Below are 55,783 nucleotides of genomic sequence, written 5' to 3' on the forward strand. Positions count from 1 at the left end.
GTGGGCGCCCGGCGGCAGGCCGAGCAGCGCGTCGCGCACCGCCCCGCCGACGATATAAGCCTGCAAGCCGTCGGTGGCCGGGTCTTGCGTCATGGAATCGATGTGCTCTCGGCGCCCAGCGGCACGATGCTGCCCAGACGTTCCTTCAGGGACTGCGACTGACCGCTGAACATGGCCGCGTAATAAACCGCGTTGGACATCACGTTCTTCACGTAGGTGCGCGTTTCATTGAAGGGAATGGTCTCGGCAAAGATGGCGCCTTCGACGGGATGCGTGAACGTCGAACGCCAGTTGTGCGGCCGCCGCGGTCCGGCGTTGTAGCCCGCGCTGGCCAGCATCTGAGACCCGTTCAGGTCGCGCAGCACCATGTTGAGGTAGTTGGTGCCCAGCACGGTGTTGGTGTCGAAGTCGTTCACGCTGGACGGCGTGAAATCGGTCATGCCGATCTTGCCGGCGACCCATTTGGCGGTGGCCGGCATCAGTTGCATCAGGCCGGAGGCGCCCACGTGCGAACGCGCGTCCATGATGAAGCGCGATTCCTGGCGGATCAGACCATAGACCCAGGCCGGGTCCAGCGCGATGGCGTTGGCCTTGGCGGTGACGCGGCCTTCGAACGGCGCGATGAAGCGCTGGCTGAAATCGAATTCCTTTTCCGTGCGGTCGGACGTGTTGACCACGCGGTCGTAGATGTTCTCGGCGCGGGCCAGTTCGGCGGCGGCGATCAGTTGGCGGTCGGTCATGCCGCGCAACGTGAAGTTCCATTCGGGCACGGCTTCGCCACGCCAGCCCAGGCGGAACAGTTGCACGGCTCGTTGCAGGCCGGGATTGGCGCGGGCCTCGGCGATTTCGCGGTCGCTGACGGGCGCGGGACGCGGCGGCACATCGATGCGGCGGCCCAGTTCCTCGGCGGACAACTGGCCGTAGAAATCGAAGCGGTCGGCGATGCTGGCGTACAGGGCGTTGGCTTGCTCCTTGCGGCCGGTTGCGGCCAGGCCGCGCGCTTTCCAGTACACCCATGACGGATCGTTGCGCTGCGAAGCAGGCATATCGTCGATGGATTCGATCACCCACTTCCAGTCGATCTTCGCTTGGCGCAGTGCCGCGCGCACCTTCCAGCCGGCGTTGTATTCCGTCATGCGGATGTGGCCGGCTTCGTGATACCAGTCGTCGGCGCGGCTATCCAGCTTCAAGGCCGCCATCAACGCGTACTGGCCCCGCACCCAGGCCAGGTTTGGCTTGGACATGGACTTGGCCCATTCGCGGCGCAGATAGGAATCGGCCACGCTGACGTCCGAACGCGCCAGGCGAGCCAACGCGATGGTCACGAGCTCTTTCTCGTTGCGGCCCACCGGCATGCGGTCTTGCCGGGTCAGCCACTTCATCGGGTCCTTCATCAGGACGTCGTAGGTTTTCAGGTCGCGCGGCTCGAACATGTATTGGACGAGCTTGCGCGCATCCGTCGTCTTGTCGGCTTCGATGGCGTCGCGCAGTTGCGGCTCAAGTTGTTCCCAGCCAAGGATGCCGTCGGCCACCAGCTGGTCGTACAGCGCCCAACAGGCGCTGCCCGGCGCGAACACCGCCGTGGCCTGCGCCGCGGTGGCGCGCTGGCCGGTCATGTGCTTGGCGTCCAGGATGGCGCATTCGATCTGGGCGTTGCTGTTCTTCACGGGCGCCAGTTTGCGCACGGTTTCGAAGTCGCCGCTGCGGGCCGCGGCCAGCAGCCAGTCGCCACGCAGGCGATCGGCCAGATAGGCGTCGCTGTTGCTGCTGATGAAGCGTTGCAGATCGGCCGTGGGACGGCCACCGGCGGGCGGGGTCCAGAGTTGATAGCGCAGCAGCCAATACTCCGGGTACATGCCCAGCGGGTCGGACTTGGCCTGGGGTACCAGCATGCCCAGCACGGACCACTGCTTGCGGTTCATGGCTTCACGTGCGGCCACCACGGCGGCCAAGGCTGGCGTGTCGGCGGTGGGCGGCAGGCCGGCCAGCACGGCGGGCGGCACCGAGATGACCGGTTGGGCCGCCTGGACGGTGGGTTGCGGCTGCGGATTGACGGAGGCGCTGCGCTGCTGCGCATCGACCGGGGCACAAGCGGCGGTGAACAAGGCCAGCAGCGGCAGCCAGCGGCGCAGGCCGGAACGGGGGTCCGGCGCGACGGCGCCGCGCGGGGATTTCCCGCCAGTTTTCTGATACCGTCGGGCTTGCAGAATCTGTGTCATGCCGTGTCCCTGATTTGCCGTCATACAGCGACCCTGCACGCCGGCATGCCGACTACGCGTGTGCCAGATGTCCGCGTGCCCGATTTCCGCATGCCCGATTCCAGCATGTTCGCCTTCATTGTCCACCCCCATCACAGCCACTGCATGACTACGCAAAATACTCCAGAGGATACCGCAGTCCAGCACCGCACGCGATTGCGGAAACTGCGTGCCGAAATGCCCGAAGACCAGCGCAGCCGGGGTGGTCTGCTGATGCGCGCGCGCCTGTTCACGTGGCTGAACGTGGCGCGCGACGAAGCGGCCCGCGCCGGCCGTCCGGCCCCCGCCACCGTGGCCGCGTTCTGGCCCATGGCCGACGAACCCGACCTGCGCCCGCTGCTGTCGCAATGGGTGGAAAACGGGGTCGCCGTGGCGCTGCCGGTGGTGCGCGAGCGCAACGCCCCCCTTGCCTTCCTGCCCTGGACACCCGACGCTGAGCTGCGCGCCGGCCCCTACGGCATCCAGGAACCGGTGGCGGGCGCCGAGGTGCTGCCCGACGTCGTCCTGGTACCGACGCTCGGTTACACGGAACAGGGCGATCGCCTGGGTTATGGCGGCGGCTACTACGACCGCACCTTGGCGGCGCTGCGCCAACGCGGCCATCCGTTCATCACGATCGGCATCGCCTGGAGCTGCGGCGAGCTGGACGCCGACTACGCCCCCGCCGCGCACGACTTTCCGCTGGACGCCGTGCTGACGCAGGACGGCTGGGTGCCGCATGCGCCGCTGGAACAAGGCGACGCCAGCGGCACGACGCTGCACACGTACCGGATGAACTGACGCACCAGAGCGGCCCGGCAGCGCGCACCAATGCGGTGCATGCCGCGCCGCGGGCACCTTACCCGCGACGGGGGATGGTGTTTCGGCGCCCTTGGGAGGATATTGTGCCCAAGGCGGCCGCTTGCCCGAAAAGCTGGCACGGGGGTTGCTTATTCATTTAGACCGGCCACGCATCGGCCGGGTAATGACCGTGTGCGAGGCTGCCGCCTGCCGGCAGGCCGTAGCACCCAGCATCGGAGGAGCCATGAAGGACAGATCATCCCGTCCAGCCGCTTTTGACGAAATGCGCGACAGCGCCGGCGGCATACGCTCCCAATACCAGGCCTTCGAGCGCTGGCACCAAGAGCAATCGGCCGAAGCCATGGCCGTGCGACGGCTCGAGGCAGACCTGAGTTTCCGCCGCGTCGGCATCACCTTTTCGGTTGCCGGCGACGCCGCCGGCACCGAACGCCTGATCCCGTTCGACCTGATCCCCCGGATCATCCCCGCCGACGAATGGCGCCACCTGGAGGCCGGTCTGAAGCAGCGCGTGCGCGCGCTGAACATGTTCATCCACGACATCTACCATGGCCACGACATCGTGCGCGCCGGCATCGTGCCGGCCGAACAGGTGTTTCTGAACGCCCAGTACCGCCCCGAAATGCAGGACGTGGATGTGGCGGAAGACATCTACTGCCACATCGCCGGCGTGGACATCGTGCGCGCGGGCGCGGGCGAGTTCTACGTGCTGGAAGACAACCTGCGCGTGCCCTCCGGCGTGTCGTACATGCTTGAGAACCGCAAGATGTCGATGCGGCTGATGCCGGACGCATTCAGCCGCATCAAGGTCGAGCCGGTGGCGCACTATCCCGATCTGCTGCTGGACAACCTGCGGGAAGTCGCGCCACACGGCGGCGACGACCCCACCGTGGTGGTACTGACGCCCGGCATGTATAACTCGGCCTACTTCGAACACGCCTTCCTGGCCCAGCAGATGGGGGTGGAACTGGTGGAAGGCCAGGACCTGTTCGTGGAACAGAACACCGTCTACATGCGCACCACGCAGGGCCCGCGCAAGGTAGACGTGATCTACCGCCGGCTGGACGACGACTTCCTGGACCCCTTGTCGTTCCGCGCCGATTCGGCGCTGGGCGTGCCCGGCCTGCTGTCGGTGTACCGCGCCGGCCGCGTCACGCTCGCCAACGCCATCGGCACCGGCATTGCCGACGACAAGTCCACGTATCTGTACGTGCCGGACATGATCCGGTTCTATCTCAGCGAAGAGCCCATTCTGTCGAACGTTCCCACCTGGCGTTGCGGCCGGCCGGACGAGCTGTCCCATGTGCTGGCGAACATGCACGACCTGGTGGTGAAGGAGGTGCACGGCGCAGGCGGCTACGGCATGCTGGTGGGCCCATCGTCCACCCACGCCGAAATCGACGCGTTCAAGGACCGCGTGCGCGCCAACCCCGCCAACTACATCGCACAACCAACGCTGGCGCTATCCACCATCCCCACTTATGTGGAATCGGGCGTGGCGCCGCGGCATGTCGACCTGCGCCCCTACGTGCTGTGCGGCAAGGACATCCGCACCGTCCCCGGCGGCCTGTGCCGCGTGGCGTTGACCGAAGGCTCGCTGGTCGTCAACAGCAGCCAGGGCGGCGGCACCAAAGACACCTGGGTTCTGGAGGACTGACCATGCTGAGCCGAACCGCCGACAACCTGTTCTGGATGTGCCGCTATATCGAACGCGCCGAGAACACGGCCCGCATGCTGGACGTGAACCTGCAGATGTCGCTGCTGCCGCAAGACCCGCAGACGCGCGAGGGTTCGTGGCTGGGCGTCCTGCGCATTTCCGAACTGCAGGGTCTGTACCAGAGCAAGTACGCCGCCATCTCGCCCCATGACGTGTTGCAGTACATGGTGCGCGACCCCGAAAACCCATCGTCCATCTATTCGTGCATGCGGGCCGCGCGTGAAAACGCGCGCGCGGTGCGCGGCAGCCTGACGACCGAAGTCTGGGAAACCTACAACACCACCTGGCTTGAACTGCTGAAGCACCTGCACACCGGCTTGCTGGAGCGGAATCCGGGCGAGTTCTTCGAATGGGTGAAGTTCCGCTCGCACCTGGCGCGCGGCGTCACCATCGGCACCATGCTGGAGGACGAAGCGCTGTACTTCCTGCGTATCGGCATGCATCTGGAACGGGCCGATAACACCGCGCGGATGCTGGACGTGAAGTTCCACGAACGGGGCGGCAACGGCGCGCAGGGCGCGTCCCAGAACGGATCGCAAAGTGGGTCCCAGGAAATTCGCACCGAGCCCACTGGCACCGCCGCACTGCAAAGCGAGTTCTACCGATGGTCCGCGCTGCTGAGCTCGGTGTCCGGGCTGGAGATTTATCGAAAGGTGTACCGCGACGTGATCACGCCCGACCGCGTCGCCGAACTGCTGATCCTGCACGGCGACATGCCGCGCTCGCTGCTGGCGTCGATGCGGGCGGTGGCCGACGATCTGGCACGCGTCTCCAACCAGCGCTCGACCGAAACCGAACGCCGCGCCGGCATGCTGTGCGCCGAGCTGCAGTACGGCCGCGTCGAAGACATCCTGGATAGCGGGCTGCACCAGTACCTGGATCACTTCCTGGACCGCATCAACGACCTGGGCAACCGGATCAGCCAGGATTTCCTGGTCCCGCTGTCGGCATAACTCGGAGACAGCCATGAAACAGTTCATCACCCACGTCACCCACTACCGATACACCGCTCCGGTCACCTACAGTATCCAGACCCTGCGCCTGACGCCCCGCGACGACGAGCACCAGCGCGTGCTGCGCTGGCACATCGAAGCGCCCGGCGCGCTGGAAAAGCAGGTGGACGCCTACGGCAACATTACCCACACGCTGACCCTGAACCACGCCCATACCGACATCGAACTGCGCGTGGTGGGGCAGGTGCAGGTGGCGCCGCTGGTACGCGGCGTACTGGGCGGCGAAGACAGCCGCCTGCCCGTGCACGCCTATTGCGTTCAGACGCCACTGACGCAGGCCGACGACACGATCATGGCCTTCGTGCGCGAAGTGTTGCCCGACGGCCTTGGCACGCCGGACGACATCCTGGCGCTGGCCAACGCCATCAGCGACCGGGTGGCCTATGAACCCGGCACCACCGACGTCACCACGGCAGCCAATCAGGTGCTGGCCATGGGACACGGCGTCTGCCAGGACCATGCCCACCTGTTTCTGGCCTGCGTACGCGGCCTGGGCGTGCCCGCGCGCTACGTCAGCGGCTACGTGTACACAACGTCGGAACACTCGGCCAGCCATGCCTGGGCCGACGTGTGGCTGGCCGACATCGGCTGGACCAGCGTCGACATCACCAACCGCCAGTTCGCCTCGGACAGCCACTGCCGCCTGGCCGTGGCGCGCGACTACGATTCGGCGTCACCGATTCGCGGCGTGCGCAGCGGCGGCGGCGAGGAATCCATGGAGATCAGCGTGCAGGTCCAGACTTCCGGGCAGCAGTAACCCCCGGAGCCGCGCCGCAATACAATGCGGCGTGGTTTTTCCAAATTTCCGATCATGACCTACTGCGTAGCAGCCCGCCTCGACGCCGGCTTGGTTTTCCTGTCCGACTCCCGCACCAATGCCGGCGTGGACCAGATCAGCGTCTTCCGCAAAATGACCGTCTTCGAGCGCCCGGGCGAGCGCGTCATGGTCCTGATGACCTCCGGCAACCTGGCAGTCAGCCAGGCGGTGCTGCATGCCCTGACTCGGCAACACGACGACGGCGGCGACACCATATGGAACGCGGCCGACCTGTTCGAGGCCACCCGCTGCGTCGGCGCGGCCGTGCGCGAAGTCTATCAGCGCGAAGCACCGGCCCTGCACGAGCAGGGCGTGGACTTCAATGTCAGCATCATTTTCGGGGGACAGATTGGCGCGGAGCGCTGCCGGCTGTTCCAGATCTATTCCGCGGGCAACTTCATCGAGGCCGGCCAGGAGTGCCCGTACTTCCAGATCGGCGAAGCCAAATACGGCAAGCCCATCCTGGACCGTGTGCTGCGCCCCGACACCTCGCTGGACGAGGCCGCCAAGTGCGCGCTGATCTCGATGGACTCCACGCTGCGCTCGAACATTTCCGTCGGCCTGCCGCTGGACCTGCTGGTCTACGACACGAACGCGCTGCGCGTCACGCACTTCGCCAGCATCGACGAGCACAACCAGTACTTCCGCATGATCCGCAGCACCTGGGGCGAACGCCTGCGCCAGGTTTTCGCCGAGATCCCGGACCCGCTGTGGACCAACCCGGACGACCCCGGCTCACTGGTGCCGCCCAGCCGCGTCCATCAGCCGCTGCGGCTTGAGCCCGCGAACGCGCCGCAGCCCAGCTACCCCACACCGCAGGTGCTGGCGGAAGACCCGGGCAAGGACCAGGCGAGTTAAGGCCCGCTTTTTCGTACCTGGGTTGCGCAGTACCGCGTAAACCCGCCTTTCCCGCAGCCGAAGCCCGGCTTGTGAAACGGCAAATTCTCATCCTTGGCCTGGCACGCGACACTGGTGCCGGCCCGCGCTGCGTTCGTGGGCTCGAGACAACCACAAGGAGCGAGACATGCCCCCCATTTTCAAGCGCGCGGCGACGCGTGCCGCCTGGCCCCTGCTGGCCCTGTCCTGCTTTGCCTGGGGTTCCGCCAGCGCGCAAGGCGCATATCCGAACCATCCCATTTCGCTCGTCGTGCCGTTCGCGGCAGGCGGTCCCACGGACGTGGTGGCGCGCAGCCTGGGCGCCTCCATGGCCAAGACGCTGGGCCAGAGCATCATCATCGAAAACCGCACGGGCGCGGGTGGCACGCTGGCATCCCAGCATGTGGCGCGCGCGGCGCCGGACGGGTACACCTTCCTGATCCACCACAACGGCATGGCCACCGCGCCGGCGCTATACCGCAAGCTGTCGTTCAATCCGCTGACGGACTTCGCCTACGTTGGCCAGGTAGCGGATGTGCCGATGACGCTGCTGGGCCGCAAGGACCTGCCGGCCGATGGCATGGCGGGCTTCATCAAGTACGCGAAAGAGAACGGCAACAAGGTCAACCTGGCCAACGCGGGATTGGGCGCGGTGTCGCAACTGTGCGGCATGCTGCTGCAAGAGTCGCTGGGCGTGCAGTTCACGACTGTGCCCTATGCCGGCACGGCGCCTGCGATGACCGCGCTGTTGGGCGGCCAGGTCGATGTGCTGTGCGACCAGACCACGCAGACCATCCCGCAGATCAAGGCACAACGGGTGAAGCTGTACGGCGTCACGACGCTGGACCGCATCAAGGCCCTGCCGGACGCGCCGACCCTGCAGGAAGGCGGTTTGAAGGGCTTTGAAGTGAAGGTGTGGCATGGCGTCTATGCGCCGAAGGGCACGCCGCCCGAGGCAATCGCGAAGTTCAATGCAGCGCTGCGCACGGCGCTGAAGGATCCGGCCTTCACGCAGAAAATGGCCGAGCTGGGCGCCGAGATCGTGCCCGAATCCAAACAGACGCCCGAAGGCCTGCAGACGTGGCTGCAAGCCGAGGTCGACAAGTGGGGGGGCATTATCCGCAAGGTAGGCGTGTACGCCGATTGATGGCGGCGCCGTGCGACTAGTACCGCGCACCGCCCATCCTACGATTGAATAGCGAAAAAAAGGCCGGCGGATACGCCGGCCTTTCGCATTGCGCACGGGGCGCGACGCTTACAGCGCCAGTTCCTTCCACACCGCCAGCGGCGCTTCCGCGTGGTTCAGGGTGTAGAAGTGCAGGCCCGGCGCGCCGTTGTCCAGCAAGGTTTGGCACAGCTCGGTGACCACGTCCACGCCGAAGGCGCGGATGGAGGCCTTGTCATCGCCAAACTCCGCCAGGCGCAGCCGGATCCAGCGCGGCACTTCCGCCCCGCACATTTCCGAAAAGCGCAGCAGCTGCGTGTGGTTCGTGATGGGCATGATGCCCGGCACGATCGGCACGCGAACGCCCTTGGCCTGGGCCCGATCGACGAAGTCGAAATAGGCGTCGGCGTTGAAAAAATACTGCGTGATGGCCGCATCGGCGCCGGCATTCACCTTGGTCACGAAATGGTCCAGGTCCGCGGACGGATTGGCCGCTTGCGGGTGCATTTCGGGATAGGCCGCCACTTCGATGTGGAACCAGTCGCCGGTTTCCTCGCGGATGAAGGACACCAGTTCGTTGGCGTAGCGCAATTCGCCCGCATCGCCGCCCATGCCCGAAGGCAGGTCGCCGCGCAGGGCGACCACGCGCCGCACGCCCTCGTTCTTGTACGTCTGGAGGATGTCCCGCAGGTCTTGGCGAGTGGCGCCCACGCACGACAAGTGGGGCGCCGCATCACAACCCAGGTTGCGCAGCGTGCGCACGGCATCCGCCGTGCCGGCGCGCGTGGAACCGCCCGCGCCGAAGGTCACGCTGACGTACTTGGGCTGGATGGCCAGCATCTGCTTGGCCGCGCGGACCAGCCGTTCCTGGCCGGCCAGATCGCGCGGGGGGAAGAATTCCAGACTGAAAGCAGGAGACATCGAGTCGGACATTAGGGGATCAGTTTGGTAAGCAGGCCAGAGATGATGCTGTACAGAATGGCACCGCCCACGGCCCACCAGAACCCGTTGACCTGGAAGCCCTTCAGCACGGAGCCGACGAACCAGAACAACAAGGCGTTGATGACGATGAGGAAGAGCCCGAGGGTGACGACCGTGATGGGAAGCGTCAGCAGCACCAGCACCGGCTTGACCAGCATGTTCACCAAGCCCAGCACCAGCGCGGCGATGAGCGCCGATCCGAAACTGGCCACGGTGATGCCGGGCAACAAGTAGGCAACGGCCAGCAGGGCCACTGCGTTCAAGATCCAGACGAGTATCAATGTCACCATGTTCGTTCTCCTGTAAGCGCTCCGCGGCCCCTTGATCGCCAGGCGATGCCGGGGAACCCCGCGGTTCGGAAAGCCCGCGCCAACATGGCGCGGCACTTCCCTATTTTGCTACATGCATCAATAGCGGTAGTGGTTCGGCTTGAAGGGGCCTTCCACCGGCACGTTGATGTAGTCGGCCTGATCCTGGCGCAGGGTCGTCAGCTTCACACCCAGTTTCTTCAGGTGCAGGCGGGCAACCTTTTCGTCCAGGTGCTTGGGCAGCACGTAGACTTCGCCGGACTTGTAGGCGTCGTTGCGCGTGAACAGTTCGATCTGGGCGATGGTCTGGTTGGCGAACGAGGACGACATCACGAACGACGGGTGGCCGGTGGCGCAACCCAGGTTCACCAGGCGGCCCTGGGCCAGCAGGATGATGCGCTTGCCGTCCGGGAAGATCACGTGATCGACTTGCGGCTTGATCTCTTCCCACTGGCAATCCGCCAGGCCGGCAACGTCGATTTCGTTGTCGAAGTGGCCAATGTTGCAGACGATGGCCTGGTCTTTCATCACGTTCATGTGTTCGCGCGTGATGACGTGGTAGTTGCCGGTGGCGGTGACGAAGATGTCGCCGTGGGCGGCGGCTTCTTCCATCGTCACGACCTTGAAGCCTTCCATCGCGGCTTGCAGCGCGCAGATCGGGTCGACTTCGGTGACCCAGACTTGCGCGCGCAGCGCGACCAGCGCCTGGGCGCAGCCCTTGCCCACGTCGCCATAGCCGGCCACGACGGCGATCTTGCCGGCGACCATCACGTCGGTGGCGCGCTTGATGCCGTCCACCAGCGATTCACGGCAGCCGTACAGGTTGTCGAACTTGGACTTGGTGACCGAGTCATTGACGTTGATGGCGGCAAAGGCCAGCTCGCCCTTTTGCGACATCTGGTACAGGCGATGCACGCCGGTCGTGGTTTCTTCCGTCACGCCCTTGATCTGCGCCAGGCGGGTCGAATACCACTTCGGATCGCGCTTGAGGGTTTCCTTGATGGCGGCGAACAGGATGCGCTCTTCGTCGCTGCCCGGGTTGGCCAGCACCGAAATATCCTTTTCGGCCTTGGTGCCCAGGTGCAACATCAACGTGGCGTCGCCGCCGTCGTCGAGGATCATGTTGGCGTGCTGGCCGTTGGGCCATTCGAAGATCTTGTGGGTGTACTGCCAGTACTCTTCCAGCGTTTCGCCCTTGACGGCGAAGACGGGCGTGCCCGACGCGGCGATCGCGGCGGCGGCGTGGTCTTGCGTGGAAAAGATGTTGCACGAGGCCCAGCGCACTTCGGCGCCCAGGGCCACCAGCGTTTCGATCAGCACGCCGGTCTGGATGGTCATGTGCAGGCTGCCCGCGATGCGCGCGCCCTTCAACGGCTGCGCGGCGGCGAATTCTTCGCGGATGGCCATCAGGCCGGGCATTTCGGTTTCGGCGATGGCCAGCTCGCGGCGGCCCCAGCCTGCCAGCGACAGGTCGGCAACCAGGTAATCGGAGAAGGATTTATCAGTCACAGCGTTCATGGTGTGTGTAGGCTCCACGTGAATTTCGAACGGCGCACGATATGGCCGGTCAACGCGAATACACCACGACAGTCGAGTGCTCGCCTTTCCCGCCATATGCGACAAAGGTGAGCGCCGTTGCTGTAGCGACGCGCAGGGCGCGGCGCTTGAACAAGGATTCCTGAGCCTGGCGAGCCGGGTTCCACTTGGCATGGCTGTGTGGGATCACAGCATGAAGGGAACCACAGGGTCGTCGCAACGCTCCTCAGGATTGCGAAGGATTGTACCGGTTTGGCGTGCCGTCCGGAAACCCGTCCCCAAAAATTTACCCGGTATCCGCCGGCGTTCACCCGGCGCGGGCCAGCGAGGGCCGCGACGACGCGTCCGCCACCAGCGGCACCAGCGAATCCAGCAGATCCGATGCCACCGAGTCCCAGCTGCGGGTCAGCGCGTGCGCCCGCACCGCGTGGCGGTCCAGCGGCAGCGCGGCGTGGCAGGCGTGGGCCAGATCGTCGTCCAGGCAGCCGGTGACGCCCTGGGTCACCACGGCAAGCGGCGCCTCGCTGCGAAAGGCCGCCACCGGCGTGCCGCAGGCCATCGCCTCCAACATCACCAGGCCGAACGTGTCGGTCAGGCTGGGGAACACAAAGACATCGGCCGCCGCGTAGAAGCCGGGCAGCGCATCGTCCTTCTGCATGCCCAGAAAGACCGCGTCGGGAAATGCCTTCTTCAACCGCGCCTCGTCGGGGCCGGCGCCCACCACGACCTTGCTGCCGGCAAGCGGAAGCGACAGGAAGGCGTCCAGGTTCTTTTCGCGCGCCACGCGGCCCACGCTCAGGTAGACCGGCCGCGGCAGATGCGCGAAGGCCGAGCTTTCCGTCGGCTGGAATTTGCGTGGATCGACCCCGCGCGACCAGACCCGCAGGTTCGTCAGGCCGCGCTGCACCAGAACGTCGCGCACCGTGGGGGTCGGCACCAGCACGCACTGCGAGGGGCGGTGAAACCAGCGCAGATAGCGCCAAGGCAAGGCCGCCGGGATGCCCATGCGCGCCTGCAGATAGTCGGGAAACATCGTGTGGAACGAGGTCGTGAACTGCCAGCCCCGCGCCAGCGCCATGCGGCGCGCGGCCAGGCCCAGCGGCCCTTCGGTGGCGATGTGCAGCGCGTCGGGAATGGTGTCGCCCAGGATGCGCCGCAATTGACGCCCCGGCTGCAGGCATAGCCGCAGGTCCGGTTCGGACGGAGCCGGAACCGTCCGGCTGCCCTGCGGGTTCACCACGATCAGCTCGTGGCCCCATTCACTCAGGATCTGCTGCATGGTCGTCCAGGTGCGGACGACGCCGTTGACTTGCGGATGCCAGGCATCCGTAACCAGAACGATGCGCATGATAGGGCCGGAAGTGGGCGATAACGCGATTTAGCCCGCGCGATATGACATGCCCAAGACGGCCGGACGTTGCGGGCCGCCGTCCGCGCTTAATTGTTGCGCCGGGGATACCCTTGCGCCTTGATGCGGATCCAGACTTCGCGCTTTTCCTCTTCCGTCATGAAGACCCAGTTGGCGACTTCCATGGCGGTGCGGCCGCAGCCGCGGCAGATATCGTCGAACAGGGTCGAACACACGGCCACGCAGGGCGAGTCAGTCGCCTTGAAGACGCGTTGCGCGTCTTCGGGCTCGGGCAATTCGGAAAGATCGGCGAAGTAACGATTCATGGGGCGAAGGTTAACACCAGGGGTGTGTCCCTTATTGGATAGCCCTATCGCCCGCCCTGGCTTGATTGACAGCCTGGGCTACCGCCATCCAAAGAACGCACCCGCCTCTTCCAGCAGCGCGTCGGGGGTTTCTTCGGCCAGGTAGTGCGCCCCCGGCAGCGATCCCCCCGAGACCTCGTCGGCGACCGCGCGCCACAGCCCCAGCACGTCGAAATTCTTGCCGACGGCGCCACGCTCGCCCCATAGCGCCCGCACCGGCATCCGCAAGCGCTCGCCGGCGGCGCGGCTGGCGCGGTCATGGTCCAGGTCCAGCGTGGCCGACGCGCGGTAGTCCTCGCACAAGCCCGTGGCCCAGCCGGGCTGCCGGGCCGCGCGCTCATATTCCGCCATGGCCTGCGCGGAAAAATGCGCCAGGCCGCCGGGCCGGCCGCCCATCACCGAGCGCAGGTAGAACACGGGGTCGTGCCCGATCATGGTTTCCGGGCCCGGCGCCGGCTGGATCAGCCAGAACCAGTGGAAGTAAGCCTGCGCAAACGCCCGCGTCGTGCCCTCGTACATGTCCAGCGTGGGCGCGATGTCCAGCAGCATCATGCGGGACACGGCGCCGGCATGATCCAGCCCGAGCCGATGCGCCACCCGGGCGCCGCGGTCGTGCGCCAGCACCTCGAAGCGCTCATGGCCCAGCGCGCGCATCACCGCGATCATGTCAGCCGCCATCTGACGCTTGGAATGGGCGGAATGATCCGCCGTGGCCGCGGGCTTGCCGCTGTCCCCGTAACCGCGCAGGTCGGCCGCCACGCAGGTGCGATGCCGCGTCAGCTCGGGCCACACGCGGTGCCAGATGGCATGCGTTTGCGGATGGCCATGCAGCAACAGCAGCGGCGGCCCTGACCCGTCGATGCGCGCGGCAATGTCTATGCCGTCGGCCGGGATGCGGCGCACGGGCAAGTCGAAGAATGCGGTCATGGGTACTGCCTCCTGTTGTTACTGTCGCCCGGCGTCCAGACGGTCGCGCACCGTGCGCGCCACGTCCTTCATCCAGGGGTGGCGCGCCCAGTGGGCCGCTTCAAAACGTTCCACCTCGGGCAATTGGGCCAGCGACGCGCCCACCATGTCCTGCCCTTGCGCGAACATGCGGCGATGCCGTTCCGGCAACGTGAAGCCCGCCGTCCAGCCATCCGCGGCGCGGATCTGGCCCGCCATCACGTCGACGGCCACGCGGTTGCCGCCCGCCACGCCCGTATTGGACACCCGCGCGAGCAGCGCGTCGACCTCGGCCGGCGGCAGGCTGACCAGCAGCAGGCCGTTGTTCAGCGCGTTGAAGTAGAAGATCTCGCCAAAGCTCGGCGCGATCACCGCGCGGATGCCGAACTGCTGCAAGCCCCACACCGCATGTTCCCGGCTGGAGCCGCAACCGAAGTTGGGGCCGGCCACCAGCAGCGATGCGCCGGCGTAGGCGTCCTGGTTCAGAACGAAGCCGGGGCGTGGCGCGCCCTCTTCGTCAAAGCGCAGGTCGTACAGCAGGCCACGATCCAGCCCCGCCTTGTCGATGATGCGCAGGAATTGCTTGGGCATGATCTGGTCGGTGTCCAGATTGGAAAACGGCAGCGGCGCGGCGATGCCTTCGATCAGCGGGTTCATTTGGCTTGCTCCCAGTCGCGGGCGTCAACGATGCGGCCAGCCAGCGCGGCCGCCGCCGCCATGGCGGGGCTCATCAGGTGCGTGCGCCCTGCCCGCCCCTGGCGTCCTTCGAAATTGCGGTTGGTGGTGGAGGCGCAGCGCTCGCCGGGCCGCAGCACGTCGTCGTTCATGGCCAGGCACATCGAACAGCCCGGCTGGCGCCATTCGAAGCCGGCGTCGATCAGTTGCGCGGCCAGCCCCTCGGCTTCGGCCTGTACGCGCACTGCGCCCGACCCCGGCACGACCATCGCCCGCACGCCGGCCGCAACCTTGCGGCCGCGCACCATCGCCGCGACCACGCGCAGGTCTTCAATACGGCCGTTGGTGCAAGAACCGATGAACACCCGGTCGATCGGCACGCCGGCGATCGGCATCCCGGGCGCCAGGCCGATGTAGTCCATGGCCTTTTCCAACGCCAGCCGGGCCAGCGTGTCGGGCTCCGCCTGCGGATCCGGCACCCGTCCGGTGATCGGCATGGCCTGATCGGGGCTGGTGCCCCACGTGACAAAGGGCGCGATGTCGGCCGCGTTGAACACGTGTTCGACATCGAACGCCGCACCGTCGTCGGTGCGCAGCGTGGCCCAATAGCCGCGCGCCGCGCGCAACGCCTCGCCGCGCAAGTGGGGCGCATGCGCGGTGACATACGCGTCGGTGGTCGCATCCGGCGCGATCAGCGCGGCGCGCGCGCCGGCCTCCACGGTCATGTTGCACAGGGTCATGCGGGCTTCGGCCGACAACGCGTCGATCGCCGCGCCGCAGAACTCCACGGCGTGCCCCCGCGCGCCTTGAGCGCCGATGCGATGCACCAGATAAATGACCAGGTCTTTGGCGGACACGCCAGCGCCCAGCACGCCGTCGACCCGGACGCGCATGTTGCGCGCAACGCGGTAGACGAGCGTCTGCGTGGCCAGGATGTGTTCGACTTCCGACGTCCCGATGCCGAAGCCTAACGCGCCCAACGCGCCATAGGTGGTGGTGTGGCTGTCGCCGCACAACACCACCATGCCGGGCAGGATCATGCCGTGTTCGGGCGCGATCACGTGTTCGATGCCTTGCAGCGGGTCGGTGGTGTCGAACAGCGCGATGCGCTGGGTGTCGCAATTGTGCTTCAGGTTCACGGCCTGGCGCGACGAGGCATCGTCGGCGATGACGCGCAGCGCCGACGGCACCGGGTGCGTGGGAATGATGTGGTCCACCACCGCCATCTGCTGGCCCGGCCGCAACACGGCCCTGCCGCGCGCGGCCAGGCCGCTGAAGGCTTGCGGGCTGGTGTATTCGTTCATGATGTGCAGATCGACATAAAGCAGGATGTGCTCGTCGTCGATGCGGGCCACTTCATGGCTGGCCACCAGTTTGTCGTATAGCGTCATGCCGGGCATGTCTTGTCGTCCTTGATTGCAGTGCCCGCGACCGACCGCGGGCGCATCTTGCGGCAAGGGCCTGTCATCCTGACAGGCGCCTCGCATTCCCTCTAGTTGGCCTGAATGCCGGCGTCCTTCACGATGTCCGCCCAGCGCGTCATCTCGGCGGCCACCATGTCGTCCGTCTTGGCCGGCGTGGAAATCAGGGGATCGAACCCTTCCTTCTGCATGCGGTCTTTCAGTGCCTGCGACTGCAGCGCTTCGGCCAGCTTGGCGTTCAGCGTATCGATTACCGCTTGGGGTGTGCCGGCCGGCGCGCTGACCACGAACCAGGTGTTGAACGCGTAGCCGGGCAGGCCGGATTCCGCGATGGTGGGCACGTCGGGCAGCAGCGGCGAGCGCGTGGTGCCCGTCACGCCCAGCGCGCGGAGCTTCTTGCCGTCGACTTGCGGCTTGGCCGCGGACAGCACGGGGAAGCTCATCTGCACCTGGCCGCTGATGGTGTCCACCATGGCCGGGCCGCCGCCCTTGTACGGCACATGCAGGATCTGCGTCTTGGACACGGACTTGAACAGTTCGGCGGCCATGTGGAAGGTGCTGCCCGTGCCCGCGGAACCGAAGCTCAGGTCATTGGCGGGCCGCGCGCGGACATAGGCCAGCAGCTCGCTCACGCTGGTGACCGGCAAGGCGTTCGTCACCGTCAGCACGTGCTGCGACGTGCCTACCGTGCCCACCGACCGCAGATCCTTTCTGGTGTCGAACGGCATCTCTTTGAACAACGCGGGGTTGATGGCCAGCGACATCGTGTTGATCGCCAGCGTATAGCCGTTGGGTTGGGCGCGCGCCACGGCGGCCATGCCGATGTTGCCGGAAGCGCCGGCCCGGTTCTCCACGATCACGCTCTGGCCGAGGGCTCGGCCCCACGCGTCTGAAATCAGCCGCGCGGCGATGTCCACGCTGCCGCCGGGCGCGAACGGCACGACAAGCGTCACGGCGCGCTCGGGGAACGCGTCGGCGGCCACGGCGGGAAAGCTCCAACAGGATGCAACGGCAAGGGCGGCGCAGACCGCGCCGGCCACGGGTTTGAATTTCATTCCTGGTCTCCTCGGTTGGCCGCGTGGGTGCGGCTCTATATCGGTAGCGCCAGTGTATAAGCCGGTTTAATTCTTATAATTGCGGCCAAGACTAAATCTTTATTAAATTGAATTTATAAATAGCGATTACCAGGCCCGCCTATGGACGCCCTTTCCGACCTTGCCTTCTTCTCGCTGGTGGTCAAGCACGGCAACCTGTCCGCCACCGCGCGCGAACTGGGCCTGACGCCGCCCGCCATCAGCACGCGATTGGCCCGGCTGGAGCAGCGCCTGGGCGTCAGGCTGCTGAACCGCACCACGCGGCGGGTCAGCGTCACGCAAGAGGGCGAGCTGTATCTGGCGGAAGGCACCCGCATCCTGGCTGACCTGGAAGCCCTGGAACGGTCGGTCTCAAGCGCCCGCGCCCAACCGCAGGGCCTGCTGCGGCTGAACGCCACGTTCGGTTTCGGGCGCGCCCACATCGTGCCGGCCGTGTCGGACTTCGCGCGCCAATTTCCGGACGTCGAAGTGTTGATGCGGCTGACGGACCGGCCGCTGAACCTGATCGAGGAAGGCTTCGACGTGGCCGTGCGTTTCGGCGACCTGCCCGACGCCCGACTGACCGCACGCAAGATCGCATCCAACCGGCGGCTGCTCTGCGCGTCGCCCCGCTACCTCGACACTTACGGCGAACCCCGCGCGCCGGGCGACCTGCAGCGCCACCGCTGCATCGTGGTGCGCGAGAACGACGTGGCCTACGGCACCTGGCGGTTGGAATCCGGCCAACGTGCCGAAACCGTCAAAGTGCGCGGCCCGGTCAGTTCGAATGACGGCCAAAGCGCGTTGGAATGGGCCCTGGACGGCCACGGCATCGTCATGCGGTCCGAATGGGAGACCGCGGCCTACCTGCGCGCGGGCCGGCTACGCGAAGTGTTGGCGGATTGGCGCACGCCGTCCGCCGACATTCACGCGCTGTATCCCGAACGCCTGAACCTGCCGGCCAAGACAGTCGCGTTCGTGGAGTTCCTGACGCAGCGCTTCGCCCGGCACCTGCGCCCGCCGGGCGGCCACGGCGCCGTCTGGTGAAGGCTGCGCCTTAGATTTCGTCGATCGCGGTGCTGGCCGCCGTTCCCGCAGGCGCGTCCCCCGCGCCGATCGCGTAGCGGTCGCGCGTCGTGACGTAGAAGCTTGCGCCGAAACGCCCCACCGGAAAATAGTCCTGCAGGCGCACGCGCCAGGTTTCCGTGTCGATCAGGCCATCGCGCGCATGCAGCCAGCGCACCTGGCCAATGAAGATCTGCCGGCTGGCGGTTTCCATCGTTTCATACAGCGTGCATTCGAAGGCAACCGGCGCCTGCACGATGCGGGGCGGCTTGACGTGGTGGCTGGGCGCGGCGTCCAGCCCGGCGTGGGCCAGTTCACTGACGTCCGCCGGCAGACGGTCGCCGCAGCGGTGCATTTTTTCTGCCATCGCTTCGTCGGTCAGGTGGACCACGAATTCCTTATCGCGGGCAATGTTGCGGGCCGTGTCCTTCAAGCCGCCGTCTTCCAGCCGGTTGATGCTGACCATGACAATCGGCGGGTCTTCGCCCAGCATGTTGAACATGCTGAACGGCGCGGCGTTGACCACGCCGGTTTCGGACAAGGTGGTGATCAGCGCGATCGGCCGGGGCACGATCAGGCTGGCCATCAACTTGTAGCGCTGGTATTCGGTGATTGCGTCGAAATCGATTTCCATGTCAGGCCAGTCCCAGCATCTGGGCAAGAGTTTGCGCGGGTTGCGGGCGTTCAAGGCTGATACGCCGCTCCAGGTCCGCAAGGTGGTTGTCATTGATCTTCACGGCTTCCGCCACGTCGCCGCGTTCCATCAGGTCCACGATCAGCACGTGCTCGCCGTGTTCGCAGGCGGCGTTGCCGGGCGGCTCGTACAGCGCCACGATCAGCGAGCACCGCGACACCAGCTCGGCCAGATAGCCGTGCAGGATCGCGTTGCCGGACAGTTCGCCCAGACGCACGTGAAAGGCACTGGCCTGGCGCGCCCACGCGGGCTGCCCGGCGCGATGCAGCAAGGCGTGTTCGTCGCGCAATTGCTTGCGCAGCGACGCGTAGTCGGCCTTGGTGGCCCGGGCCACGGCCAGGGGCAGCAAGGCCGCTTCCAACGCGCGGCGCGCCTGGAAAATCTGCCGCGTGTCTTCGGGCGTGGGCTCGGCCACCACCGCGCCGCGGTTGTGGTGCAAATCCACGACGTGCTCGTGCGCCAGCCGCTGCAGGGCTTTGCGCGCCACGGACCGCGATACGCCGAACAACTCGCAGATCGCGGCCTCGGGCAACTTCGTGCCAGGCGTCAGCCGCTGGCTCATCACGCTTTCGTACACGGCTTCGCAGATGCGGCGCTCCATGTCGCTGTCCGGCGCCGCGTCACCGTGGCCGGCGGCGTCCGGGGCGGCGACGGGCGGGGCGGCCGGCTTGCTGCGAGCGGCGGGCTTGGCGCGGGGTTGGGCTGGGCTACGGGTAGGCATGCGGGACTCGGGTGGGCGGACGGAGAAAAGGTATCGGACAACCGGCGGCTCAGCGCGCGGCCACCGCGCCGGACGGCAGGCTATCCACATGGCGGCAGATCTCGCCCGGCGTGGTGAACCAGATCTCGCCCCGGTCGCGCGCCGCCGCCAGCGGCGCCAGCGCCCGGCGCAGGTGCCGCAGCCGGTACGGCTGCCCAACGATATAGGGATGCAGCGCAATGCCCATCACCAGCGGCTGGCGAACGGCTTGCGCGCGCATTTCCTCGAACTGATCAAGAATCATATCGGCAAAGTCGCGGGCGTCCATCTTGCGGCCCATGATCATCGGGATGTCGTTGAGTTCCTGCGGATACGGAATGGCCCAGAGATCGCCCGCGCGGGTGCGCATCCGCATGGGCTGGTCATCGTGGCACCAGTTCAGCGTGTAGCGGTAGCCCGCCTCGGCCAGCAGGTCCGGCGTGGCGCGGCTTTCCGAAATCCATGGCGACAGCCAGCCCGCCGGGGCTTGGCCGGCGTGCTGCCGGATGCGGTCGCGGCAATGCGCCAGCAGCGCGCTTTCTTCGGCTTCGGGCAGGCCGCCCTGGCGATGCGCGTTGCTGTAGCCATGCCCGATCAGTTCATCGCCGCGTGCCAGGAAGGCGTCGACCAATTCCGGGCAATGCTCGTACAGCGCGGTGTTGAGCAATACGCCCGCGGGCAGGCGCAGTTCGTCGAACAGCTCCAGGCAGCGCCACGCGCCCACCCGGTTGCCGTACTCGCGCCATGCGTAGTTCAGCACGTCGGGATGGGGCGAGGCCGGTCCCAGTTCAGCCCCCAACCCCTCGCCAAAGGCGAAGTGCTCGATGTTGAAGCCCAGGTACACGGCCAGGCGCGCGCCGTTCGGCCAGGCGTAATCCCCCCGGCCGGTGATCGGCTGATAGGCGAAGCGGCCATGGCAGGCCAGCGGCGCGGGCGCCCATGCGGACGCGTCGCCGCGCCCCGGATTAGTGCTTGAAAGCGAGGTTGGATTCATTTTGGTGCAAATCCTGATGCATGATTGTTAACAAAATTCTGGAATCTTTGTAGACAAAACTGGAATTTGACGCGGACAAACCACGCCTGAAGACGCCACATTCCCCCTCGTGGCAGAGCGATCGCCGCCCATGGCGTCCGGTTGGAACCAGATGGCATGGATCTTGCATGGGGAAACCAGGCAGCCCTTAACCCCATGCAAGATCCGTTCCACTTTTCCAGGAGTGCCCAATGGTCCCGACCCGCCGTTCCTTTTTGCTTCGCGCCACCGCCGCCGCCCTCTTCACCGCCGGCTTGACCCTGCAACCGGCGCTTGCCGCCGACCCCATCAAGATCGGCCTGATCACGGCGCTGTCCGGCGAGTCGGCACGAGCGGGCGAAGCGCTGACGCGCGGCATGACGATCGCCATCGACGAGATCAATGCGAAAGGCGGCCTGTTGGGCGGCCGCCAGATCGTCTTGGTGCGGCGCGACGACGAAGGCAATCCCGCCAAGGGCATGGCCGCCGCGCGTGAATTGATCTTCAAGGAAAAGGTCACCGTGCTGTTTGGCGGCCTGGACACGCCGGTCTCGATGGCCATCGTGCCCATCGTGAACCAGGAAAAGGTGCCGTTCATGGGGCCGTGGGCGGCGGGCACCGCCATCACGCAAAACAAGGGCAACCCGAACTTCGTGTTTCGCGTGTCGGCCATGGACGAGATCGTGGACAGCGCGATGGTCCAGTACGCGCAAAAGACGTTCCAGAGCGCCAAGCCGGGCATGATCCTCGTGAACAACCCGTGGGGCGAATCCAACGAGAAAGGCCTGAACGCCGCGCTAGCCGCGGCCAAGGTCACGCCCGCCGGCGTCGAGAAATTCCAACCCAACGACCTGGACGTGGTGCCCCAACTGAGCCGCCTGAAGGCCGAGGGCGCCGACACGCTGTTCCTGGTCGGCAACGTCGGCCCGTCGGCGCAGGTCGTGAAGTCGCTGGACCGCATGGGCTGGAAGGTGCCGATCGTGTCGCACTGGGGCCCCGCGGGCGGCCGCTTCACCGAGCTGGCCGGCCCGAACGCCAAGAACGTGCATTTCGTGCAGACCTACAGCTTCTTCGCCAAGCAGGGCCCGGTGGGCGACAAGGTGATGCAGGCGCTGAAGGCCAAGTACTCCGACATCAAGGGCCCGCAGGACATCACGCCTGCCGTGGGCGTGGCCAATGCCTACGACGGCATGCAGCTGGCCGCGCTGGCCATCGCGCAGGCCGGCTCGACCGACGGCGACGCGGTGCGCCAGGGCTTCTACAAGATCGGCAAGTACGACGGCCTGATCAAAACCTATGAACAGCCCTTCACGCCCACTTCGCACGATGCGCTGCGCGAAGACGATTACGTGTGGACGCAGTTCATCGATAACCGCATCCTGCCCGTCAAAGGCGCGCAGTAAACAGCTGGTCCACGCGGGAGACGCGCATGTTGTTGATGTCCGCCATCGTCAGCGGCCTGGGTCTGGGAAGCATGTACGGGCTGATGGCCCTGGGCTTTTACCTGACCTACGCCGTGTCCGGCACGGTGAACTTCGCCCAAGGCAGTTCCATGATGCTGGGCGCCGTGCTGACTTTTACGTTCGCGCAGACGCTGGGCTGGCCGCTGGCGCCCGCCTTGCTGGCGGCGCTGGCGCTGTGCGCGCTGTACGGCCTGGTGGTCGAACGGCTGGCCGTGCGGCCGTTCGCCAGCCGGGGCTCCAACGCCTGGCTGATGTCCACGGTAGCGCTGGGCATCGTGCTGGATAACGTGGTGATGTTCACGTTCGGCAAAGAGCCGCGCAGCTTGCCGTCGCCACTGGCGCAGGCGCCGCTTGAAATCGGCGGGCTGGGCCTGGGCGTCTACCCGTTGCAACTGCTGATTCCGCTGGTCGGGCTGGTGCTGGCGGCAGCGCTGCACACGCTGTCGCGCCGCACGCGCTGGGGCGTGGCGCTGCTGGCCGTCGTGCAGAACCCCAGCGCGGCACGGCTGATGGGCATTCCCGTGCGCCGCGCCATCATGGCGGCGTTTGCCGTATCCACGCTGTTCGCCGGCGTGGCGGGCGCGCTGGTCGCGCCGCTGTTCAACGTGCAGGCCGACATGGGCACGCTGTTCGGCCTGAAGGCCTTCGTCGTCGCGATCCTGGGCGGCATTACCAGCGCCTGGGGCGTAATGATCGCCGGCCTGCTGTTCGGCGTGGTCGAAGCGCTGATCACGGTGGCGCTGGGCTCCGGATATACCCAGATCATCAGCTTCACGTTGGTGATCGTCATGCTGGCCGTGCGTCCCAACGGACTCTTCGGCCGCGCCGATGTCAGGAAGGTCTGATGAATAAGCGACTTGCATCGCGCTGGCTGCCGCTGGCGCTCTACGCCCTGCTGGCGGCGGCCGGCCTGGCCCTGGCGGCCACCGTCAACGGCTACTACGTGTTCGTGCTGGGCAATGTGGCGCTGTTGGCGCTGGCCGGCATCGGGCTGAACGTACTGCTGGGGCTGACCGGACAGATGTCGTTCGGCCACGCCGGTTTCTACGCCATCGGCGCGTACACCGTGGCGATCCTGACCGGTCAGGCCGGCTGGAGCTTCTGGCTGGCCTGGCCGGCGGCGGCGCTTATCGCCGGCGCCTTCGGCCTGCTGTTGGCCCTGCCCGCGCTGCGCGTGAAAGGCCCTTACCTGGCGATGATCACCATCGCCTTCGGCTTCATCGTCGAGCACGCGCTGATCGAAGGCGGCGACCTCACCGGCGGCCAGAACGGCCTGATGGGAATCGTGCAACCCTCGCTGGCCGGCATCGGCGGGGACCGCGGCGTGGCCATGCTGGCCATCGTGGCGGCGTTCGCGGCGCTGGCGGCCTACGCGCTGCTGTCCCGCGGCACGTGGGGCGCGGCGATGCGCGCCGTCAAAGACAGCGAAACGGCCAGCGAGTCCATCGGCATCAACCCGCTGGCGGTCAAGGCCGTGGCGTTCATGGTGTCGGCGGCGGTGGTGGGCCTGGCGGGCGGCCTCTACGCGCCGCAGGCCGGCATGATCACGCCGCACAACTTCAACTTCATGCAGTCCATCCTGTTCGTGCTGGCGGTGACGCTGGGCGGCGCGGGGTCGCTGGCCGGACCGTTGCTGGGCGCGGTCGTCGTCGGACTGCTGCCAGAGCTGCTATCCAGCCTGGAGGAATACCGCCTGCTGTTCTTCGGCGCCTTCCTGCTGGTTGTGCTGTGGGCCGCGCCCGACGGTGTGGCCGGGCTGCTGTCGCGCTGGCGCCGCAATGCGGCGAGCCATGCGCTGACGCCGCGCCAGGGCAGCGCAATGCCAGCCGGCGGCCGCCCCCGGCGCATCTTGCGCGCCGACGCGCTGACCATGACTTTCGGCGGCGTGCGCGCCGTGCAATCGGTGTCGTTCGCCGTGCCGCCGGCGGCCGTGACGGCGCTGATCGGGCCCAACGGCGCAGGCAAGTCGACCGTCATCAACATGCTCAGCGGCTACTACCAGCCCACCGCCGGCGCGGTAGCGCTGGGCGACACGGCGCTGGCCGCGCTGCCGGCCTATCGGGTGGCGCGCAACGGCATCGGCCGCACCTACCAGACCTCGCAGCTGTTCGACACGCTTAGCGTGGAAGACAACGTGGCGCTGGGCATGGTGCGCGGCCGGCTGGGCGGGCTGCTGGCGTCGCGCCGCTTCCGAACCCCGGACGTGCGCGAACGGGCGCGCGCGCTGTTGGCGTTCTGCGGTTACGAGGGCGCGCTGGACGTACCCGCCGCCGACCTGCCCCACGTGGATCGGCGCCTGGTGGAGATTGCCCGCGCGCTGGCCACCGATGCCGACATCCTGCTGATGGACGAACCGGCGGCAGGCTTGTCCCGCGAAGACAAGACGCGGCTGGCCGGGCTGCTGCGGCGCATCGCCGAGGCCGGCGCGGGCGTGTTGCTGGTCGAACACGACATGGCGCTGGTGATGGGGGTGTCGGACCATATCGTTGCCATCGACGCCGGCCGCGAGCTGGCGCAAGGCAGCCCCGCCGACATCCAGCAATCGCCCGCCGTGCGTCAGGCCTACCTGGGCGATGACGCCGCTAGGCGCGCCCCGGCATCCCGGCAGCGGCCAGCCGGCGCCCCCATCGCGCCCGAAGTGCTGGGCGTGGGCAATCTGGTGACGGGTTATGGCGCCAACCCCGTGCTGCACGGCATCGACCTGCAAGTACGGCAGGGCGAAATGGTGGCCCTGCTGGGCGCCAACGGCGCGGGCAAATCCACCTTGATGCGCACGCTGGCCGGCCTGCATCGGCCCGCGCAGGGCGGCATGCATCTGCAAGGTCAGGAACTGAATGGCCTGGCCGCCGACCGTATCGTGGCGCGCGGCCTGGTGCTGGTGCCCGAAGGCCGTCAAGTCTTCCCTGGCCTGAGCGTGCTGGACAACATCCGGTTGGGCGCCTTCCTGCATCCCCAGGACCGGGAAGCGCGCGTGGAAGAGATGCTGACGCGGTTTCCGCGCCTGCGTGAACGCTTGCATCAACGTGCCGGCCTCTTGTCCGGCGGCGAACAGCAGATGCTGGCGATTGCACGCGGCCTTATGTCCAAGCCCGTGATCCTGTTGCTGGACGAACCGTCGTTGGGCTTGGCGCCCAAGATCATCGACGAGTTGTTCGACGCGCTGGACCGGCTGCGCGCGGAGTCCATGACGATTCTGCTGGTGGACCAGATGGCCGCGCTGGCGCTATCGCTGGCCGACCGCGCCTATGTGCTGGAGTCCGGCCGCGTCGCGGCGCAAGGCACGGCGGCGGAAATCGCGCAGGACGGCGCGCTGGCCCGCGCTTATCTGGGCGCGTAGGGCGCCCGATGGGGCCTCGCGGCGCGTGCACGCACGCACCGCGAGGGGGTAGCCACTACGGGGCGTCCGCCCCCAGCCGCGCCCCGGCGCGCACAATGCCGCAGCGCTTGTGCGCGCGCATCACCACCCCCACTTCGCTGTTCAGCACGCCATCCAGTTCACCCAGCCGGCGCGTCACCACGTCCCACAGATGCAGGCTATCGCGGCACAGCACGTGCCAGAACAACTGCGACGCGCCGCTAGTGCCGAACAGGCATCGCGTGTTGGGGTCCAGCGCCAGATGCGCGGCCAGCGCATCCACCGCTTGCGGCCGCACCTGCACCGAGATCACGGCCTCTACCGGAAAGCCCACCAGCGACGGTTCCACCTCCACGCGGAAGCTCAGCGCGCGCCGTTCGACCAGATGCTGCAGCAGACGCTGCGCCGTGGGTTCGCTGACGCCAGCCTGTTCAGCCAGCTCGGCCAGGCTGGCCCGCCCGTCGCGCATCAGATGGGCGACCATGCGTTGTTCCGGCTCGGTCAACGCCGCCGCGGGCTGCGCGGGCGGCGTTTCGGCGGCGGCATCCGGCTGCGCCTGGATACGCCATTGCCCCGCGCGGCGAAAGGGGCGCAACACCAGCCGCGCCTCCACATGCTCCACGCCGTCGATCGACGGCAACACGCGCGTCACCACGTCCGGCATGTCGGCTGCGTCCGCCAGGGTCAGCTCGGCCATCAGATCGGCGGTGCCGGCCAGGGTGACGACCAGTTGGCTGATATCCAGCCGTGCCAGCTGATCGGCCACGTCCGGCACCCGGCCCGAACGGCAGCGCACCCAGGCATGCAACACCACGCCCTGGCCCATGGCCAACGGATCGGGCTCGGCAATGACCCGCAGCGCGTCCGCATCCATCAGGCGGCGAAGCCGGCGCGCCACCGTCCGCTCGGCGATGCCGGTGGCCGTGCCCAGTTCGCGCCAGGACGCGCGCGGGTCCGACTGCAAGGCAATCAGACAGGCCAGATCGGTGTCATCGAGCGCTGGCATTAGGGGCTTACCCTTACTTGACGTGACCATATTCATTAATCTAACGTTCGCGAATTGATAAAAACATAAAATTAAACGGTCTTTTTGACCAAAAATAAATTCTTATTTTGAGGACGTCATGAGCACCCCTTCCGCGACCTTGCGCAGCAAGCAAGGAGCAAGCGCCGCATCGGCCAGCGCCGCGCCGGTATCCCGCGCCCGCACCATCCTGGCCGGTAGTGTAGGCAATGCGGTCGAATGGTTCGATTGGACCATCTATGCCTCTTTCGCCATTTTCTTCTCCAGCCAGTTCTTCCCGCCGGGCAACGAGACCACGGCGTTGCTGGCCACCTTCGGCATCTTCGCCGTGGGCTTCTTCATGCGCCCGGTGGGCGGCTGGGTGCTGGGCATCTTCTCCGACCGCTACGGCCGCAAAGCCGCGCTGGGCCTGACGATCCTGATGATGGCGGGCGGCTCGCTCATCATCGCCATCACCCCCACCTACGCCACGATCGGCATTGCGGCCCCCCTGCTGCTGACCGGCGCACGCCTCTTGCAAGGCCTGTCGCTGGGCGGAGAGTATGCCTCGGCCACGACCTTTCTGGCTGAAATGGCACCGCCCGAAAAACGCGGTTTCTACTCCAGCTTCGTCTTCTTCAGCGCCGCTGTCGGCATTTTGGCTGCCTCCGCCGTGGGCTGGATCCTGACGTCGACGCTGACCAAGGCCGACATGGCATCGTGGGGCTGGCGCATTCCCTTCTTGCTGGGCGCGCTGGGCGGCCTGGCCGGCATGTGGATCCGCCGTGCCATCCCGGAAACCGAAGCCTTCTCGCACGCCAAGAAAGCCGGCGTCGAAAAGCAGCCGCTGCGCACCCTGCTGCGCGATCACCCGCGCGAAGTGCTGCGCATCGTGGGCTTCTCCGTCCTGACCACGTTCGCGTTCTACATCTTCGTGGCCTACGTCCCCACCTACGCCATCCGCCAGGTGGGCGCCGACCCCAAGACCGCGTTCGCCGCCAACACCGTCGCGCTGGTCGTCTTCATGCTGGTGCAGCCGCTGTTCGGCATCCTCTCGGACCGCATCGGCCGCAAGCCGCAGCTGATCTTTTTCGCCACTGGCTACCTGGTGTTCTTCTATCCCCTGATGACGACGCTTGGGCCCTCGTTCGGTTCGATCCTGGCGGTGGAGCTGTTCGGCCTGGTGCTGTATGCCATGTACACGGCGATCGCGCCGGCCATCATGTCGGAACAGTTCCCCACCAGCGTGCGCGCCGTCGGTATCGGCACGCCATACAACCTGGTCGTCGCGCTGCTGGGCGGCACCACGCCCTACCTGCTGACCTGGCTGCAAAGCAAGGGCATGGAACGCTGGTTCTTCTATTACGTGCTGGCGGGCGCCGTGATCACGCTGATCACTTTCATCCGCATGCCCGAGACCAAGGGCCAGACGCTGAAGTAGCGCTCCAGGCGCCCCGTGCAAACGCTTTCCGGCCCCGCAAGGGCCGGAGAGCTTTTTCTTTCTCCATGAGCACCATGCCCGAACACGCCCACATCGACCTGCATTTCCGCGACGCCCGCGAACTCGCCCGCGCCATCCGCCAACGCGAACTGAGCTCCCGCGAGGTCACCAGGCACTTCCTGGACCGCATCCACCGCGCCCCGGCGCTTGGCGCCTACAGCGAAGTCACCGCCGAACGCGCGCTGGCGCAGGCCGATGCCGCCGACCGCCTGCAAGACGCCGGCATTCTGATGGGCCCGCTGCATGGCGTGCCGGTCGCAGTGAAAGACAGCATCCAATGGCAGGGCACGTCCGCCACGGGCGGGTCGCAGACCCGGCAAGGCGTCATCAGCGGCGAGACCTCGGCGGCGATACATGCGCTGGCCGCGCAAGGCATGGTGATTCTGGGCAAGACCCGCATGACCGAATACGCGTTCGGGCTGTCGGGCCAGAACCCGACCCAAGGCACGGCGCGTAATCCCTGGGACGCCCACGTCGCGCGCGCGCCGGGCGGATCCTCCAGCGGTGCGGGCGTGGCGGTGGCGGCCGGGCTGGCGCCGATCGCGCTGGGCGGCGATACGGGCGGCTCGGTGCGCGCCCCGGCGGCGCTCAACGGCGTGGTGGGCTACAAACCGTCCTCCGGCATGATCAGCCGCGCCGGCTGCCTGCCGCTGTCCGACACGCTGGACGTGCTGGGTCCCCTGGCCCGCAACGTGGCGGACGCCCGCTTGCTGACGCAGCTGCTGGCCCGCCCGGACGTCGACGATGCCGCCACCTTGGCCTTGCCCGCCGCCTGCTTCACCGCGCTGCGGCATCCCGCCCCGCGCCGGTCCGCCGCGGTAGCCGTGCTGGCCCCCCAGGCCTGGCCCGCGTCGCTGACCGATGCCGGCCTGCGCATCTGGCATCACGCACAAGAACGCCTGACGCAAGCGGGCCTTGCCCCCACCGCCTGGCACCCGCCCGCCGCGCTGTCGTTCGCGCGCATGGCGGACGACAACTCGGTGGTGCTGGCCTACGAGGCCTATCGCTACTACGGCGCGCTGGCCGAGAACCCTGCGGCGCCCCTGTGGGAAATCGTGCGCACGCGCATCGCCGCGGGCGGCCGGATTTCGCAAGCGGACTATGAAGCCGCCCTGCTGCGGCGCCAGGCCGACATGGCAGCGTTCGCCAGCGCCATGCAGGGCATCGACGCCTTGCTGATGCCTGCCTGCGACCAGGCCGCGCAAGCGCTGGACGCCGAAGACGTCCGCCACGCCGGTCTGGGCAAACTGCTGCGTCCCGCGAACTTCCTGGGCGCGGCCGCGATCGCTTTGCCGGCGGGTTTCGACGACGACGGCATGCCCCTCGCCGTCCAATTGCTGGCCCCCGCCGGCGGCGACGCCGCCATGCTGGATTGCGCGGCCGCACTGGAACCCGTGCTATCGCCCGCGCCACGCCTGCCGGACTTGTCGGCCTGGGGGTTGTAGGCAAGATTCACGTTCGGGCAAAAGCCTGGCGCGACAGGCCCATGAAAAAAGCCCCTGCATCTCTCGTTGCAGGGGCTTTGTCGACACGCCGCTTTACAGCGCTTTCTTCAGGTCCTGGACCTTGTCCGTGGCTTCCCACGAGAACTCCGGCTCGGAACGGCCGAAGTGGCCATAGGCGGCGGTCTTCGCGTAGATGGGACGCAACAGGTCCAGCATGTTCACGATGCCCTTCGGACGCAGGTCGAAGTGCTCGCGCACCAGTTTGGCGATCTCGTGGTCGGGGATGACGCCGGTGCCTTCGGTGTAGACGGTGATGTTGATCGGTTCGGCGACGCCAATGGCGTAGCTGACCTGCACCTGGCACTGGCGCGCCAGACCGGCGGCCACGATGTTCTTGGCCACGTAGCGCGCGGCGTAGGCGGCCGAACGGTCGACCTTGGAAGGATCCTTGCCCGAAAACGCGCCGCCGCCGTGCGGGCATGCGCCGCCGTAGGTGTCGACGATGATCTTGCGGCCGGTCAGGCCGCAATCGCCTTGCGGACCGCCAATGACGAAGCGGCCGGTCGGATTGACCAGGAACTTCGTGTCGGGCGTGATCAGGCCTTCAGGGAAGCTCGGCTTGATGATGTCTTCGATGACGGCTTCGCGGATGGTCTCTTGCGTGACTTCCGGCGCGTGCTGTGTCGACAGCACCACCGTATCGACTTCCGCCGGGCGGCCATCGACGTAGCGGAACGTCACTTGCGACTTGGCATCCGGGCGCAGCCACGGCAGGCGGCCGTCCTTGCGCAGTTCGCTCTGGCGCTGCACCAGGCGGTGCGCGTACCAGATCGGGGCGGGCATCAGGTCGGGCGTTTCATCGCACGCGTAACCAAACATCAGGCCTTGGTCGCCCGCGCCCTGGTTCAGATAGTCTTCCGAGCTGCGGTCCACGCCTTGGGCGATGTCGGGCGATTGCTTGTCGTAAGCAACCAGCACGGCGCAACCCTTGTAGTCGATGCCGTATTCGGTGTTGTCGTACCCGATGCGGCGGATGGTGTCCCGCGCGACCTGGATATAGTCGACGTTGGCGGTGGTGGTGATCTCGCCAGCCAGGACGACCAGGCCCGTGTTGCACAGCGTTTCGGCCGCGACACGCGCGTTGGGATCCTGCGTGAAGATGGCGTCCAGAATCGAGTCTGAAATCTGGTCGGCAACCTTGTCGGGATGCCCTTCGGAGACGGATTCGGAAGTAAAGAGGAAATCGTTATTGGCCACAGATGCGTCCTTAAGGTCCGGCTTTGCCGGCGCATAGGTTCACGAGGCGCGTTGCACCCCGGAATGCATGGCATACGCTATCTGGGCGCGACGCTTTAGCGGATTCAGCAAGAGCCGCGCATGGCGCCGTACCCTTGCCGTCGCCCCGCAAGTTGTCGGTTAACTCGGCGACTGAACGCATTTTAAGCGAAAATGCCGTACTTATGCTCAAGCCGGGGATGTAAGCATATTCCCGGAAGCCGGCATTCCCCCGGCACGACCGTGCCCGTCCTTACCCATCCGCCGAATGCTGCTTGCCCTGTTCAGACTCTTCGCCGCCTTGCCGCTACCCGTCGCGCACGCCATCGGGCGCCTGGCCGGGCTTGCCGTCTACGCCTGGCCAGGCAAGTACCGGCGCCGCCTGCAGGCCAACGCCGCCCAGGCCGGCTACCCGGGCGCCGCATTTGCCCGCCAGGCCGCGGCCGAAACCGGCGCCATGATCCTGGAGAATCCGCGTGTCTGGTTCAGGAATGAACAAAGCCTGGCGCAGGTCGTGTCGGACGACAACGACATCGTCACCGCCGCCCGCGCCGAAAACCGTGGCATCCTGTTCCTGACGCCCCACCTGGGCTGCTTCGAGATCACCGCGCGCTACCTGGCGCGCCAGATGCCGATGACGGTAATGTTCCGTCCTCCGCGCAAAGACATCCTGGCCCCGCTGCTGGAAACGGCGCGCAACAGTTCCGCCGTCAACGCCGTGCCCGCCACCATGCAAGGCGTGCGCGAGTTCGTGCGCGCGCTACGCCGCGGCGAATCCGTCGGCATGTTGCCCGACCAGGCGCCCAGCGTGGGCGACGGCGTGTGGGTGCCGTTCTTCGGGCGTCTGGCCTACACCATGACCCTGCCCAGCAAGCTGGCCTCGCAAACCGGGGTGCCCATCATCCTGACCGCCGGCGAACGGCTGCCCAAGGGCCGCGGCTGGCGCATCCACTACGTGCGGGTGCCTGAACCCCTGCCCGCCGACCCCGAATCACAAGCCGCCCTGATCAACGCCTCGATGGAAACGCTGATCCGCCGCTGCCCCCAGCAATACCTCTGGAGCTACAACCGCTACAAGACCCCGCGCGGCGCCCCGCCCGCGCCCGACGCCGGCACGGCGCCCCCTGCCGCTTCGTGAAAGCGGCCGCCCGTTCCGAGTAGCCCGGTCTTATCCCTACCGCCATGAATGATCCGAAAACGCGCACGCTCGTCTCCCTGTTGAAATGGTTCAGCCGCATCAAGCCGTCGACGCGCCAGCGCATCGGCGCGGTGCTAGGCTGGCTGGCCCCCCGGCTGGCAAGATCACGCGCGCACATCGTGCGCCGCAACCTTGCGCTGTGCTTTCCCGACCAGCCCGAGTCCGTGCGCGAGCAATGGCTTGCCGATCACTTCCGGGCGCTGGCGCAATCCATCGTGGACCGCGGCGTGCTCTGGTACGGCACGGCCGAGGCCGTCAAGGAGATGGTTACGCAAACCGGCATCGAGCACATCAACGAACTGATCGTCCAGGGCCGCCCCGTAATCCTGCTGGCGCCGCACTTCATTGCGCTGGACGCGACGGCCACCCGGCTGACCCTGGAGATCCCCAGCGCGGCCACCATGTACACCCCGCAGAGCGACCCGCACATCGATGCCGTCGTCGCGGCGGGCCGCGTCCGCTTCAACGAAGTCTTCCTGGTCAGCCGCAAGGACGGCGTGCGCGATCTGATCCGCCACCTGCGCGCGCCGCGCCCGGTCTATTACCTGCCCGATATGGACTTTGGCCGCCAGGGTTCGGTGTTCGTGCCGTTCTTCGGCGTGCAGGCCGCCACCCTCGTGGCCACCGCCCAATTGGCGCAAAAATGGAACGCCGCCGTACTGCCGGTCGTGGGCTTCTGGAATCCGGATACGGGCCGCTACCACGTGGACGTGTTGCCCGAGCTTGCCGATTTTCCGGGCGAGGACTCACTGGAAGCCGCCACCGCCCGCCTGAACCGCGAGCTGGAATCCTGGGTGCGCCGCTGCCCCAGCCAGTACTACTGGGTGCACCGCCGCTTCAAGACTCGCCCCCCGGGCGAACCCAAAGTCTATTGAACGTCCGGCCCAGGCTGTCCGCGCCTTAATAATGGGCGATAATCCCGGGATGAACTGGAACTTCACCAAAATGCATGGCGCGGGCAACGACTTCGTCGTGCTCGACGGGGTCCGCCAGACCATCGAAATGACGCCCGAGCGGGCGCGCGCCTTGGGCGACCGGCATTTCGGCATCGGCGCCGACCAGATCCTGCTGGTCGAGCGCGCCACCCGGCCGGACGCCGATTTCCGCTATCGCATTTTCAATTCCGACGGCAGCGAAGTCGAACACTGCGGCAACGGCGCCCGCTGCTTCGTGCGTTTCGTGCACGAACAAGGCTTGTCCGACCGCAATCCGCTGCGCGCCGAAATCGCCACGGGCATCCTCGTCCTGGACGAAGGCGACGACGAACAGGTCACGGTCGAAATGGGCAGCACCCGCTTCGATCCCTCCGCCCTTCCCTTCGACACCGCTGGCCTGGCGTCGCAACGCCAGGGCGAAGACACCCTTTGGGAACTGGAACTCGACGCGCCCGCCGGCGTGCCGGCCAAGGTACTGCTGTCAGCCGTGGCCATCTCCAACCCGCACGCCGTGCAGGTCGTCGATAACGTCGATACCGCTCCCGTCGCCGTGCAGGGCCCGCTGATCGAAACCCATCCGCGCTTCGCGCGCCGGGTCAATGCGGGTTTCATGCAAGTGGTCGACCCCCACAACATTCGCCTGCGCGTGTTTGAACGCGGCGCGGGCGAAACCCTGGCTTGCGGCACGGGCGCCTGCGCCGCCGTCGCGGCCGGCATCCGCCGCGGCCTGCTGCAATCGCCCGTGCGCGTGCAAACGCGCGGCGGCGTGCTTACCGTCGCCTGGAACGGCGAACAGCTCCGCATGACCGGCCCGGCCGAATCCGTATTCACGGGGCAAGTCGACATCGACAAGCTCGTCTTCTCCACGGCGCTGAACCGCTGACCCTATGACTGATATCGCATTCACCGCCCAGGACATCGCCGCCTTCCTGCAAGAGCACCCCGGCTTCTTCGACGAACACGCTGACGTCTTCGCCACCATGCAGGTCCCGCATCCGCATGGTTCGCGCGCGATTTCGCTTGGCGAACGCCAGATCCTGACGCTGCGCGAACGCAACCGCGAACTGGAATGGCGCCTGAACGAACTGGTGCGCAACGCCACCGCCAACGAAAGCATCGGCACGCATGTGGCCAAGTGGTGCAGCCGCCTGCTGTCCGAAAACGACGCGCAGCGCGTGCCGGGCGAAATCGCCCTGGGGCTGGCGGAACAGTTCGAACTCAACCACGTGGCGCTGCGCCTGTGGGACTTGTCCGAACTGCCGCCCACCGGTTACGGCGAACCCGTCTCGCAAGACGTGCGCACGTTCACCGACAGCCTGAAGACGCCGTATTGCGGCACCGACACCGCGTTCGAAGCCGCCAGCTGGCTGGATGGCACGCCGAAGTCGCTGGCGCTGGTGCCGTTGCGGCTGGAAGCCGACGGCCCCGCGGTCGGCCTGTTGGTGCTGGGCTCCGACGACCCCGAGCGCTTCATCCCGGAAATGGGCACGGCGTTCCTGGAATCCATCGGCCAACTGGCTTCGGCGGCGCTGCATCGCCTGAATCCGGCGTCGCCGAAGGCGTAGGGCAACGCCAGGGCGGGCGCACATGAGCCACACCACGCGCGACGCGCCCCCCCTCGACTCCCCGCCCGCCGATGCGGGCGCGGCAACCTTGCCCGATCCGATGCGCGCCTGGCTGCGCCATCTTGAAACCAACCGCCGCTATTCGCCTCATACGTTGGCCGGCTACCGGCGCGAACTGCACTTCTTGCAAGAACTGGCCGATCGCGCCCAACTACCGCTGGACAAGATCGCGAACGGCCACATCCGCCAGTTCGTCGCGCGCCTGCATGCCCAGGGCCGCGGCCCGCGCAGCCTGGCCCGCACGCTGGCCGCCTGGCGCGGTTTCTACCAATGGTGGGCGCCGTCAATGGAACTGGCCGGCAATCCGGTGGCCGGCGTGCGTGCGCCCAAAGCCCCGCGCGGCCTGCCCAAAGCCCTATCGGTGGAACAGACTCAGGCGCTGCTGGACCGCCCGCCAGCCAAGGTCGCGAACGAGCCCGCCGCGCTGCGCGACCAGGCCATGCTTGAACTGCTGTATTCCAGCGGCCTGCGGCTGTCCGAACTGGTGGGCCTGGATCTGCGCTACACACGGTCGGCCGGCTACGAATCCCGTGGCTGGCTGAAGCTGGACGAAGCCGAAGTGGAAGTGCTGGGCAAAGGCGGCAAGCGCCGCTCGGTGCCGGTTGGCCACGCCGCCGTCGAAGCCTTGCAGAAATGGATTGCCGCGCGGCCGCGCCTGGCGCCGCCCAACGCTGCCCCGGAAGATGCCGCGGCCATGTTCCTGGGCGCGCGCGGCAAGCGTATTTCTCCGCGCGTGGTGCAACTGCAGTTGGCGCAGATTGCGCAACAAGCCGGCCTGCCCACGCATGTGCATCCGCACGTGCTGCGCCACAGTTTCGCCAGCCACGTGCTGCAGTCGGCCCAAGACCTGCGCGCCGTGCAAGAAATGCTGGGCCACGCCAATATCTCCACCACCCAGGTCTACACGCGGCTGGACTTCCAACATCTGGCCAAGGCTTACGACCAGGCGCACCCGCGCGCCGGCCGCAAATCCTGAACGGCTAGCCGCCTCCCGCGACCATGCCGCCCAGCAACATGACCCCCAACAACAGCACCGCCAAGGCCGCCAGCGCTTCCACGCCATAGCGCAAACGCGCAGCGCCTGTGCCGGACAGGCGCTGACCAAGACGCGTCGCCGCGCCGCCGGCCGCGACCGCCAGGCAAGCCAGCGCGGCCACCGTCAAACCCGTGCCCAGGCCCATCGCCAGGGCAGACGCCACGCCGGCCAGGAAGAAACCTTGCGACAAGGCGAACACCAGCACGATAAGCGCGCCGCTGCATGGCCGTAGCCCAACCGCCAGAATGGCTGATCCGGCGCGGCGCCAGTTCATCTGGCCCGCCACTTGTTCAGGCGGCGGCACATGCGCATGGCCGCAACCGCAGTCATCGTCATGATGATGGTGATGGCCATGCGCCGGCGCGGCGGCCGCATGCACGGAGATCGCACGCAGCGCGGCGGCGCCCTTCAGAGCGGGCGCCGGCACATCCGCAGGGCCCGCACGCCACCGCCACAACGGACGGATCGCCTTCACCCATACCAGCCAGGCGCCCAGCAGCGTCACCAGGGCATAGGATGCCAATTCCAGCCAGCGCGTCGCCTGGTTCATCGTCGCCGCAGTGGCGTTGAACACAACCGCCAGCACCGTCACCATCGCAATCGCCACCAGCGCCTGGATCAACGCCGACGCCAGCGCCAGCAACGCGCCATTGCGCGCGGTTTGCCGATTGGCCAGCACATAGGACGAAATCACTGCCTTGCCATGCCCGGGGCCCAACGCGTGGAACACGCCATAGGCGAAAGACAGGCCGATCAAGGCCCAGGCCGCGCCGCCTTCCGCCTGCCAGGCGCGCACCGCCCCCGTGAGCTGGCGGTAGAAATGACTCTGCCAGACCGAGACCTGGCCGAAGAAGCTGGCCAGCCATCCCGGCCCGCCCATGCCCGTGCCGCTTTCCGGCACGCCAAAGGGGTGCGTGCCCTGAGCGGCCGCCACACCCATGCCGCCCGCCAGCAGCGCCGCCGCGATCAGCCACGCGGCCGCCGCCACGCCACGCCGGGCGTGGTCTACGGGCACCGCACCTCGATACGGTGCGTCAACCCCTTGGTGATGGCGAAAAGTTCGTCGGGCAACGCGTCCGGGTCGGCCGGGATCGCGGCCAGTTGCTGCATGGTCTTCCAATCCAGTTCCTTGGGCTTGCGGTAGTGAGACGAGCACGCCGCGGCGGCTGGGCCGCCCAGCGCAACCGCACCCTTCTCGTCGAAGGCGTAGGCGACGAAATACGTCGGGTCGTAGATGTCGACCTGTGCGCCGTCCGCCCCCATTGCCGCCGGCGCGGCCAGCGGCAACGTGAAGGACAGCGTCAATCGCTTGGTCTTCGCATTCCAGTCGACGCGCGCATCGCGCGGGGCGGCAAACGCCACCGTCTTGCCGTCCACCGTGACGCGGGTGAAGTAATGCGAAATCGGTTCGCCCAGCGCCTTCATCCAGTCGTCGGCCATGCCTTTCAGGGTGGCCGGGGGCAACGCGCCGTCCTTGCCCGTCTTCAAGCCCTGCGTGGCATAAGCGCCAAACATCTCGTCGAACCGCCACACCTGGCGCACCGCCGTGATGCGGTGCTGCGCGTCGATATCGATGGCCGCGCGCGCGTCGATCCACATGTGCGGGTGCGCGCTGGCGGCGCCCGCCGCCAGCAAGGCCGCCGTGGCGCTCAGGGTTGCAAGGCCGCGGCAAGCTGACGTACGTTCCATTCAAACATTTCCAGATAAGTGGCGCCCGGTTGTCCAGGCTTGGACAACGCGTCGGAATAAAGCGTACCACCCACCTTGGCGCCGGTCTCGCGCGCTATTTGCTGCACCAGCCTGGGGCTGGTGATGTTCTCGACGAAGACGGCCGGCACGCGCTCGCGCCTGACCTGTTCGATGATGGCGGCGACTTCGCCGGCCGACGGCTCGGCATCCGTCGACACGCCCATCGCCGAAACGAACACCACGCCGTAGGCGGCGCCGAAATAGCCAAAGGCGTCATGCGAGGTCACGACTTTACGGCGCTCGGTGGGAATGGCCGCGAACGTCTTCTTCGCATGGGTATCCAGCGCTTGCAGCTTGGCGATGTACGCGGTGGCGCGCTGGCGGTAGTTGGCGGCATGAGCGGGATCGGCGGCGGCCAGACCTTCGGCCACGTTGCGCGCGTAGATCACGCCATTGGCCAGATCCTGCCAGGCATGCGGGTCGGCGTCGCCGTGGTGATGGTGGCCGTCCTGATCATGATCATGGTCGTGATCGTGATCGTCGCCATGGTCCTCTTGCTTGCCGGCGTCGCCTTGCTTCGCGAACTTGCGCGGCGTCACGCCCTGCGAGGCCACCACGGTCTGGCCGGCGAAGCCCGCGGCCTTTGTCAGCTTGGGCAGCCAGGTCTCGAAATCCAGGCCGTTCACGAATAGCACCCGCGCGGCGGACAGTTTCTTCGCATCGCCCGGGGTCGGTTCGTATTCATGCGCGTCACCGTCGGGGCCCACCAGCGTCGTCAGACTGATGTCGTTGCCGCCGACTTCGCGCACGATATCGCCCAGGATGGAAAAGCTGGCCACCGCCTTCAACGGCTCGGCGGCATGCGCCGCGCCGAAAGCGGCCGACAGGCACAACCCGGCCGCGGCCAACAAAACGCGGCGGCGCGTCGGCAGAATGGAACGCATAGCGAATCTCCTAGTGAATTCAGGCCCGGCGCATCCCGCGCGGCGCCCGCAGCAGCCCGCCATGCGGGCCGCCGACGATGGAAACCAGGTAACAGGCGCCAGCAGCCAGGATGATCGAAGGCGAGGCGGGCACGTCATAGTGATAGGACACGAGCAGGCCGCTGACGGAGGCCAGCACGCCGAACGCCGCGGCCAGCGGGATCTGCCGCGCCGCGGAACGCGCCCAGAAGCGGGCGGCGGCGGCGGGCAGCATCATGATCCCGACCACCATCAGGGTGCCCAGCACCTGGAAGCCCGCCACCAGATTCACAACCACCAGCACCAGGAAAGCCATGTGAACCCAACCGCCTGCGCCGCCGCTTGCGCGCAGAAAGCCCGGGTCCAGGCATTCGGCCACCAGCAGGCGGTAGATCGCGGCCAGCACCAGCAGCGTCACGCTGGCCGTGATGGTCACCAGCAGCAGGGCCGCATCGTCCAGGCCCAACACCGTGCCAAACAACACATGCAACAGATCCATATTGGAACCGCGCAACGACACCAGCAGCACGCCCAACCCCAGCGATATCAAATAGAAGGCCGCGAAACTGGCGTCCTCGCGCAGCGGCGTCAACCGCGCGACCAATCCCGCCAGCAAGGCCACGGCCAGACCGGTGGCGATGCCGCCCAGCATCATCGCGCCCAGCGACAGGCCGGACAGCAGGAAGCCTGCCGCCACCCCGGGCAGGATGGCGTGCGACATGGCGTCGCCCATCAGGCTCATGCGCCGCAGTACCAGGAACACGCCCAACGGCGCGGCGCCCAGCGACAGCGCGCTGGCGCCCGCCAGCGCGCGCCGCATGAATCCATAATCCAGAAATGGCGACACCACCCATTGCGCCAGGCTCATAGGTAGGCCTCCGCGTGCCATTGCCGCGCCCGCTTCAGATGCGTGTCGTTCAGGGCGTCTTCGGTGGCACCCCATGCCACGACCGACCCGCACAGCAGCAGGCAATCGGGGAAGTGGTCGCGCACCAGGTCCAGGTCGTGCAGCACCGCGATGATCGTCCGTCCCTGCCCGTGCAGCCCGCACAGCAAGGCCATCAAATCGTCGGTCGTGTGGCTGTCCACCGCCGCGAACGGTTCATCCAGCAGCAACACGGGCGAGTCCTGGACCAGCATCCGCGCAAACAGCGTGCGCTGCATCTGGCCGCCCGAGAGCGTATCCATCCCGCGCCCGGCGGCGTCAGCCAGGCCCACCATTTCCAGCGCGTCCATGCAGCGGTCAAGCTCTTCGCCGCGATATCTGCGCCAGCCGCCAACGCGGCGCCACGCCCCCATCGCCACCAGATCCAGCACCGTCACGGGAAACGACCGGTCCAATTCGGCCGCCTGCGGCAGCCAGGCCAACTCGGACCGTCCCGCGCCGCCGATGCGGACCCTGCCCGTCATCGGGCGCAACACGCCCATGATCCCCTTGATCAGCGTCGATTTTCCCGCCCCGTTGGGTCCCACCACGGCCGTCATGCCACCGGGGGCGAACCGGCCCGACACCGATTTCAGCGCGGGATGGCCGTGCCAGCCGAACGACGCGTCGTCCAGATCGATCGTCACGGGTGCGACGCTCATCGCGGCCACCAGTCCAATGCCCAGCCGGTCAACGCCCAAAGCGCCGCGGCGGCGGCCAACGCCACCGCCATGCGACGCCAGGCGGAAACCAGGAAAGCGGAACGGGGGACGGGGCCTTGCCGGCCAGCGGCGCCGGGCCGCGGAGGCAGAAGCGAGAAATGAGACATGGGAAAGCAGACGGTCAAAGACGGCGGAAGGGCGGCGAAGCGAGATTTCATTATGTTATATCATAACCAATCAGGCTTGAATCCGCCCTGGCCGCCCGCATATTGGTGTTTTCTGCTACCTTCCAGGCATCTCGCGCGCGTCGCGCGCGTTTCCCATTCAGGTAAAGCCCGCCATGCCCGCTCCGCCCCGATCCCCCCGCAGCGACACCGTCGGCGCCCAGCTCAGCGTCGCCGAAACGCTGTGCGAGCAGCGCGGACGCCGCCTCACGCCCATCCGTCGCAAGGTGCTGGAACTGTTGCTGCGTCACGGCCGCAGCTTGAAGGCCTACGAACTGCTGGACGCCATGCGCGAAGTGCATCCCGGCGCCGCGCCCCCCACCGTGTACCGCGCGCTGGACTTCCTGATGGACGAAGGCCTGATCCACCGACTGGACGCCGTCAACGCCTGGAGCGCCTGTCATGACGCGGGCGGCGCGCCCCACGACCTGCTGGTGGTCTGCACCGGTTGCGGCGCGGTGGCCGAAGTGTCCGACCCGGCGATGAGCCGGCAGTTAGCCGAACGCGTCGCCCAAACGGGCTATGCGCTGGCCACCCACGAGACCGAAATCCGGGCGTTGTGTCCCCAGTGCCAGCAGAAGCAGCCCGCCGAGGCGGGTCATCACCACCATCACCACTAGGCGTCACGGCCGGGCATCGGTGAAGCCGCCGACGGCGCCCGCCCGCGGCCCTGCCCGGCATGACCGGGCGGGCTCGCCGCTCCTCCCGCATCGGGGCGCAACCGCCCTTGAAATTCGGAAAACCGCCCCAAAATAGTGATATCGCCGGATACTTCACGGCGTACAGCCGCGATCCGGACGGCTTCAGCCCCTGGGTTGACCCGGGGTTTGCCCCCTGCCCCCGACTGTGCTGTAATCCTGCGTCCGGCCGCTATTGGCGGCCTTCGCAGCCTGTGGCAAACCTCATCCTGCACGGGGAAATCCCCTGCCAGGCCGTGTGTTGAATGCCTAGACTTCAGCCTTGACCTCACGCTAGCAGCTTCGCCATGAACACCCCGCGCAGTTTGGACAAAATGGTTCCCGTCACCATCCTCACCGGCTTTCTCGGTGCAGGCAAGACCACCCTGCTCAAACGCATCCTGACCGAATTCCACGGCCGCCGCGTTGCGGTCATCGAAAACGAATTCGGACCGGAAAGCATCGACAACGACCTGCTCGTGCAAGACAGCGATGAAGAGATCATCGAACTGTCCAACGGCTGCGTCTGCTGCACGGTCCGTGGCGACCTGATGCGCACGCTGTCCGAGCTGCGCGTCAAGCGCGAAGCCGGCGAACTGACTTTCGAACGCGTCATCCTTGAAACCACCGGCATGGCCAACCCCGGCCCCGTCTGCCAGACGTTCTTCATGGATGACGACATCGCCGAATACTATCGCCTGGACGCGGTGGTGACCGTGGTCGATGCCAAGCACGGCATGGCCACGCTGGACGCGCAACCCGAAGCCCAGAAGCAGGTCGGTTTCGCCGACCGCATCCTGATTTCGAAGCGGGACCTGGTCAACGAAGCCGACTACGAAGCGCTGCGCCACCGCCTGGTTCACATGAACCCGCGCGCGCCGATCACGCCGGTCAACTTCGGCGAAGTCGACCTGAAGTCCATCATCGACATCAGTGGCTTCAACCTGAATTCCATTCTGGACATCGACCCTGAATTCCTGGCCGATGAACACCCCGACGCCGCCCACAGCCACGCCCACGATCATGGGCATGACCACGGGCACGATCACGGCCATGACCACGATCATGACCACGAAGGCGATTGCGGGGCGCATTGCGATCATGCCCACCATCATCACCACCACCAGCACGACGACGAAATCGGCGCGTTCGTGTTCCGTTCCAACAAGCCGTTCGATCCCGCGCGTCTTGAGGAATTCCTGGGCGGCGTGGTGCAGGTCTATGGTCCCGACCTGATGCGTTACAAGGGCATCCTGTACATGAAGGGCATCAACCGCCGCATGTTGTTCCAGGGTGTGCACATGATGATGGGCGCCGAACCCGGCAAGCCGTGGACCGCGGCCGAAAAACCGTCCACCAAGATGGTGTTCATTGGACGTAAGCTGCCCCAGGAGATTTTCACCCGGGGCTTGGAGCAGTGCCTGGCGGGGTAATCCCCCTTCCTGACGTGACGCAATGCGACGAAGGCAGTACTGTGAGGTACGAATAGCGTAAGCAGCAAGCAACACGGACCGGGAAAGGACGCCCGCGCCAGGATCGATTCATAGTGGAGTGTTTTCATGGCTACCAAGGCAGCAACCAAAAAATCAAGTAAGTCGACGAGCGATACGGCGATTGATCTGCCCAGCGAGAAGGAATTGCTGGCCATGCCCGAGTCCGACTATATGAACGAACGCCAGCTGGCTTTCTTCAAGGAACGGCTCAAACAACTCGAACAGGACATCCTGGCCAACGCCGGCGAGACCACCGAGCACCTGCGCGAAACGCAGTTCGTGCCCGATCCCGCCGACCGCGCCACCATCGAGGAAGAACACGCCCTGGAGCTGCGCACCCGCGACCGCGAGCGCAAGCTGCTGAAAAAGGTGCAACAGTCCATCGCCCGCATCGACAGCGGCGAATATGGCTGGTGTGAAGAAACCGGCGAACCGATCGGCGTACCCCGCCTGTTGGCCCGCCCCACGGCCACCCTGTCGCTGGAAGCCCAGGAGCGCCGTGAAATGCGCCAGAAGCTGTACGGCGACTGATCCGTCACGTTTTCATGCCATGCCCTGAAAGGCTATGCTGGTTACCAGCATGGCCTTTTTTATTGGCCGTTGCACACCGCGCTTGATTTCCCTGGAACCGCCCCCAGCTAGTCCTTTCAAAGGAAGGAACGCATGGAACAATTTCACGCCACCACCATCGTGTGTGTGCGCCGCGGTAACCGCGTCGCGCTCGGCGGCGATGGCCAGGTCACCCTGGGCAACATCGTCGTCAAGGGCACGGCCCGCAAGATCCGCCGCCTGTACCACGACAAGATCCTGGCCGGTTTCGCCGGCGCCACCGCCGACGCGTTCACGTTGCAGGAACGCTTCGAAGCCAAGCTGGAAAAACACCAGGGCAATCTGATGCGCGCCGCGGTCGAACTGACTCGCGACTGGCGCACCGACCGCGTCCTGCGCCGGCTGGAAGCCATGCTTATCGTGGCCGACACCGAGCACACGCTGGTGCTGACCGGCAACGGCGACGTGCTTGAACCCGAACATGGCCTGGCGGCCATCGGCTCCGGCGGCGCCTATGCGCAATCAGCGGCGCTTGCCCTGCTGCGCAACACTGAGTTGTCACCCGAGGCCGTCGTCAAGCAATCGCTGGAAATCGCCGGCGACCTCTGCATCTACACCAACCAGAACCACGTCATCGAAACGCTGGGCGACTGACGCCCGCCACGCGGCGCATGGGGTGATCCCCGCGCCGTAGCCGCTTCCCCAGCCCGCCTCAAGCTCCAAGGATTCGCCCTCATGTCCGCATCCAACATGACGCCCGGAGAGATCGTCTCCGAACTCGACAAATACATCGTCGGCCAGAATCGCGCCAAGCGCGCGGTGGCGGTCGCCCTGCGCAACCGCTGGCGCCGCCAGCAGGTCGCTGAACCCCTGCGCCATGAAATCCACCCCAAGAACATCCTGATGATCGGCCCCACCGGCGTGGGCAAGACCGAGATCGCCCGCCGCCTGGCCAAGCTGGCCAACGCGCCCTTCATCAAGATCGAAGCCACCAAGTTCACGGAAGTGGGCTACGTGGGCCGCGACGTCGACACCATCATCCGCGACCTGACCGAATACTCGATCAAGCAGACGCGCGAACTGGAAATGCGCCGCGTGCGTACCCAGGCCGAAGACGCCGCCGAAGATCGCATCCTGGACGCCCTGGTGCCGCCGGCCCGCGGCGCATCCGGCGAACCTGACCGCGGCGAAGACAACAGCGCCCGCCAAACCTTCAGGAAGCGCCTGCGCGAAGGCAAGATCGACGATCTTGAGATCGAGATCGAAGTCGCCCAGGCCGCGCCGCAGATGGACGTCATGACGCCCCCCGGCATGGAAGAAATGGCCGAGCAGCTGCGCGGCATGTTCGCCGGCATGGCCCGCGACAAGAAAAAACCCAAGAAGATGAAGGTGCGTGAAGCCTTCAAGCTGATCGTCGACGAGGAAGCCGCCAAGCGGGTCAATGAAGAAGACCTGCGCACCGTGGCCATCAACAATGTCGAGCAGAATGGCATCGTCTTCCTGGACGAAATCGACAAGATCGCCGCCCGCCAGGAATCCGGCGGCGCCGACGTGTCGCGCCAGGGCGTGCAGCGCGACCTGCTGCCGCTGGTTGAAGGCACCACCGTCAACACGCGCTACGGCATGGTCCGCACCGATCACATCCTGTTCATCGCGTCGGGCGCGTTCCACCTGGCTCGCCCGTCGGACCTGATCCCCGAGTTGCAAGGCCGTTTCCCGATCCGCGTGGAACTGGAATCGCTGACCGCCGAGGACTTTGTGCGCATCCTGTCCGACACGGACGCCTCGCTGACCAAGCAGTACACCGCGCTGATGGCCACCGAAGACGTGCAACTGGAGTTCACGGATGAAGGCGTGCGCCGCCTGGCCGAACTGGCCTACGACGTAAACGAAACCACCGAAAACATCGGGGCGCGCCGCTTGTACACGGTGATGGAAAAGCTGTTGGACGAACTGTCGTTCGACGCCACGTCCAGCCAGGACAAGCACGTGAAAATCGACGCCGCCTACGTCAACTCGCAGTTGGCGGAAGCCGCCAGCAGCCAGGACCTGGCACGCTACGTGCTGTAAGGCAAGCGGCGCGCGTCACACGCCCGCTGCCTGACGCCGTTTACCCCTGGTTTGGGGTAAACGGCGTTTTCCATTGGGGGTCAGTTGGCGATCGCCGTCACGACATACTTGCCATCCTTGCGGGTGGCCGTGAAGCGGACTTTGTCGCCCGCCTTGATCTTGGCCAGCAGCGCCGGCGGGTCCGCCTCGTAGACCAGCGTCATGGCCGGCAGGTCCAGCGCCTTGATCTCGTCGTGCTTGATCGTGACCTTGCCCGCGGCCGGGTCCACCCGGCGAACTTCACCGCTGGCATCCGCCGTTTGAGCGAACGCCAACGGCGTAGCCAGGGTAACGACGGCCATCGCGGTGGCGATGGCCATGGGCATTGCGTATTTGCGGTCAAAAGCCATACAGGCGTCCTCCATTGACAGCGAAAGCCAGGGCCTGGCCCTGCTTGCTTTCCACAATGCTAGGATACCGCCGTTATGAAACAGTTCCGGCGGCATGACGCAACAATCCTGACAGTTGATTGCGAATGGGCCGCCCGCCCGGGCGGCCGCTTACCGCCGGACGCAATCCCCTTCCCATTTCCAGATTCAGGACGTCTTCCCCATGGCCAACCGCTTATCCGTCATTGCCACCCGTACGGGAGATGACGGCACCACCGGGCTCGGGGACGGATCACGCAGCCCCAAGGACGCCCCGCGCATCGCAGCACTGGGCGATGTCGACGAGCTCAATAGCGTCATCGGCCTGCTGCTGACCGAACCCCTGCCGCCCGAGGTATCGCTGGACCTGATGGCAATTCAGCATGACCTGTTCGATATGGGCGCGGAACTCTGCATCCCCGGTCACGCAGCGGTCACGGAGACGCAGATCGCCCGCCTGGACGCGCGGTTGGCCCACTACAACGCGATGTTGGCCCCCTTGCGCGAATTCATCCTGCCCGGCGGCACCCGGGCCGCGGCCCAGGCGCACGTGGCGCGCACCGTATGCCGGCGGGCGGAACGCGCGGTGGTGGCGCTGGCCAAGACGGAGACGGTAAACCCGCCAGTCCGGCAGTACCTGAACCGCCTGTCCGACCTGATGTTCGTGCTGGCGCGTTGTATAAATCAGGATGCGGGGCAGAAAGACACGTTCTGGGCAGGCGCCCAGGCGCGCCGATAAGGCGCGGCCGGATTACGCCGGACGCCCTCGGGTCCTGAGGTTTCCAAGCACATGAGCATTATCGTCACCGGCGGCGCCGGCTTCATCGGATCCAACTTCGTGCTGGACTGGCTTGCCCGCAGCGACGAGCCAGTCGTCACGCTGGACAAGCTGACCTACGCGGGCAACCTGGACAATCTTGCGCCGCTGGCGCAAGACCCCCGGCACACCTTCGTCCACGGCGACATCGCCGACCAGGCGGCGGTACTGGCCCTGCTGCAATCGCACCGCCCGCGCGCCGTGCTCAATTTCGCGGCCGAGACCCACGTCGACCGCTCCATCGCCGACCCGGGCGCCTTCCTGCAGGCCAATGTGATGGGCACCTTCCACTTGCTGGAGGCGGTGCGCGCCTACTGGACGGCGCTAGACCCCGGCGACAAGTCCGGCTTCCGCTTCCTGCATGTCTCGACCGATGAAGTCTATGGCTCGCTGGACGACGACGGCTCGCCGTTCACCGAACTGACGTGCTACGCGCCGAATAGCCCCTATTCCGCCAGCAAGGCCGCCAGCGACCATTTGGTGCGCGCCTACCACCAGACCTACGGCCTGCCGGTGCTGACGTCGAATTGCTCCAACAACTACGGGCCACGGCAATTTCCGGAAAAACTGATCCCGCTGGTTATCCACAACGCGTTTGCCGGCAAGCCGCTGCCGATCTACGGCGACGGCCTGCAACGGCGGGATTGGCTGTATGTGGCCGACCATTGCGATGCAATCCGCAGAATGCTGGAAGCTGGCGCGCCGGGCGCCACCTACAACGTGGGCGGCTGGAACGAAAAGACCAACCTGGAGCTGGTGCGCGGCCTATGCACGCTGCTGGACGAGTGCCGGCCGCGGGCCGATGGCCAGTCATACGCGACGCAGATCATCCACGTGCCGGACCGCGCCGGCCATGACCGCCGCTATGCCGTGGACGCAACGCGGTTGCAGCGCGACTTGGGGTGGATGCCCAACGAGACCTTCGAGTCCGGCATCCGCAAGACGGTGCAGTGGTACCTGGACGAGGCGCAGTGGGTGGCGAACGTCGCCAGCGGGGCCTATCGCTTCCAATACCCGGTATAGCGGAGATCGCGTGAAGATCCTTCTGCTTGGCAAAGCGGGCCAGGTTGGCCAGGAATTGCGGCATACGTTGCCCCCCTTGGGGCAACTCGTCGCGCTCGGTCGAGGCGATAGCGATCTGCGTGACCAGGATGCCCTGTTGCGCACCGTGGCTGCGCACCGGCCCGACATCATCATCAATGCGGCAGCCTATACCGCCGTCGATCAGGCCGAAACCGACCAAAACGCGGCCGCCCAGATCAATACGCAAGCGGTGGCCACGCTGGCAGCGTATGCGAAGGACGCGCGCGCGCTGCTGGTGCACTATTCCACCGACTATGTTTTTGATGGCAACAAGAGCCAGCCCTACACGGAAACCGATGCGCCCCATCCACTGAATGTCTATGGCGCAACCAAGCTCGCAGGGGAATCCGCGATCCTGGCGAGCGGCTGCGATGCGCTGGTGTTCCGTTGCAGCTGGGCCTACGCGCCGCACGGGAAGAACTTCCCTGCGACCATCCTGCGCCTGGCGCGAACCCGGAACAGCCTGGATGTCGTGGCGGACCAGATCGGTGCGCCGACCCCGGCCGCGCTGATCGCGGACGTTACCGCGCGGGCCATCGTCCGCCACCGCCAGCACCCGCTGCCGGGCGGCATCTACCATCTGGCCGCCAGCGGCGCCACCAACTGGCATGCTTTGGCGCGATACGTGGTTGCCGGCGCGGCCGCCAGAGGCGCGGCCTTGGCGCTGACGCCAGACCGGATCTGCCCCATCGCATCGAAAGACTACCCAGCCGCGGCCAAACGCCCGCACAATTCAAGATTGGACACGACGCGGCTATCCGACGCGCTGGGGCTGCGCCTGCCCTCCTGGACGGAAGGCATGGACCGCTTCCTGGATCAACTTTCCGCGCGCGGGGAATTCACATGATGCGCAAAGGCATAGTGCTGGCCGGCGGCGCCGGCGAACGACTGCACCCGGCGACGCTTGCCGTCAGCAAGCAGCTATTGCCGGTCTTCGACAAGCCGATGGTCTACTACCCGCTCACGACCTTGATGCTGGCGGGCATCCGCGACATTCTCGTCATCTCGACGCCGCAAGACACACCACGATTCCAGCAGTTGCTGGGCGATGGATCGCAGTGGGGTCTGAGCCTCAGCTACGCAGTCCAGCCTTCACCCGACGGGCTGGCGCAGGCTTTCCTGATCGGCGCGCCGTTCATCGGCCAAGACTCCTGCGCGCTGGTGTTGGGTGACAACATCTTCTACGGTCACGAGCTGCCCAGGCTGCTGCAAAGCGCCAACGGACGAACGAACGGCGCCACGGTGTTCTGCTACCACGTGCAGGACCCGGAACGCTATGGCGTGGCCGAATTCAACCGCGACGGCAGCGTGCTGTCCATCGAGGAAAAGCCGGCTCATCCCCGATCCAACTATGCCGTCACCGGCCTGTACTTCTACGACAACGACGTGGTCGACATCGCCCGCGGCATCCGGCCATCGGCGCGCGGCGAGCTTGAGATCACCGACGTCAACCGCCACTACTTGCAAGAAGGCAAGCTGGCCGTGGAAATCATGGGCCGGGGCTTCGCCTGGCTCGACACCGGCACCCACGAATCGTTGCTCGAAGCCAGCCAGTTCATCGCCACGTTGGAGCACCGTCAGGGCCTGAAGGTCGCCTGCCCCGAAGAGATCGCCTTCCGCCAACGGTGGATCACCGCCGAGGCCCTGGCGAAATTGGCCGCGCCCCTGTCCAAGAGCGGCTACGGCCAATATCTGATGCGTGTCCTGGTCGACAAGGTGTTCTGATGAAAGCGTTTGCGCAGGCGATTCCCGACGTGTTGATCCTGGAGCCGCGCGTCTTCGACGACGAGCGCGGCTTCTTCTTCGAGAGCTTTAATCAGGAGGCTTTCAAAACCGCGACCGGCGTGACGCGCGGTTTCGTGCAGGACAACCATTCCCGTTCGGCCAAAGGCGTTCTGCGCGGTCTCCACTACCAGGTGGCGCAGCCCCAGGGCAAACTGGTGCGCGTCTGTGCAGGGGAAATCTTCGACGTCGCGGTCGACGTGCGGCGCGCATCACCCACGTTCGGGCAGTGGGTCGGCGCCGTGCTCTCGGCGGAAAACAAGCGCCAGATGTGGATTCCGGAAGGCTTCGCCCACGGCTTTCTGACGCTGTCGGATTTCGCCGACGTCCTGTACAAGGCCACCGACTATTACGCACCGCAGCATGAGCGCTGCATCCGCTGGGACGATCCCGTCCTGGCTATCGCGTGGCCGGGCGGCATAAAGCCGCTGCTGTCCCCGAAGGACAGCAACGGCGCGTCCTTCAGGGATGCCGAAACCGGCTGATTCAGTTCACGCCAGCGGCGTGCGCCTGCTCGTCCGCGTGGTAGGACGAACGCACCATCGCACCCACCGCCGCATGTGAAAACCCCATTGCATACGCTTCACGTTCGAACATGGCGAACGTGTCCGGGTGCACATACCGCAACACGGGCAAGTGATGTTCCGACGGCTGCAGATACTGGCCGATCGTCAACATATCCACATTGTGCTCGCGCATGTCGCGCATCACTTGCAGGATTTCTTCGTCCGTCTCGCCCAGGCCCAGCATCAGACCCGACTTGGTGGGCACTTCGGGGTGCAACTTCTTGAACTCGGCCAGCAGCTTGAGCGAGTGCATGTAATCCGAACCCGGACGGGCCTGCTTGTACAGACGCGGCACGGTTTCCAGGTTGTGGTTCATGACGTCCGGAGGACCGGCGTTCAGGATGGCCAGCGCGCGGTCCAGGCGGCCGCGGAAGTCGGGCACCAGCACCTCGATGCGGGTGGTGGGCGACAGTTCGCGGATGTGCGTAATGCAATCCACGAAATGGGCGGCGCCGCCGTCGCGCAGATCGTCGCGATCGACGGACGTGATCACGACGTAAGACAGCTTCAACGCGGCGATGGTGCGCGCCAGGTTCTCGGGTTCCTTGGTGTCCAGCGGATCGGGGCGCCCGTGGCCCACGTCACAGAACGGGCAGCGGCGCGTGCACTTGTCGCCCATGATCATGAACGTGGCCGTGCCCTTGCCGAAGCACTCGCCGATGTTCGGGCACGAGGCTTCTTCGCACACGGTGTGCAGATTGTGCTCCCGCAGGATGCGCTTGATGTCGTAGAAGCGCGAACCGGGCGCGGCGGCCTTCACGCGAATCCACTCGGGCTTCTTCAGGCGTTCTGCCGGGACGATCTTGATCGGAATGCGTGCCGTCTTAGCCTGCGATTTCTGCTTTTGCGTCGGATCGTAGGCCGAGTCCGCAGGCGCGGCGGCGGATTCGTTCGAGGGGACAGGAGACTCGGCAAGCGTAGACATTGGACACCTTCGAAACCGGTGCGCAGGACGGCCCGGTCTGAGACAAAAGAGGCATTTTACCCCCCCGCGCCAGGATCCGCCCCGGACGGACGCCTGCCCCGGGGCGACGGCCGTCCGACTGGGTTATCGTCACGCCTGACGAATCCCCTGAAATTCTCCATGTCTTCCCTGCCTATGCTGCGCCCCGTCGCGCTCATCGCGCCCCGCCTGGATGCCGGACCTGCCGGCCGCGCCATCCAGGCTTGCGCCGAACGGCTGGCGCCCGCCGGCTACTACCTGGCCGCCGGCCCCTGGCACGATGCCGCCATGCTGCCCCAGTTGGCCGTGCTGCGCCCGGCTGCGGCGCTGGTCATCGGCCCCCTGGACGAGCCTGCGCTGCGGGCCGGCCTGGCGGGGCTGGAAATACCGGTGGTGGAAACCTGGAGCGCCTCGACCCGGCCGCTGGATAGCGCGGTCGTGATCGACAACGAAGAAGCCGGCCGCATGGCGGCCCGCCATCTGGCCGAAAAGCGCCATGCGCTGGTGGCCTGCATCAGCGCCGACAATCCCTGGGAACGCGCGCGGCGCGACGGCTTCCTCAGCGCGGCGGCCGCGCTGGGCCTGGACCGGGTCGCCGATATCGTGCAGCCCGAGGTGCAGCAGATGAATGATGGCCGCATGGCCTTCCTGCGGCTATTGGCCACCAATACGATCTTCGATGCGGTGTTCTGCACGTCGGACCTGCTGGCCGCCGCGGCAGTGTCCGAAGCGCACAACCGCGACCTTCACGTGCCGCAAGACCTGGCAGTGCTGGGGTTCACGGACGACGGCAGCGCGGCCCAATGGGCGCAAGGGCTGACCACGCTAGGCGTGGACGCCGCCGATCTGGGCAGGCGAGCGGCTCAATTGCTGCTGGATAGACTGGCTGGCGTCCAGGGCACCGGCCAAGGCGACACCTTGGAAGCCGTCTTCGAAACCCGTCTGAGCACGTAGGAAGGCATTTCCGCCGCCACCACGACGCGCCCCCGCCTTCGCGGCGGTGCGATCTGCCGCCGCGATCGCGCGCGCCGTCAGATCTCGTATAGCGCCGGAAAGCCGCAGTCCTGAAGCATGACGTTGGCTTCCTTCAAGAACGCCGGCGTGGACGTCTCGGGGACGCGGACCAGCCACTGCACCGCTTCCTGTTTCTGGCCACGCAACAGCAGCAGGCGGCCCAGATGGAACATACCCCGGAAATCGCCGCCTTCGGCGCAGCGTTGGTAGCAGTCGAATGCGCGCGCCATGTCTTGCGCCACGACATCGCCCGCTTCGTAGAAGCGGCCGACCACGCCGATCGATTTCACGTGGCCGGTCTGCGCCGCCTGCTGATACAGCGCCAGCGCCGCGGCCTTGTTCTGCGTGACGCCGCCCCGGCCGCTGCGCAGCATGTGGGCATAGTTGTACATGCCCCAGTCCAGGCCACGGTCGGCGGCCAGCCGGAACCAGTAGGCCGCCACCGTGTCGTCGCGCGGCACGCCCCAGCCGTTCTCGTAGCAGCGGCCCACCATATTGATGGCCATCGGGTGGTCGGCGTTGGCGGCCCGCTTGAACCACGCCAAGCCTTCTTCAGGCTGGCTGTCGACGCCCACGCCGTCCAGCAGCATCTGCCCGTAGATGGTCTGTGCTTCGACCAGCCCGACTTCGGCGGCCGCCCGGATCCAGGCGGCATAGTCTTCAGCCGGCCCTTCACGCAAGCGCGCCAGTTGTTCGGGGGACGTCGCGGCAACGTCGGCGGCGCTGTAGGTCTTCATGCGGGGTTCCTTGCGCGGCGCCAGGCGGCCGCCAGATTCTGCGCCAGCGCGTCGCCCACGCCAGCGGGCGCACGCCGCACGCCACAGGCCGCCATATCGACGGTGCGCAGGCCTTCGTAGCCACAGGGATTGATGCCCAGGAAAGGTGCCAGATCCATCGCCACGTTCAGCGAAACCCCGTGATAGGCGCGCCCGTTGCGGATCTTGATGCCCAGCGCGGCGATCTTGGCCAGTTCGCCGCCGTCGGGGTCCGGCACATACACGCCCGGCGCGCCGGCCTTGCGGCAAGCGCCGTCGATGCCGTGCTGGGTCAGCGTGTCGATGACCGCGCCTTCCAGCAAGTTGACGTATTCCTTCACGTACATGTCCATGCGGCGCAGGTCGAACAACGCGTACGCCATTACCTGGCCAGGCCCGTGATAGGTCACTTGGCCGCCGCGGTCGCAATGGACGATGGGGATATTGCCCGGGTTCAGCACATGCTGGGGCAGGCCGGCCTGCCCCAATGTATAAACCGGCGCGTGCTCGCACAACCAGATTTCGTCAGGCGTATCGGCGCCGCGCTGGTTGGTGTACGCCTGCATTTCCTGCCAGACCGGCAGATAGTCCGCCGGCCCCGCGAGCCACTTGATCACGGCATTCCTGCTTACAGAACGATGGACACCATCGGATGGCCGTGCAGCGCCTGATAGAGGCTGTCCAGCTGTTCGCGCGAGGTCGCGCGCACGGTGAAGGTCAGGCCCATGTAGTTGCCGCCCTTGCTGGGACGCATCTCGACCGTCGCGGCGTCGAAGCCTGGGTCGAACTTCAATACGACTTCAGTCAGCGTCTGCGCGAATTCGGGGTGGTGCTTGCCCATGACTTTGATGGGAAAGTCACTGGGGTATTCGATAAGCGAGTCTTCGGGCGGGATATGCATGATTTGCCTGGAGTAGTAGTTGCCCCTGAATGTTCTTATATGGGGGCAAACGGGGCGTTGGCAAGTGTCCGCCGGCTGCCGGGCGGCCCGAGGGCCGCCCGGAACAACGGTTTACAGCGCGGCGATGCGGGCATCATAACCCGCGCGTAATTGCTGGAAAACAGGGCCGGGCTTGCCGGACCCGACCGGTTTTCCGTCCAGCGAAACGATCGCCAGCACTTCCTTCGTGGCCGACGACAGCATCAATTCATCAGCGGATTCCACTTCTTGCTGCGTGATACGGCGCGCCTCGAACGGGATGCCCGCCTGGGCCGCCAGTTCGCCCATCAGGCCATAGCGGATGCCTTCCAGGATCAGGTTGTTCTTTGGCGGCGCCAGCAACTTGCCACCCGAGACCACCCAGATGTTGGTGGATGAGCCCTCGGTCAGGTAGCCGTCGCGGAACTGCACGACCTCGTCGGCGTTGGCGTCCACGGCCTGCTGCTTGGCCAACACGTTGCCCAACAGGGACACGGACTTGATCTCGCAGTGCAGCCAGCGTTCGTCGGCAATGCTGATGGCCGTCAAGCCCTGGGCGCGCTGCGCGGCCGGCGGCGGTGCCCACGCGGAAATCATGCCGAACACGGTGGGCGTGACCGGCGTGGCCGGAAACTGGTGATCGCGACGGGCGACGCCGCGCGTCACCTGCAGGTACACGATGCAGGTATCCAGGTTCGTGCGCGCCAGCAACTGCTCGACCAGAGTGACCCAGCCTTCGCGTTCGAACGGCTGCGCGATCCGCAAGGCGGCCAGGCTGCGATCCAGGCGATCCAGGTGCTCCGTCATGCGGAACGCCTTGCCCCGGTACACGGGGACGACTTCATAGATGCCGTCGCCGAAAATAAAGCCGCGGTCGAGAACGGAGACCTTGGCCTCGTCCACACGCAGGAACTCACCATTGAGATACACCTGGCTTTCGCCCGGCACGCCCGGAATCATGAGGCACTCCTGAATTTTCAAAAGTAAGGGACGAACCGCCCGGTCCGTCCCAATATGGAAAATGGGCGTTTCGCGCACGAAACGCCCATTGCTAGCTTACACCCGTGGCCGCGCCCATGGCGCGCGCTTGTCCGTTTACTGGAACCAGCGCTTGACGGTGTCGACCATGCGGCCGAAGAAGCCGGCGCGTTCGACGGCATCCTGCACCACCAGCGGTTCAGTGCGCAGCACCTTGCCGTCCAGCGTGAATTGCAGCGTGCCGACCTGCTGGCCCTTGGCCAACGGGGCGATGAGCGGATCCGTGCGTTGCGCCACCGGCTTCAGGTCGCCGGCCTTGCCGCGGGGCACCGCAATCGCCACCGGCTTGGGCGGACCCAGCTTGACGTTTTCGGCCGTGCCTTCCCAGACGCGCGCATCGATGCCCGGCTGGCTCTTGTCGAACAGCTTCACGGTGTCGAAGTTCTGGAAGCTCCAGTTCAGCAGTTTCAGGCTTTCTTCGGCGCGCGTGGCTTCGCTGTCAGTGCCCACCACGACCACCAGGATGCGCCGATCGCCGCGCACCGCGGTCGAGACCAGGCAGTAGCCGGCCGAATCGGTGTGGCCGGTCTTCATGCCATCCACCGACGGATCCGCCCACAGCAGGCGGTTGCGGTTGGGCTGCGTGATCTTGTTGTAGGTGTAGCTCTTTTGCTTGTAGTAGTGGAAGAAGTCCGGGTGATCGGTGATCAGGTGCGACGACAGGGTGGCCAGGTCGCGCGTGGACGTCATGTGCTGCGGATCGGGCAAGCCGGTCGCATTCATGAAGTGCGTGCTTTTCATGCCCAGGCGTTCCGCTTCCTGGTTCATCAGCGACGCAAAGGCGGCTTCGCTGCCGCCCACGGCTTCGGCCAGCGCCACGGAAGCATCATTGCCCGACTGCACGATCATGCCCTGATTCAGTTCGTCGACCGTGACGGGCTTGCGCGGTTCAATGAACATGCGCGAGCCGCCCGTGCGCCACGCGTGCTCGGACACGGGGACGGTCTGCTCCAGCGTCAGGCGCTTTTCGTCCAGCGCGTTGAACACGACGTAGGCCGTCATGATCTTGGTCAGCGACGCCGGCTCGACCTTCATGTCAGGGTTGGAGGCAGCCAGCGTCTGGCCGCTGTTCACGTCGATGACAATCCACGCCTTGGCCGCGATGGTGGGCGCCGGCACGGCCGACACGTCACCCACCGGCACCGCGCCAGATGCCGTCGGAGCCGGCGCCGTCGCGCCTGCGGCAGCGGGCGCGGCGGCAGGCGCCTGTTGCGCCCAGACCGGCATCGAGGCCGCGAGCATCGCCGACAGCACCGCGCCGGAAAGCAGGCGGCGGGTCAAGACAACGGGGGATTGAGCGGAGTAAGGCAAATTCTTCATCGGCAACGTGGGTCCAGGAGAGACGCCCGCCGGCGCGGGGCTAATGGCTGACAATTATAGGCAGCCCGTTGGACCGGTCCGCCCCGCACAGGGTTCCGCACGCATTTAAATCATGCAACCTGATGCAACCCCGCCGCAACGATCGGTCAATCCAGCGCGACTTTCAGGCGCGCCTGTACCAATTGGCGCAGCACCAGAAGCTTGCCATGGAAGAAATGCGATGCGCCCGGCACCACCACCACGGGA

At 66.4% G+C, this 55,783-nt stretch carries 56 protein-coding genes and 1 riboswitch (1 of these 57 cut by a window edge); of the genes, 28 read left to right on the forward strand and 28 right to left on the reverse strand.

Annotation, left to right across the window (positions count from 1 at the left end; all coding sequences use genetic code 11):
* Positions 1-89 precede the first annotated feature (89 nt).
* Positions 90-2,219, reverse strand: a complete 2,130-nt coding sequence (locus tag ACE039_RS07030; RefSeq protein WP_448712153.1) for a lytic transglycosylase domain-containing protein — start codon at positions 2,217-2,219, stop codon at positions 90-92.
* 144 nt (positions 2,220-2,363) lie between these two features.
* On the opposite strand from ACE039_RS07030, the gene ACE039_RS07035 reads away from it, so the two are divergent.
* The 6 genes from ACE039_RS07035 to ACE039_RS07060 all read left to right on the forward strand — a co-directional run bounded on the left by ACE039_RS07035 (position 2,364) and on the right by ACE039_RS07060 (position 8,626).
* Entirely contained in the window at positions 2,364-3,038 is a 675-nt protein-coding gene (locus tag ACE039_RS07035) for a 5-formyltetrahydrofolate cyclo-ligase (RefSeq protein ID WP_485821993.1), read from the forward strand.
* Between the two features lie 244 nt (positions 3,039-3,282).
* Positions 3,283-4,713 carry a circularly permuted type 2 ATP-grasp protein gene (locus tag ACE039_RS07040; RefSeq protein ID WP_448712151.1) on the forward strand — a complete coding sequence of 477 codons (1,431 nt, stop codon included), beginning with the start codon at positions 3,283-3,285 and terminating at the stop codon, positions 4,711-4,713.
* Between the two features lie 2 nt (positions 4,714-4,715).
* Positions 4,716-5,726 (forward strand): alpha-E domain-containing protein, encoded by a 1,011-nt coding sequence (locus ACE039_RS07045; RefSeq protein WP_448712149.1) that lies wholly within the window; start codon positions 4,716-4,718, stop codon positions 5,724-5,726.
* A gap of 13 nt (positions 5,727-5,739) precedes the next feature.
* Positions 5,740-6,543 carry a transglutaminase family protein gene (locus ACE039_RS07050; protein WP_485821994.1) on the forward strand — a complete coding sequence of 268 codons (804 nt, stop codon included), beginning with the start codon at positions 5,740-5,742 and terminating at the stop codon, positions 6,541-6,543.
* A 54-nt stretch (positions 6,544-6,597) separates the two neighbouring features.
* Positions 6,598-7,461: a proteasome-type protease gene (locus ACE039_RS07055; RefSeq protein ID WP_448712147.1), complete on the forward strand. Its 864-nt coding sequence runs from the start codon at positions 6,598-6,600 to the stop codon at positions 7,459-7,461.
* A 166-nt stretch (positions 7,462-7,627) separates the two neighbouring features.
* A complete protein-coding gene (locus tag ACE039_RS07060) occupies positions 7,628-8,626 on the forward strand; it encodes a tripartite tricarboxylate transporter substrate-binding protein (RefSeq protein WP_448712145.1) in 999 nt (332 codons plus the stop codon).
* 108 nt (positions 8,627-8,734) lie between these two features.
* Here the strand turns inward: ACE039_RS07060 and metF are convergent, their stop codons facing one another.
* The 9 genes from metF to ACE039_RS07105 form a co-directional block, all read right to left on the reverse strand.
* Positions 8,735-9,577, reverse strand: coding sequence for a methylenetetrahydrofolate reductase [NAD(P)H] (metF, locus tag ACE039_RS07065; protein WP_448712143.1), 843 nt, complete (start codon positions 9,575-9,577; stop codon positions 8,735-8,737).
* Positions 9,577-9,912 carry a phage holin family protein gene (locus tag ACE039_RS07070; protein ID WP_105555980.1) on the reverse strand — a complete coding sequence of 112 codons (336 nt, stop codon included), beginning with the start codon at positions 9,910-9,912 and terminating at the stop codon, positions 9,577-9,579. The genes metF and ACE039_RS07070 overlap by 1 nt, the downstream gene beginning before the upstream one ends.
* A gap of 120 nt (positions 9,913-10,032) precedes the next feature.
* Positions 10,033-11,451 (reverse strand): adenosylhomocysteinase, encoded by a 1,419-nt coding sequence (ahcY, locus tag ACE039_RS07075; protein ID WP_105555843.1) that lies wholly within the window; start codon positions 11,449-11,451, stop codon positions 10,033-10,035.
* Positions 11,452-11,553: 102 nt separating this feature from the next.
* A riboswitch (S-adenosyl-L-homocysteine riboswitch) is annotated at positions 11,554-11,703 on the reverse strand.
* A gap of 73 nt (positions 11,704-11,776) precedes the next feature.
* The gene (locus tag ACE039_RS07080) at positions 11,777-12,817 is read right to left on the reverse strand and encodes a glycosyltransferase family 4 protein (protein ID WP_485821995.1); all 1,041 of its coding nucleotides are present in this window, start codon (positions 12,815-12,817) and stop codon (positions 11,777-11,779) included.
* A gap of 89 nt (positions 12,818-12,906) precedes the next feature.
* Entirely contained in the window at positions 12,907-13,143 is a 237-nt protein-coding gene (locus ACE039_RS07085; RefSeq protein WP_006224807.1) for a DUF1289 domain-containing protein, read from the reverse strand.
* A 78-nt stretch (positions 13,144-13,221) separates the two neighbouring features.
* Positions 13,222-14,109, reverse strand: a complete 888-nt coding sequence (locus ACE039_RS07090; protein WP_313462583.1) for an alpha/beta fold hydrolase — start codon at positions 14,107-14,109, stop codon at positions 13,222-13,224.
* Between the two features lie 18 nt (positions 14,110-14,127).
* Positions 14,128-14,784: a 3-isopropylmalate dehydratase small subunit gene (gene leuD / locus ACE039_RS07095; protein WP_485821996.1), complete on the reverse strand. Its 657-nt coding sequence runs from the start codon at positions 14,782-14,784 to the stop codon at positions 14,128-14,130.
* Positions 14,781-16,202 carry a 3-isopropylmalate dehydratase large subunit gene (gene leuC, locus ACE039_RS07100; protein WP_485821997.1) on the reverse strand — a complete coding sequence of 474 codons (1,422 nt, stop codon included), beginning with the start codon at positions 16,200-16,202 and terminating at the stop codon, positions 14,781-14,783. Before leuC ends, leuD begins: the two co-directional genes overlap by 4 nt.
* A 92-nt stretch (positions 16,203-16,294) precedes the next feature.
* On the reverse strand, positions 16,295-17,278 hold the full coding sequence (locus ACE039_RS07105; RefSeq protein ID WP_485821998.1) for a tripartite tricarboxylate transporter substrate binding protein: 984 nt from the start codon (positions 17,276-17,278) through the stop codon (positions 16,295-16,297).
* 141 nt (positions 17,279-17,419) lie between these two features.
* Here ACE039_RS07105 and ACE039_RS07110 point away from each other — a divergent pair, with 141 nt between their 5' ends.
* Positions 17,420-18,343, forward strand: coding sequence for a LysR family transcriptional regulator (locus ACE039_RS07110; protein WP_105555837.1), 924 nt, complete (start codon positions 17,420-17,422; stop codon positions 18,341-18,343).
* A 10-nt stretch (positions 18,344-18,353) separates the two neighbouring features.
* Here ACE039_RS07110 and ACE039_RS07115 read toward each other — a convergent pair whose 3' ends face one another.
* Genes ACE039_RS07115 through ACE039_RS07125 form a run of 3 tightly spaced genes read right to left on the reverse strand, consistent with a single transcriptional unit; the run spans position 18,354 to position 20,788 of the window.
* Complete coding sequence (locus ACE039_RS07115; RefSeq protein WP_050446162.1) at positions 18,354-18,995, reverse strand: flavin reductase family protein; 642 nt, start codon at positions 18,993-18,995, stop codon at positions 18,354-18,356.
* A gap of 1 nt (position 18,996) precedes the next feature.
* On the reverse strand, positions 18,997-19,776 hold the full coding sequence (locus tag ACE039_RS07120) for a GntR family transcriptional regulator (RefSeq protein ID WP_313462577.1): 780 nt from the start codon (positions 19,774-19,776) through the stop codon (positions 18,997-18,999).
* 49 nt (positions 19,777-19,825) lie between these two features.
* Complete coding sequence (locus ACE039_RS07125) at positions 19,826-20,788, reverse strand: polysaccharide deacetylase family protein (RefSeq protein ID WP_313462576.1); 963 nt, start codon at positions 20,786-20,788, stop codon at positions 19,826-19,828.
* Between the two features lie 230 nt (positions 20,789-21,018).
* Between ACE039_RS07125 and ACE039_RS07130 the strand changes: the two genes are divergently transcribed.
* Genes ACE039_RS07130 through ACE039_RS07140 form a run of 3 tightly spaced genes read left to right on the forward strand, consistent with a single transcriptional unit; the run spans position 21,019 to position 25,606 of the window.
* Positions 21,019-22,209 (forward strand): ABC transporter substrate-binding protein, encoded by a 1,191-nt coding sequence (locus tag ACE039_RS07130; protein ID WP_448712127.1) that lies wholly within the window; start codon positions 21,019-21,021, stop codon positions 22,207-22,209.
* Between the two features lie 26 nt (positions 22,210-22,235).
* The gene (locus tag ACE039_RS07135) at positions 22,236-23,114 is read left to right on the forward strand and encodes a branched-chain amino acid ABC transporter permease (RefSeq protein ID WP_105555834.1); all 879 of its coding nucleotides are present in this window, start codon (positions 22,236-22,238) and stop codon (positions 23,112-23,114) included.
* Positions 23,114-25,606 carry a branched-chain amino acid ABC transporter ATP-binding protein/permease gene (locus ACE039_RS07140; protein WP_485821999.1) on the forward strand — a complete coding sequence of 831 codons (2,493 nt, stop codon included), beginning with the start codon at positions 23,114-23,116 and terminating at the stop codon, positions 25,604-25,606. The genes ACE039_RS07135 and ACE039_RS07140 overlap by 1 nt, the downstream gene beginning before the upstream one ends.
* Before the next feature lie 55 nt (positions 25,607-25,661).
* Here ACE039_RS07140 and ACE039_RS07145 read toward each other — a convergent pair whose 3' ends face one another.
* Positions 25,662-26,666 (reverse strand): Lrp/AsnC family transcriptional regulator, encoded by a 1,005-nt coding sequence (locus ACE039_RS07145; protein ID WP_448708795.1) that lies wholly within the window; start codon positions 26,664-26,666, stop codon positions 25,662-25,664.
* An 82-nt stretch (positions 26,667-26,748) separates the two neighbouring features.
* On the opposite strand from ACE039_RS07145, the gene ACE039_RS07150 reads away from it, so the two are divergent.
* On the forward strand, positions 26,749-28,068 hold the full coding sequence (locus ACE039_RS07150) for an MFS transporter (RefSeq protein WP_105555831.1): 1,320 nt from the start codon (positions 26,749-26,751) through the stop codon (positions 28,066-28,068).
* A 74-nt stretch (positions 28,069-28,142) separates the two neighbouring features.
* Positions 28,143-29,573, forward strand: a complete 1,431-nt coding sequence (locus ACE039_RS07155) for an amidase (protein WP_485822060.1) — start codon at positions 28,143-28,145, stop codon at positions 29,571-29,573.
* 93 nt (positions 29,574-29,666) lie between these two features.
* On the opposite strand, the gene metK is transcribed toward ACE039_RS07155, so the two are convergent.
* Positions 29,667-30,830 carry a methionine adenosyltransferase gene (gene metK, locus ACE039_RS07160; protein WP_183014010.1) on the reverse strand — a complete coding sequence of 388 codons (1,164 nt, stop codon included), beginning with the start codon at positions 30,828-30,830 and terminating at the stop codon, positions 29,667-29,669.
* A 286-nt stretch (positions 30,831-31,116) separates the two neighbouring features.
* Between metK and ACE039_RS07165 the strand changes: the two genes are divergently transcribed.
* The 5 genes from ACE039_RS07165 to xerC are packed head-to-tail and all read left to right on the forward strand — an operon-like array spanning position 31,117 to position 35,582.
* Positions 31,117-31,986 carry a lysophospholipid acyltransferase family protein gene (locus ACE039_RS07165; RefSeq protein ID WP_105555829.1) on the forward strand — a complete coding sequence of 290 codons (870 nt, stop codon included), beginning with the start codon at positions 31,117-31,119 and terminating at the stop codon, positions 31,984-31,986.
* 44 nt (positions 31,987-32,030) lie between these two features.
* On the forward strand, positions 32,031-32,921 hold the full coding sequence (locus ACE039_RS07170; protein WP_485822000.1) for a lysophospholipid acyltransferase family protein: 891 nt from the start codon (positions 32,031-32,033) through the stop codon (positions 32,919-32,921).
* 31 nt (positions 32,922-32,952) lie between these two features.
* Positions 32,953-33,864 carry a diaminopimelate epimerase gene (gene dapF, locus ACE039_RS07175; RefSeq protein ID WP_448708793.1) on the forward strand — a complete coding sequence of 304 codons (912 nt, stop codon included), beginning with the start codon at positions 32,953-32,955 and terminating at the stop codon, positions 33,862-33,864.
* A gap of 4 nt (positions 33,865-33,868) precedes the next feature.
* Positions 33,869-34,546: a DUF484 family protein gene (locus ACE039_RS07180; protein ID WP_485822001.1), complete on the forward strand. Its 678-nt coding sequence runs from the start codon at positions 33,869-33,871 to the stop codon at positions 34,544-34,546.
* 22 nt (positions 34,547-34,568) lie between these two features.
* Positions 34,569-35,582 (forward strand): tyrosine recombinase XerC, encoded by a 1,014-nt coding sequence (gene xerC / locus ACE039_RS07185; RefSeq protein ID WP_485822002.1) that lies wholly within the window; start codon positions 34,569-34,571, stop codon positions 35,580-35,582.
* Positions 35,583-35,586: 4 nt separating this feature from the next.
* On the opposite strand, the gene ACE039_RS07190 is transcribed toward xerC, so the two are convergent.
* The 5 genes from ACE039_RS07190 to ACE039_RS07210 all read right to left on the reverse strand — a co-directional run bounded on the left by ACE039_RS07190 (position 35,587) and on the right by ACE039_RS07210 (position 39,880).
* On the reverse strand, positions 35,587-36,582 hold the full coding sequence (locus ACE039_RS07190) for a nickel/cobalt transporter (RefSeq protein ID WP_485822061.1): 996 nt from the start codon (positions 36,580-36,582) through the stop codon (positions 35,587-35,589).
* A gap of 65 nt (positions 36,583-36,647) precedes the next feature.
* A complete protein-coding gene (locus ACE039_RS07195) occupies positions 36,648-37,241 on the reverse strand; it encodes a DUF1007 family protein (protein ID WP_485822062.1) in 594 nt (197 codons plus the stop codon).
* 50 nt (positions 37,242-37,291) lie between these two features.
* Positions 37,292-38,275, reverse strand: coding sequence for a metal ABC transporter substrate-binding protein (locus ACE039_RS07200; RefSeq protein WP_485822003.1), 984 nt, complete (start codon positions 38,273-38,275; stop codon positions 37,292-37,294).
* A 19-nt stretch (positions 38,276-38,294) separates the two neighbouring features.
* Positions 38,295-39,161 (reverse strand): metal ABC transporter permease, encoded by an 867-nt coding sequence (locus ACE039_RS07205; RefSeq protein ID WP_485822004.1) that lies wholly within the window; start codon positions 39,159-39,161, stop codon positions 38,295-38,297.
* A complete protein-coding gene (locus ACE039_RS07210) occupies positions 39,158-39,880 on the reverse strand; it encodes a metal ABC transporter ATP-binding protein (protein ID WP_448708750.1) in 723 nt (240 codons plus the stop codon). Before ACE039_RS07210 ends, ACE039_RS07205 begins: the two co-directional genes overlap by 4 nt.
* A gap of 340 nt (positions 39,881-40,220) precedes the next feature.
* On the opposite strand from ACE039_RS07210, the gene ACE039_RS07215 reads away from it, so the two are divergent.
* The 5 genes from ACE039_RS07215 to hslU all read left to right on the forward strand — a co-directional run bounded on the left by ACE039_RS07215 (position 40,221) and on the right by hslU (position 44,893).
* The gene (locus ACE039_RS07215) at positions 40,221-40,724 is read left to right on the forward strand and encodes a Fur family transcriptional regulator (protein WP_105555819.1); all 504 of its coding nucleotides are present in this window, start codon (positions 40,221-40,223) and stop codon (positions 40,722-40,724) included.
* A gap of 365 nt (positions 40,725-41,089) precedes the next feature.
* The gene (locus ACE039_RS07220) at positions 41,090-42,214 is read left to right on the forward strand and encodes a CobW family GTP-binding protein (protein ID WP_448708751.1); all 1,125 of its coding nucleotides are present in this window, start codon (positions 41,090-41,092) and stop codon (positions 42,212-42,214) included.
* 126 nt (positions 42,215-42,340) lie between these two features.
* A complete protein-coding gene (dksA, locus tag ACE039_RS07225) occupies positions 42,341-42,805 on the forward strand; it encodes an RNA polymerase-binding protein DksA (RefSeq protein ID WP_006216410.1) in 465 nt (154 codons plus the stop codon).
* Between the two features lie 132 nt (positions 42,806-42,937).
* Positions 42,938-43,477 carry an ATP-dependent protease subunit HslV gene (hslV, locus tag ACE039_RS07230; protein WP_006216412.1) on the forward strand — a complete coding sequence of 180 codons (540 nt, stop codon included), beginning with the start codon at positions 42,938-42,940 and terminating at the stop codon, positions 43,475-43,477.
* An 81-nt stretch (positions 43,478-43,558) separates the two neighbouring features.
* A complete protein-coding gene (hslU, locus tag ACE039_RS07235) occupies positions 43,559-44,893 on the forward strand; it encodes an ATP-dependent protease ATPase subunit HslU (RefSeq protein ID WP_313464356.1) in 1,335 nt (444 codons plus the stop codon).
* Positions 44,894-44,973: 80 nt separating this feature from the next.
* Here the strand turns inward: hslU and ACE039_RS07240 are convergent, their stop codons facing one another.
* Positions 44,974-45,282: a copper-binding protein gene (locus ACE039_RS07240; RefSeq protein ID WP_313464353.1), complete on the reverse strand. Its 309-nt coding sequence runs from the start codon at positions 45,280-45,282 to the stop codon at positions 44,974-44,976.
* Positions 45,283-45,484: 202 nt separating this feature from the next.
* Here ACE039_RS07240 and ACE039_RS07245 point away from each other — a divergent pair, with 202 nt between their 5' ends.
* Genes ACE039_RS07245 through rfbC form a run of 5 tightly spaced genes read left to right on the forward strand, consistent with a single transcriptional unit; the run spans position 45,485 to position 49,467 of the window.
* On the forward strand, positions 45,485-46,039 hold the full coding sequence (locus ACE039_RS07245; RefSeq protein WP_448708684.1) for a cob(I)yrinic acid a,c-diamide adenosyltransferase: 555 nt from the start codon (positions 45,485-45,487) through the stop codon (positions 46,037-46,039).
* A gap of 51 nt (positions 46,040-46,090) precedes the next feature.
* Positions 46,091-47,140, forward strand: a complete 1,050-nt coding sequence (rfbB, locus tag ACE039_RS07250) for a dTDP-glucose 4,6-dehydratase (protein ID WP_485822005.1) — start codon at positions 46,091-46,093, stop codon at positions 47,138-47,140.
* 10 nt (positions 47,141-47,150) lie between these two features.
* The gene (rfbD, locus tag ACE039_RS07255; RefSeq protein ID WP_485822006.1) at positions 47,151-48,047 is read left to right on the forward strand and encodes a dTDP-4-dehydrorhamnose reductase; all 897 of its coding nucleotides are present in this window, start codon (positions 47,151-47,153) and stop codon (positions 48,045-48,047) included.
* Positions 48,044-48,925 carry a glucose-1-phosphate thymidylyltransferase RfbA gene (rfbA, locus tag ACE039_RS07260; RefSeq protein ID WP_485822007.1) on the forward strand — a complete coding sequence of 294 codons (882 nt, stop codon included), beginning with the start codon at positions 48,044-48,046 and terminating at the stop codon, positions 48,923-48,925. The genes rfbD and rfbA overlap by 4 nt, the downstream gene beginning before the upstream one ends.
* Entirely contained in the window at positions 48,925-49,467 is a 543-nt protein-coding gene (rfbC, locus tag ACE039_RS07265) for a dTDP-4-dehydrorhamnose 3,5-epimerase (protein WP_448708680.1), read from the forward strand. Before rfbA ends, rfbC begins: the two co-directional genes overlap by 1 nt.
* Before the next feature lies 1 nt (position 49,468).
* Here rfbC and lipA read toward each other — a convergent pair whose 3' ends face one another.
* On the reverse strand, positions 49,469-50,473 hold the full coding sequence (lipA, locus tag ACE039_RS07270) for a lipoyl synthase (RefSeq protein ID WP_313462663.1): 1,005 nt from the start codon (positions 50,471-50,473) through the stop codon (positions 49,469-49,471).
* 159 nt (positions 50,474-50,632) lie between these two features.
* Here lipA and ACE039_RS07275 point away from each other — a divergent pair, with 159 nt between their 5' ends.
* Positions 50,633-51,445, forward strand: coding sequence for a substrate-binding domain-containing protein (locus tag ACE039_RS07275; RefSeq protein WP_105555799.1), 813 nt, complete (start codon positions 50,633-50,635; stop codon positions 51,443-51,445).
* A 77-nt stretch (positions 51,446-51,522) separates the two neighbouring features.
* Here ACE039_RS07275 and ACE039_RS07280 read toward each other — a convergent pair whose 3' ends face one another.
* From ACE039_RS07280 to ACE039_RS07305, 6 genes are all read right to left on the reverse strand, one after another.
* Complete coding sequence (locus tag ACE039_RS07280) at positions 51,523-52,242, reverse strand: tetratricopeptide repeat protein (protein WP_485822008.1); 720 nt, start codon at positions 52,240-52,242, stop codon at positions 51,523-51,525.
* On the reverse strand, positions 52,239-52,877 hold the full coding sequence (lipB, locus tag ACE039_RS07285) for a lipoyl(octanoyl) transferase LipB (protein WP_485822009.1): 639 nt from the start codon (positions 52,875-52,877) through the stop codon (positions 52,239-52,241). Before lipB ends, ACE039_RS07280 begins: the two co-directional genes overlap by 4 nt.
* An 11-nt stretch (positions 52,878-52,888) precedes the next feature.
* Entirely contained in the window at positions 52,889-53,161 is a 273-nt protein-coding gene (locus tag ACE039_RS07290; RefSeq protein ID WP_105555796.1) for a YbeD family protein, read from the reverse strand.
* Positions 53,162-53,272: 111 nt separating this feature from the next.
* Entirely contained in the window at positions 53,273-54,139 is an 867-nt protein-coding gene (locus ACE039_RS07295; protein ID WP_485822010.1) for a D-amino acid aminotransferase, read from the reverse strand.
* A 135-nt stretch (positions 54,140-54,274) separates the two neighbouring features.
* Positions 54,275-55,537 carry a D-alanyl-D-alanine carboxypeptidase family protein gene (locus tag ACE039_RS07300; RefSeq protein WP_105555794.1) on the reverse strand — a complete coding sequence of 421 codons (1,263 nt, stop codon included), beginning with the start codon at positions 55,535-55,537 and terminating at the stop codon, positions 54,275-54,277.
* Between the two features lie 146 nt (positions 55,538-55,683).
* On the reverse strand, positions 55,684-55,783 hold the final stretch of the coding sequence (locus tag ACE039_RS07305; RefSeq protein ID WP_310035104.1) for an alpha/beta hydrolase. Its footprint extends 554 nt past the window's final position; only the last 100 of its 654 coding nucleotides appear in the window; its start codon lies beyond the right edge, outside the window; its stop codon occupies positions 55,684-55,686.

Source organism: Achromobacter maghribensis, from assembly GCF_057334215.1.

Coding starts and splice junctions, on each gene's coding strand:
- ACE039_RS07030 (WP_448712153.1), bottom strand. CDS start 2,219: ATGACACAGATTCTGCAAGCCCGACGGTATCAGAAAACTGGCGGGAAA.
- ACE039_RS07035 (WP_485821993.1), top strand. CDS start 2,364: ATGACTACGCAAAATACTCCAGAGGATACCGCAGTCCAGCACCGCACG.
- ACE039_RS07040 (WP_448712151.1), top strand. CDS start 3,283: ATGAAGGACAGATCATCCCGTCCAGCCGCTTTTGACGAAATGCGCGAC.
- ACE039_RS07045 (WP_448712149.1), top strand. CDS start 4,716: ATGCTGAGCCGAACCGCCGACAACCTGTTCTGGATGTGCCGCTATATC.
- ACE039_RS07050 (WP_485821994.1), top strand. CDS start 5,740: ATGAAACAGTTCATCACCCACGTCACCCACTACCGATACACCGCTCCG.
- ACE039_RS07055 (WP_448712147.1), top strand. CDS start 6,598: ATGACCTACTGCGTAGCAGCCCGCCTCGACGCCGGCTTGGTTTTCCTG.
- ACE039_RS07060 (WP_448712145.1), top strand. CDS start 7,628: ATGCCCCCCATTTTCAAGCGCGCGGCGACGCGTGCCGCCTGGCCCCTG.
- metF (WP_448712143.1), bottom strand. CDS start 9,577: ATGTCCGACTCGATGTCTCCTGCTTTCAGTCTGGAATTCTTCCCCCCG.
- ahcY (WP_105555843.1), bottom strand. CDS start 11,451: ATGAACGCTGTGACTGATAAATCCTTCTCCGATTACCTGGTTGCCGAC.
- ACE039_RS07080 (WP_485821995.1), bottom strand. CDS start 12,817: ATGCGCATCGTTCTGGTTACGGATGCCTGGCATCCGCAAGTCAACGGC.
- ACE039_RS07085 (WP_006224807.1), bottom strand. CDS start 13,143: ATGAATCGTTACTTCGCCGATCTTTCCGAATTGCCCGAGCCCGAAGAC.
- ACE039_RS07090 (WP_313462583.1), bottom strand. CDS start 14,109: ATGACCGCATTCTTCGACTTGCCCGTGCGCCGCATCCCGGCCGACGGC.
- leuD (WP_485821996.1), bottom strand. CDS start 14,784: ATGAACCCGCTGATCGAAGGCATCGCCGCGCCGCTGCCGTTTTCCAAT.
- leuC (WP_485821997.1), bottom strand. CDS start 16,202: ATGCCCGGCATGACGCTATACGACAAACTGGTGGCCAGCCATGAAGTG.
- ACE039_RS07105 (WP_485821998.1), bottom strand. CDS start 17,278: ATGAAATTCAAACCCGTGGCCGGCGCGGTCTGCGCCGCCCTTGCCGTT.
- ACE039_RS07110 (WP_105555837.1), top strand. CDS start 17,420: ATGGACGCCCTTTCCGACCTTGCCTTCTTCTCGCTGGTGGTCAAGCAC.
- ACE039_RS07115 (WP_050446162.1), bottom strand. CDS start 18,995: ATGGAAATCGATTTCGACGCAATCACCGAATACCAGCGCTACAAGTTG.
- ACE039_RS07120 (WP_313462577.1), bottom strand. CDS start 19,776: ATGCCTACCCGTAGCCCAGCCCAACCCCGCGCCAAGCCCGCCGCTCGC.
- ACE039_RS07125 (WP_313462576.1), bottom strand. CDS start 20,788: ATGAATCCAACCTCGCTTTCAAGCACTAATCCGGGGCGCGGCGACGCG.
- ACE039_RS07130 (WP_448712127.1), top strand. CDS start 21,019: ATGGTCCCGACCCGCCGTTCCTTTTTGCTTCGCGCCACCGCCGCCGCC.
- ACE039_RS07135 (WP_105555834.1), top strand. CDS start 22,236: ATGTTGTTGATGTCCGCCATCGTCAGCGGCCTGGGTCTGGGAAGCATG.
- ACE039_RS07140 (WP_485821999.1), top strand. CDS start 23,114: ATGAATAAGCGACTTGCATCGCGCTGGCTGCCGCTGGCGCTCTACGCC.
- ACE039_RS07145 (WP_448708795.1), bottom strand. CDS start 26,666: ATGAATATGGTCACGTCAAGTAAGGGTAAGCCCCTAATGCCAGCGCTC.
- ACE039_RS07150 (WP_105555831.1), top strand. CDS start 26,749: ATGAGCACCCCTTCCGCGACCTTGCGCAGCAAGCAAGGAGCAAGCGCC.
- ACE039_RS07155 (WP_485822060.1), top strand. CDS start 28,143: ATGCCCGAACACGCCCACATCGACCTGCATTTCCGCGACGCCCGCGAA.
- ACE039_RS07165 (WP_105555829.1), top strand. CDS start 31,117: ATGCTGCTTGCCCTGTTCAGACTCTTCGCCGCCTTGCCGCTACCCGTC.
- ACE039_RS07170 (WP_485822000.1), top strand. CDS start 32,031: ATGAATGATCCGAAAACGCGCACGCTCGTCTCCCTGTTGAAATGGTTC.
- dapF (WP_448708793.1), top strand. CDS start 32,953: ATGGGCGATAATCCCGGGATGAACTGGAACTTCACCAAAATGCATGGC.
- ACE039_RS07180 (WP_485822001.1), top strand. CDS start 33,869: ATGACTGATATCGCATTCACCGCCCAGGACATCGCCGCCTTCCTGCAA.
- xerC (WP_485822002.1), top strand. CDS start 34,569: ATGAGCCACACCACGCGCGACGCGCCCCCCCTCGACTCCCCGCCCGCC.
- ACE039_RS07190 (WP_485822061.1), bottom strand. CDS start 36,582: ATGGGTGTGGCGGCCGCTCAGGGCACGCACCCCTTTGGCGTGCCGGAA.
- ACE039_RS07195 (WP_485822062.1), bottom strand. CDS start 37,241: ATGTGGATCGACGCGCGCGCGGCCATCGATATCGACGCGCAGCACCGC.
- ACE039_RS07200 (WP_485822003.1), bottom strand. CDS start 38,275: ATGCGTTCCATTCTGCCGACGCGCCGCCGCGTTTTGTTGGCCGCGGCC.
- ACE039_RS07205 (WP_485822004.1), bottom strand. CDS start 39,161: ATGAGCCTGGCGCAATGGGTGGTGTCGCCATTTCTGGATTATGGATTC.
- ACE039_RS07210 (WP_448708750.1), bottom strand. CDS start 39,880: ATGAGCGTCGCACCCGTGACGATCGATCTGGACGACGCGTCGTTCGGC.
- ACE039_RS07215 (WP_105555819.1), top strand. CDS start 40,221: ATGCCCGCTCCGCCCCGATCCCCCCGCAGCGACACCGTCGGCGCCCAG.
- ACE039_RS07220 (WP_448708751.1), top strand. CDS start 41,090: ATGAACACCCCGCGCAGTTTGGACAAAATGGTTCCCGTCACCATCCTC.
- dksA (WP_006216410.1), top strand. CDS start 42,341: ATGGCTACCAAGGCAGCAACCAAAAAATCAAGTAAGTCGACGAGCGAT.
- hslV (WP_006216412.1), top strand. CDS start 42,938: ATGGAACAATTTCACGCCACCACCATCGTGTGTGTGCGCCGCGGTAAC.
- hslU (WP_313464356.1), top strand. CDS start 43,559: ATGTCCGCATCCAACATGACGCCCGGAGAGATCGTCTCCGAACTCGAC.
- ACE039_RS07240 (WP_313464353.1), bottom strand. CDS start 45,282: ATGGCTTTTGACCGCAAATACGCAATGCCCATGGCCATCGCCACCGCG.
- ACE039_RS07245 (WP_448708684.1), top strand. CDS start 45,485: ATGGCCAACCGCTTATCCGTCATTGCCACCCGTACGGGAGATGACGGC.
- rfbB (WP_485822005.1), top strand. CDS start 46,091: ATGAGCATTATCGTCACCGGCGGCGCCGGCTTCATCGGATCCAACTTC.
- rfbA (WP_485822007.1), top strand. CDS start 48,044: ATGATGCGCAAAGGCATAGTGCTGGCCGGCGGCGCCGGCGAACGACTG.
- rfbC (WP_448708680.1), top strand. CDS start 48,925: ATGAAAGCGTTTGCGCAGGCGATTCCCGACGTGTTGATCCTGGAGCCG.
- lipA (WP_313462663.1), bottom strand. CDS start 50,473: ATGTCTACGCTTGCCGAGTCTCCTGTCCCCTCGAACGAATCCGCCGCC.
- ACE039_RS07275 (WP_105555799.1), top strand. CDS start 50,633: ATGTCTTCCCTGCCTATGCTGCGCCCCGTCGCGCTCATCGCGCCCCGC.
- ACE039_RS07280 (WP_485822008.1), bottom strand. CDS start 52,242: ATGAAGACCTACAGCGCCGCCGACGTTGCCGCGACGTCCCCCGAACAA.
- ACE039_RS07290 (WP_105555796.1), bottom strand. CDS start 53,161: ATGCATATCCCGCCCGAAGACTCGCTTATCGAATACCCCAGTGACTTT.
- ACE039_RS07295 (WP_485822010.1), bottom strand. CDS start 54,139: ATGATTCCGGGCGTGCCGGGCGAAAGCCAGGTGTATCTCAATGGTGAG.
- ACE039_RS07300 (WP_105555794.1), bottom strand. CDS start 55,537: ATGAAGAATTTGCCTTACTCCGCTCAATCCCCCGTTGTCTTGACCCGC.